51 protein-coding genes (1 of these 51 only partly in view) are annotated in these 56,115 nt (G+C 64.0%); 31 read left to right on the top strand and 20 right to left on the bottom strand.

What is annotated here, in order from left to right:
• Positions 1–618 carry the 3' portion of a DMT family transporter gene (locus CAG44_RS05050; protein ID WP_041505660.1) on the top strand. It extends 264 nt beyond the left edge of the window, so the window shows 618 of its 882 coding nt (coding positions 265–882); the start codon falls outside the window, past its left edge; the stop codon is at positions 616–618.
• A gap of 3 nt (positions 619–621) precedes the next feature.
• On the opposite strand, the gene CAG44_RS05045 is transcribed toward CAG44_RS05050, so the two are convergent.
• Positions 622–1,080 carry a DUF4265 domain-containing protein gene (locus CAG44_RS05045; RefSeq protein WP_085589177.1) on the bottom strand — a complete coding sequence of 153 codons (459 nt, stop codon included), beginning with the start codon at positions 1,078–1,080 and terminating at the stop codon, positions 622–624.
• Positions 1,081–1,093: 13 nt separating this feature from the next.
• Positions 1,094–1,969, bottom strand: a complete 876-nt coding sequence (locus tag CAG44_RS05040; RefSeq protein ID WP_025340189.1) for a DMT family transporter — start codon at positions 1,967–1,969, stop codon at positions 1,094–1,096.
• A 248-nt stretch (positions 1,970–2,217) separates the two neighbouring features.
• Between CAG44_RS05040 and aceK the strand changes: the two genes are divergently transcribed.
• Positions 2,218–3,933: a bifunctional isocitrate dehydrogenase kinase/phosphatase gene (gene aceK / locus CAG44_RS05035; protein WP_085589175.1), complete on the top strand. Its 1,716-nt coding sequence runs from the start codon at positions 2,218–2,220 to the stop codon at positions 3,931–3,933.
• Positions 3,934–4,060: 127 nt separating this feature from the next.
• Here aceK and CAG44_RS05030 read toward each other — a convergent pair whose 3' ends face one another.
• On the bottom strand, positions 4,061–4,921 hold the full coding sequence (locus CAG44_RS05030) for a DUF6279 family lipoprotein (RefSeq protein WP_085589173.1): 861 nt from the start codon (positions 4,919–4,921) through the stop codon (positions 4,061–4,063).
• 130 nt (positions 4,922–5,051) lie between these two features.
• Here CAG44_RS05030 and CAG44_RS05025 point away from each other — a divergent pair, with 130 nt between their 5' ends.
• Positions 5,052–5,888 (top strand): S1 RNA-binding domain-containing protein, encoded by an 837-nt coding sequence (locus CAG44_RS05025; protein ID WP_013973728.1) that lies wholly within the window; start codon positions 5,052–5,054, stop codon positions 5,886–5,888.
• On the opposite strand, the gene CAG44_RS05020 is transcribed toward CAG44_RS05025, so the two are convergent.
• Entirely contained in the window at positions 5,889–6,269 is a 381-nt protein-coding gene (locus tag CAG44_RS05020; RefSeq protein WP_013973727.1) for a hypothetical protein, read from the bottom strand.
• Positions 6,270–6,456: 187 nt separating this feature from the next.
• Between CAG44_RS05020 and CAG44_RS05015 the strand changes: the two genes are divergently transcribed.
• From CAG44_RS05015 to def, 3 genes are all read left to right on the top strand, one after another.
• Positions 6,457–6,636: a CsbD family protein gene (locus CAG44_RS05015; RefSeq protein ID WP_015271319.1), complete on the top strand. Its 180-nt coding sequence runs from the start codon at positions 6,457–6,459 to the stop codon at positions 6,634–6,636.
• A 220-nt stretch (positions 6,637–6,856) separates the two neighbouring features.
• Entirely contained in the window at positions 6,857–7,816 is a 960-nt protein-coding gene (locus CAG44_RS05010; protein WP_025340186.1) for a YihY/virulence factor BrkB family protein, read from the top strand.
• Entirely contained in the window at positions 7,813–8,349 is a 537-nt protein-coding gene (def, locus tag CAG44_RS05005) for a peptide deformylase (RefSeq protein ID WP_013973724.1), read from the top strand. Before CAG44_RS05010 ends, def begins: the two co-directional genes overlap by 4 nt.
• On the opposite strand, the gene CAG44_RS05000 is transcribed toward def, so the two are convergent.
• The gene (locus CAG44_RS05000) at positions 8,304–8,672 is read right to left on the bottom strand and encodes a GNAT family N-acetyltransferase (protein WP_085691690.1); all 369 of its coding nucleotides are present in this window, start codon (positions 8,670–8,672) and stop codon (positions 8,304–8,306) included. The genes def and CAG44_RS05000 overlap by 46 nt on opposite strands.
• Positions 8,673–9,026: 354 nt before the next feature.
• On the opposite strand from CAG44_RS05000, the gene CAG44_RS04995 reads away from it, so the two are divergent.
• From CAG44_RS04995 to CAG44_RS04975, 5 genes are all read left to right on the top strand, one after another.
• A complete protein-coding gene (locus tag CAG44_RS04995; protein WP_004375752.1) occupies positions 9,027–9,284 on the top strand; it encodes a DUF2790 domain-containing protein in 258 nt (85 codons plus the stop codon).
• 451 nt (positions 9,285–9,735) lie between these two features.
• Positions 9,736–10,161, top strand: coding sequence for a nuclear transport factor 2 family protein (locus CAG44_RS04990; protein WP_085691689.1), 426 nt, complete (start codon positions 9,736–9,738; stop codon positions 10,159–10,161).
• 44 nt (positions 10,162–10,205) lie between these two features.
• On the top strand, positions 10,206–10,550 hold the full coding sequence (locus tag CAG44_RS04985; RefSeq protein WP_013973721.1) for a YciI family protein: 345 nt from the start codon (positions 10,206–10,208) through the stop codon (positions 10,548–10,550).
• Positions 10,551–10,571: 21 nt separating this feature from the next.
• Entirely contained in the window at positions 10,572–11,057 is a 486-nt protein-coding gene (locus CAG44_RS04980; protein ID WP_015271313.1) for an SRPBCC family protein, read from the top strand.
• Positions 11,057–12,295 carry an RNA polymerase sigma factor gene (locus CAG44_RS04975; protein WP_038410076.1) on the top strand — a complete coding sequence of 413 codons (1,239 nt, stop codon included), beginning with the start codon at positions 11,057–11,059 and terminating at the stop codon, positions 12,293–12,295. The genes CAG44_RS04980 and CAG44_RS04975 overlap by 1 nt, the downstream gene beginning before the upstream one ends.
• A 126-nt stretch (positions 12,296–12,421) precedes the next feature.
• Here CAG44_RS04975 and CAG44_RS04970 read toward each other — a convergent pair whose 3' ends face one another.
• Both CAG44_RS04970 and CAG44_RS04965 read right to left on the bottom strand, forming a co-directional pair.
• Positions 12,422–12,892 (bottom strand): MaoC family dehydratase, encoded by a 471-nt coding sequence (locus CAG44_RS04970; protein WP_012273633.1) that lies wholly within the window; start codon positions 12,890–12,892, stop codon positions 12,422–12,424.
• Positions 12,893–12,926: 34 nt separating this feature from the next.
• On the bottom strand, positions 12,927–13,871 hold the full coding sequence (locus CAG44_RS04965; protein ID WP_085691688.1) for an alpha/beta hydrolase: 945 nt from the start codon (positions 13,869–13,871) through the stop codon (positions 12,927–12,929).
• Positions 13,872–14,090: 219 nt separating this feature from the next.
• Between CAG44_RS04965 and fadD2 the strand changes: the two genes are divergently transcribed.
• Both fadD2 and fadD1 read left to right on the top strand, forming a co-directional pair.
• Positions 14,091–15,779, top strand: a complete 1,689-nt coding sequence (fadD2, locus tag CAG44_RS04960; RefSeq protein WP_085691687.1) for a long-chain-fatty-acid--CoA ligase FadD2 — start codon at positions 14,091–14,093, stop codon at positions 15,777–15,779.
• Between the two features lie 357 nt (positions 15,780–16,136).
• A complete protein-coding gene (gene fadD1, locus CAG44_RS04955) occupies positions 16,137–17,834 on the top strand; it encodes a long-chain-fatty-acid--CoA ligase FadD1 (protein WP_025340179.1) in 1,698 nt (565 codons plus the stop codon).
• A 103-nt stretch (positions 17,835–17,937) separates the two neighbouring features.
• On the opposite strand, the gene CAG44_RS04950 is transcribed toward fadD1, so the two are convergent.
• Positions 17,938–19,245, bottom strand: coding sequence for an FAD-binding oxidoreductase (locus CAG44_RS04950; RefSeq protein WP_085691686.1), 1,308 nt, complete (start codon positions 19,243–19,245; stop codon positions 17,938–17,940).
• A gap of 24 nt (positions 19,246–19,269) precedes the next feature.
• Positions 19,270–20,634, bottom strand: coding sequence for a glutamine synthetase family protein (locus CAG44_RS04945; protein ID WP_075045994.1), 1,365 nt, complete (start codon positions 20,632–20,634; stop codon positions 19,270–19,272).
• A gap of 533 nt (positions 20,635–21,167) precedes the next feature.
• Here CAG44_RS04945 and hrpA point away from each other — a divergent pair.
• Both hrpA and CAG44_RS04935 read left to right on the top strand, forming a co-directional pair.
• The gene (gene hrpA / locus CAG44_RS04940) at positions 21,168–25,073 is read left to right on the top strand and encodes an ATP-dependent RNA helicase HrpA (RefSeq protein WP_085691685.1); all 3,906 of its coding nucleotides are present in this window, start codon (positions 21,168–21,170) and stop codon (positions 25,071–25,073) included.
• 237 nt (positions 25,074–25,310) lie between these two features.
• The gene (locus tag CAG44_RS04935; protein WP_085691684.1) at positions 25,311–26,432 is read left to right on the top strand and encodes a beta-ketoacyl-ACP synthase III; all 1,122 of its coding nucleotides are present in this window, start codon (positions 25,311–25,313) and stop codon (positions 26,430–26,432) included.
• A gap of 199 nt (positions 26,433–26,631) precedes the next feature.
• On the opposite strand, the gene CAG44_RS04930 is transcribed toward CAG44_RS04935, so the two are convergent.
• Complete coding sequence (locus tag CAG44_RS04930; RefSeq protein ID WP_025340175.1) at positions 26,632–27,876, bottom strand: putative porin; 1,245 nt, start codon at positions 27,874–27,876, stop codon at positions 26,632–26,634.
• Between the two features lie 263 nt (positions 27,877–28,139).
• Here CAG44_RS04930 and CAG44_RS04925 point away from each other — a divergent pair, with 263 nt between their 5' ends.
• The gene (locus CAG44_RS04925) at positions 28,140–29,267 is read left to right on the top strand and encodes a GNAT family N-acetyltransferase (RefSeq protein WP_085691709.1); all 1,128 of its coding nucleotides are present in this window, start codon (positions 28,140–28,142) and stop codon (positions 29,265–29,267) included.
• 126 nt (positions 29,268–29,393) lie between these two features.
• Here the strand turns inward: CAG44_RS04925 and CAG44_RS04920 are convergent, their stop codons facing one another.
• From CAG44_RS04920 to CAG44_RS04905, 4 genes are all read right to left on the bottom strand, one after another.
• Positions 29,394–31,226: an ABC transporter ATP-binding protein gene (locus tag CAG44_RS04920; RefSeq protein ID WP_075045990.1), complete on the bottom strand. Its 1,833-nt coding sequence runs from the start codon at positions 31,224–31,226 to the stop codon at positions 29,394–29,396.
• A 62-nt stretch (positions 31,227–31,288) separates the two neighbouring features.
• Entirely contained in the window at positions 31,289–31,846 is a 558-nt protein-coding gene (locus CAG44_RS04915) for a peptidylprolyl isomerase (protein WP_025340172.1), read from the bottom strand.
• A complete protein-coding gene (locus CAG44_RS04910) occupies positions 31,840–32,652 on the bottom strand; it encodes an alpha/beta fold hydrolase (RefSeq protein ID WP_085691683.1) in 813 nt (270 codons plus the stop codon). The genes CAG44_RS04915 and CAG44_RS04910 overlap by 7 nt, the downstream gene beginning before the upstream one ends.
• A 13-nt stretch (positions 32,653–32,665) precedes the next feature.
• Complete coding sequence (locus CAG44_RS04905; protein WP_012273620.1) at positions 32,666–33,589, bottom strand: LysR family transcriptional regulator; 924 nt, start codon at positions 33,587–33,589, stop codon at positions 32,666–32,668.
• 48 nt (positions 33,590–33,637) lie between these two features.
• On the opposite strand from CAG44_RS04905, the gene CAG44_RS04900 reads away from it, so the two are divergent.
• The 4 genes from CAG44_RS04900 (at position 33,638) to CAG44_RS04885 (ending at position 37,275) form a co-directional block, all read left to right on the top strand.
• On the top strand, positions 33,638–33,952 hold the full coding sequence (locus tag CAG44_RS04900) for a hypothetical protein (protein ID WP_012051530.1): 315 nt from the start codon (positions 33,638–33,640) through the stop codon (positions 33,950–33,952).
• A gap of 108 nt (positions 33,953–34,060) precedes the next feature.
• Complete coding sequence (locus CAG44_RS04895; RefSeq protein ID WP_025340170.1) at positions 34,061–34,660, top strand: FMN-dependent NADH-azoreductase; 600 nt, start codon at positions 34,061–34,063, stop codon at positions 34,658–34,660.
• A 284-nt stretch (positions 34,661–34,944) separates the two neighbouring features.
• Entirely contained in the window at positions 34,945–35,826 is an 882-nt protein-coding gene (locus tag CAG44_RS04890; RefSeq protein WP_085589145.1) for a carboxylate/amino acid/amine transporter, read from the top strand.
• A gap of 72 nt (positions 35,827–35,898) precedes the next feature.
• Positions 35,899–37,275, top strand: a complete 1,377-nt coding sequence (locus CAG44_RS04885) for a cytosine permease (RefSeq protein ID WP_085589143.1) — start codon at positions 35,899–35,901, stop codon at positions 37,273–37,275.
• Positions 37,276–37,419: 144 nt separating this feature from the next.
• Here the strand turns inward: CAG44_RS04885 and CAG44_RS04880 are convergent, their stop codons facing one another.
• Positions 37,420–38,721, bottom strand: a complete 1,302-nt coding sequence (locus tag CAG44_RS04880) for a mechanosensitive ion channel family protein (protein ID WP_085589141.1) — start codon at positions 38,719–38,721, stop codon at positions 37,420–37,422.
• Positions 38,722–38,819: 98 nt separating this feature from the next.
• On the opposite strand from CAG44_RS04880, the gene CAG44_RS04875 reads away from it, so the two are divergent.
• The gene (locus CAG44_RS04875) at positions 38,820–40,181 is read left to right on the top strand and encodes a DEAD/DEAH box helicase (RefSeq protein WP_039612590.1); all 1,362 of its coding nucleotides are present in this window, start codon (positions 38,820–38,822) and stop codon (positions 40,179–40,181) included.
• A gap of 125 nt (positions 40,182–40,306) precedes the next feature.
• On the opposite strand, the gene CAG44_RS04870 is transcribed toward CAG44_RS04875, so the two are convergent.
• Positions 40,307–40,579 (bottom strand): hypothetical protein, encoded by a 273-nt coding sequence (locus CAG44_RS04870; protein WP_085691682.1) that lies wholly within the window; start codon positions 40,577–40,579, stop codon positions 40,307–40,309.
• Between the two features lie 156 nt (positions 40,580–40,735).
• On the opposite strand from CAG44_RS04870, the gene CAG44_RS04865 reads away from it, so the two are divergent.
• From CAG44_RS04865 to CAG44_RS04845, 5 genes are all read left to right on the top strand, one after another.
• A complete protein-coding gene (locus tag CAG44_RS04865) occupies positions 40,736–41,500 on the top strand; it encodes an SDR family NAD(P)-dependent oxidoreductase (RefSeq protein ID WP_085691681.1) in 765 nt (254 codons plus the stop codon).
• 98 nt (positions 41,501–41,598) lie between these two features.
• Positions 41,599–42,831, top strand: coding sequence for an ethanolamine utilization protein EutH (eutH, locus tag CAG44_RS04860; RefSeq protein ID WP_025340163.1), 1,233 nt, complete (start codon positions 41,599–41,601; stop codon positions 42,829–42,831).
• 85 nt (positions 42,832–42,916) lie between these two features.
• Positions 42,917–43,717: a LuxR family transcriptional regulator gene (locus tag CAG44_RS04855; RefSeq protein ID WP_025340162.1), complete on the top strand. Its 801-nt coding sequence runs from the start codon at positions 42,917–42,919 to the stop codon at positions 43,715–43,717.
• Between the two features lie 334 nt (positions 43,718–44,051).
• The gene (locus CAG44_RS04850) at positions 44,052–44,447 is read left to right on the top strand and encodes a transcriptional regulator (RefSeq protein ID WP_085691680.1); all 396 of its coding nucleotides are present in this window, start codon (positions 44,052–44,054) and stop codon (positions 44,445–44,447) included.
• 106 nt (positions 44,448–44,553) lie between these two features.
• Complete coding sequence (locus CAG44_RS04845; RefSeq protein WP_085589132.1) at positions 44,554–45,480, top strand: DMT family transporter; 927 nt, start codon at positions 44,554–44,556, stop codon at positions 45,478–45,480.
• A gap of 127 nt (positions 45,481–45,607) precedes the next feature.
• On the opposite strand, the gene CAG44_RS04840 is transcribed toward CAG44_RS04845, so the two are convergent.
• Positions 45,608–46,780: an MFS transporter gene (locus CAG44_RS04840; RefSeq protein WP_085691679.1), complete on the bottom strand. Its 1,173-nt coding sequence runs from the start codon at positions 46,778–46,780 to the stop codon at positions 45,608–45,610.
• A 106-nt stretch (positions 46,781–46,886) separates the two neighbouring features.
• Between CAG44_RS04840 and CAG44_RS04835 the strand changes: the two genes are divergently transcribed.
• Together CAG44_RS04835 and CAG44_RS29070 are read left to right on the top strand one after the other, a co-directional pair.
• Positions 46,887–47,780, top strand: a complete 894-nt coding sequence (locus CAG44_RS04835; RefSeq protein ID WP_085691678.1) for a LysR family transcriptional regulator — start codon at positions 46,887–46,889, stop codon at positions 47,778–47,780.
• Positions 47,781–47,904: 124 nt separating this feature from the next.
• A complete protein-coding gene (locus tag CAG44_RS29070; protein WP_009683677.1) occupies positions 47,905–48,033 on the top strand; it encodes a PA1414 family protein in 129 nt (42 codons plus the stop codon).
• A gap of 183 nt (positions 48,034–48,216) precedes the next feature.
• On the opposite strand, the gene CAG44_RS04830 is transcribed toward CAG44_RS29070, so the two are convergent.
• On the bottom strand, positions 48,217–49,596 hold the full coding sequence (locus CAG44_RS04830; protein WP_025340155.1) for a sodium:solute symporter: 1,380 nt from the start codon (positions 49,594–49,596) through the stop codon (positions 48,217–48,219).
• 266 nt (positions 49,597–49,862) lie between these two features.
• The gene (gene speB / locus CAG44_RS04825) at positions 49,863–50,813 is read right to left on the bottom strand and encodes an agmatinase (protein ID WP_025340154.1); all 951 of its coding nucleotides are present in this window, start codon (positions 50,811–50,813) and stop codon (positions 49,863–49,865) included.
• Positions 50,814–51,038: 225 nt separating this feature from the next.
• Here speB and CAG44_RS04820 point away from each other — a divergent pair, with 225 nt between their 5' ends.
• From CAG44_RS04820 to CAG44_RS04810, 3 genes are all read left to right on the top strand, one after another.
• Positions 51,039–51,932 (top strand): LysR family transcriptional regulator, encoded by an 894-nt coding sequence (locus tag CAG44_RS04820; protein ID WP_025340153.1) that lies wholly within the window; start codon positions 51,039–51,041, stop codon positions 51,930–51,932.
• 139 nt (positions 51,933–52,071) lie between these two features.
• Positions 52,072–53,637: a PAS domain-containing methyl-accepting chemotaxis protein gene (locus tag CAG44_RS04815; protein WP_085691677.1), complete on the top strand. Its 1,566-nt coding sequence runs from the start codon at positions 52,072–52,074 to the stop codon at positions 53,635–53,637.
• A 225-nt stretch (positions 53,638–53,862) separates the two neighbouring features.
• Positions 53,863–54,462, top strand: a complete 600-nt coding sequence (locus CAG44_RS04810) for a tRNA-uridine aminocarboxypropyltransferase (protein ID WP_085691676.1) — start codon at positions 53,863–53,865, stop codon at positions 54,460–54,462.
• A gap of 170 nt (positions 54,463–54,632) precedes the next feature.
• Here CAG44_RS04810 and CAG44_RS04805 read toward each other — a convergent pair whose 3' ends face one another.
• Positions 54,633–55,991, bottom strand: coding sequence for a TolC family outer membrane protein (locus tag CAG44_RS04805; RefSeq protein WP_085691675.1), 1,359 nt, complete (start codon positions 55,989–55,991; stop codon positions 54,633–54,635).
• Positions 55,992–56,115 lie beyond the last annotated feature (124 nt).

Genomic DNA, 56,115 nt, shown 5'->3' with positions numbered 1-56,115 from the left:
TACCTGCTGGCGCTCGATACCCATGTCACCCCCGGCATCATGGCCACGGTGATGGGGGTACAACCGATCCTGACCGTGGTGCTGATGGAGCGCCAGCGCTCCTGGAGCCGCTTGTTCGGCCTGGGGTTGGGGCTTGGCGGGTTGATCATGGTGGTCTACCAGGGCATCAACCTGGGCGGGGTGTCGCTGGCGGGAATGCTGTTCGCCTTGCTGGCGCTGGCCAGCATGACCTTTGGCTCGATCCTGCAGAAGCGCATCACCGACAACCCCATGGGCACGCTGCCGCTGCAGTACCTGGCCGGCTTTGCCATGTGCGCGTTGTTCGCGCCGCTGCAGCCGCTGCATGTGGAATGGACTGGCGGTTTCGTCGGCGCGCTGCTGTGGATGGGGCTGGTGGTCTCGCTGCTGGCGACCCTGCTGCTGTACCGGCTGATCGCCAAGGGTAACCTGGTCAATGTCACCAGCCTGTTCTACCTGGTGCCGGCAGTGACCGCGGTGATGGACCTGCTGATCTTCGGCAACCGCCTGGCGCCGCTCAGCCTGCTGGGCATGGGGCTGATCGTGGTGGGCTTGCTGTTCGTGTTCCGCAAGCCCGCCGCGCGCCTGGCCGAGGCGTAGGCCCTAGCGGAACTCTTCGGGGATGGCGTGGCGCAATACGCCTTCCTCGAAGTCCAGCAGGCCGGCTTCGCGCTGGGTGAGCAGGTAGTAGAGCAAGGTGTCGAGCGAGCGCTGCGGCGGGACCTCGACCGCCAGCATCTTCACCGCCTGCTCGGTTTCGCAGTTGCAGCCGAAGTCGTGCAAGGCCGCGCGTACCTGGTCCAGGGTTTCCGGGGGCTTGACGATAACCCGGAACACCGAGCTGCCGCTGCTGTGGCGCAGTTCGGCGAACCAGGTTTCGCCGGCTTCCTCACGGGTGTCGATCACGTCGCCCGGGGCGATGCCGTAGACATGGAAGGGAATGTTGTCGACGGCATAGCCGCCTTCCACGGCCTTGGCCCACAGGCCCTCGACCGAGGCGGGCGGGTAGCCGTTTTCGTCCTGCTCCAGGCGGAACAGGACCTTCTTGTACGCGTCGTTCATCCTGTACCCCGTTTCAGCTGCGTGCCGGGCGCAGCACCAGCCACAATGCCAGGCCAATCAGCAGGCCGCCGTACAGGTGCGCCATCGACAACGGTTCGTCCAGCAGCCACGCCCCCCACAATACGCCGAATACCGGGATCAGGAAGGTCACGGTGCTGGCCTTGACCGGGCCGATCTCCTCCAGCAGGCGGAAGTACAGGATGTAGGCGAACGCTGTGCACAGCAGGCCCAGGCCCAGCAGCGACAGCCACACCTGCCAGCCGCCCCAGCTGGCAGGTGGCTGGCTCAGCGCGCTCCAGGCGAACAGTGGGCTCAGCATCAGGGTGGCGCCGAGCATGCTGCCCAGTGCCGACAGGCGGCTGTCCAGGCCGCTGACCCAGCGGCGGGCGAGGAAGCCGGCAAAGCCGTAGCAGGTGGTGGCCGCCAGGCAGGCGAGGGCGCCTTGCAGCAGGGCCAGGTCCAGGGCCACCGGGCCGGCGCCGCTGAGGATGCCGACGCCGAACAGGCCCAGGAAGATGCCGCAGAGCTTGGCCAGGGTCATCGGTTCGCGGAAGAACAGCACGCCGATCAGCACACCCATCAGCGGCGTGGTGGCGTTGAAGATTGCCGAGTAGCCGGCGGGCAGCACCTGGGCGGCCACGGAGTAGAACGTGGCGGGGATACCGGAGTTGATCATGCCCAGCACCAGGCAGGCGCCGAGCTTGCCCTGGAAGTCCCAGCGCACGCGGGCGGCGGCGAGCAGTGCAACCAGGCCCAGGCAGGCGATGGAGACACGGAAGAACGCCGTCGGCACCGTGCCCAGCTCGGGGGCGATGATGCGCATGAACAGGAAGCTCGCCCCCCAGACGGCGGCAAGGGTCAGCAGGCGGGCTAGGGCGATGGGGCTCACAACGGTCTCCGGAGGCAGGGCAGGGGCGCGAGTGTACGCCAGGGGGGCTGGGGATTCTTGTGCTTTCTTGCGGTGTAAACCTGTGCCGGCCTCTTCGCGGGCACGCCCGCTCCCACAAGTTCTCTGCAATGCTCGGCCCTGTGGTAATCCTGTGGGAGCGGGCGAGCCCGCGAAGAGGCCGGCACAGGCTCCGCAAAAACCAAGAGGCGACTAAGCTCTGTAACTCAACACCGCACCGAGGTCCTCGCATGCCCCAGCCCTGGCCCGCTGTCGAAATCGCCCGGATGATCCTCGCCGGCTTCGACAACTACCGCGACCACTTCCAGCGCATCACCCTCGGTGCCCGCAAGCGCTTCGAGCAGGCGCGCTGGCAGGATATCCAGCGTGCCTCCGCCGCCCGCATCAATCTCTATGAAGAGAAGGTCGCCGAGGTCAATGGCTGGCTGCGCCAGGGCTTTGCCGAGGACGTGCTGCTGGATGTGGAACAATGGCCGTTGGTGAAGAACGCCTATATCCACCTGATCGACCCAAGGCTGGACGACGAGCTGTCCGAGACCTGGTACAACTCGCTGTTCTGCAGCCTGTTCAGCCATGACCTGATCAGCGACGGCTGCATGTTCATCCACACCACCCGACCGTCCATGCGCAGCCGTGAGCGCGCCGCGCAAACCCGTACCTATCGGCCTGACGCTGGGCTCAAGAGCCTGCTGCGGGCGGTGTTCAGCGATTACCCGTTCGAAGTGCCGTACGGCGACCTGGAAGGCGACCTGGCGCGCCTGGAGGATCAGCTGCGCGAGTGCCTGCCGGACTGGGTATGCAAGGATCCGAAACTGGCGTTGGAGCTGTTTGTGCCGGTGCTGTACCGCAACAAGGGCGCCTACCTGGTCGGCCGGCTGTTCAACAGCGACGAGCAGTGGCCGCTGGTAATCCCGCTGCTGCACCGCGAAGGGCACGGTATCGAGGCCGATGCGCTGATCACCGACGAGGCCGAGGTGTCGATCATCTTTTCCTTCACCCGCTCGTACTTCATGGTCGATGTGCCGGTGCCGGCGGAGTTCGTCAACTTCCTCAAGCGCATCTTGCCTGGCAAGCACGTGGCCGAGCTGTACACCTCCATCGGTTTCTACAAGCACGGCAAGTCGGAGTTCTATCGGGCGCTGATCAACCACCTGGCCAGTAGCGACGACCGCTTCGTCATGGCGCCCGGGGTACGCGGCATGGTCATGAGCGTGTTCACCCTGCCGGGCTTCAACACCGTGTTCAAGATCATCAAGGACCGCTTTTCACCGTCGAAGACGGTCGACCGGGCCACGGTGATCGACAAGTACCGGCTGGTGAAAAGCGTCGACCGCGTCGGGCGCATGGCCGATACCCAGGAGTTCGCCGATTTTCGCTTCCCGCGTAGCAAGTTCGAGCCGGAATGCCTGGCCGAACTGCTGGAGGTGGCGCCTTCGACCGTGGCGCTGGAGGGTGACACGGTGCTGATCCGCCATTGCTGGACCGAGCGGCGCATGACGCCGCTGAACCTGTACCTGGAGCACGCCAGCGAGGGCCAGGTGCTGGAGGCCCTGGAGGATTACGGCCTGGCCATCAAGCAGCTGGCGGCGGCGAATATCTTCCCTGGCGACATGCTGCTGAAGAACTTTGGCGTTACCCGCCATGGCCGGGTGGTGTTCTATGACTATGACGAGATCAGCTTCCTGACCGAGGTGAACTTCCGCCATATCCCGCCGCCGCGTTACCCGGAAGACGAAATGTCGGGCGAGCCGTGGTACTCGATCGGGCCGCATGACGTGTTCCCCGAGGAGTTTCCGCCGTTCCTGTTTGCCGATATCGGCCAGCGGCGCTTGTTCAGCCGGCTGCATGGGGAGTTGTACGACGCGGATTACTGGAAGGGGCTGCAGGCGGCGATTCGTGACGGGAAGGTGATCGATGTGTTTCCGTATCGGCGCAAGGGGCGGTGACTGTCTTTGGCAGGCCTGGCCTCTTCGCGGGCTCGCCCGCTCCCACAGGTACATCACAGGTCTCGAGGGCAGTGGGTTCCTGTGGGAGCGGGCAAGCCCGCGAAGAGGCCGGGCCTGCTTTCCCCAGTTACCCCTTCAAACACTTCAATTCACTGAAATCGGTACGAACCTTGCTCAACCGCTCCTGCAGGAACCGCCGCTGCTGCGGGGTACTCTGGTGCACCAGGTCCACCAGCAAGCTGCGCGCCTGCTGCTCGGTATTCTGATACGCCGCCCGGTACTCCGGCGTCCATAAACTCTCCTTGCGCTGCAACAACGTCGCCAGGCGCGGCTCGAAGCTGGCGTCGTTGCGCTGGTTCATCGCCAGCAGCAATTGCTGCTGCCAGTGCGCGCGGTTGGCGATCCATTCGCGGTTCTGGTCGCCCAGCGCCTGGGACCAGGCCTGCACGCGCTGCTTCTGTACCGCGGTCAGCTCGCCAAACCACGGCGTCAGGCGTTTCTCCATGCGTTCGGTACGGCGGGCGATCTGCTTGTCCAGCGGCGTATCCACATACTTCTTCTGCCGTTCGCTGATGTCCTCGCGGAACGCCTCGCGCATCTCCGCCACCTGGCTATCGCTCATGCCGCGCAGCAACTCGGTGGCCGAAGGGGTGATTTCCTCGGCTACCCGGCCAATCGCCTCGCGGGCTTCGCGGGTACGCTGCTGCAGGGCCTGGTCGGTCACCTGGTCGTCGGCGACCATGCCGCGTACCCGGTCCAGCCAGTCGAGGTAACCAGGCAGCTGGGTCTTGCAATGCCAGGCCAGGTGCTCCCGCAGGCGGTCGTCAAGCATGGCCTTCTGCTCGCTGTTCATGGCCAGGTAGTCGCCCAGCGACCACGGCACCAGGCGGTCGAGGTTGCGGTAGGCCAGGTCGATACGGCTGCAGGCGGCCAGGGCCAGGGCGCAGCCGATGGCGACGAGCAGGGCTTTGGACAGGCGTAGCGGCATGGGCTGTTCCTTGCGGTGCTGGCCAGACGGTAGACGCAAGAGGGACGCTGACGGTTCCACTGCATCAGCGGTCGGGCGGCGCGCTGGCTTCAGGTGTAGAATAGCCGCCTTGTCTTGAGGAACATCGGAAATGGCTCTGCTTGGGCGTTACAACAGTTTGCAAATCGTGAAACACGTGGACTTCGGCCTGTACCTGGACGGCGGCGCCGACGGCGAGATCCTGCTGCCCGGGCGCTACATCCCGAAAAACGCCGAAACCGAAGTGGATGACTGGCTGAACGTGTTCATCTACCTGGACAGCGAAGACCAGCTGATCGCCACCACCGAGAAGCCCAAGGTGCAGGTTGGCGAGTTCGCCAGCCTCAAGGTCAAGGACATCAACGGTGCCGGCATCTTCCTCGACTGGGGCCTGTCCAAGGACCTGCTGATGCCGTACTCGGAAGAGGCGCGGCCGCTGAAGATCGGCGACTACTGCGTGGTGCACGTGTACCTCGACAAGCGCACCCGCCGCATCACCGCCACCTCACGCCTGGACCGTTACCTGGACCGCACCCCGGCGGACTACCAGGTAGGCCAGCCGGTCGAGCTGCTGGTGGCCGGCGAGACGCCGATGGGCTTCAAGGCGATCATCAACAACCGCCACTGGGGCCTGATCCACAAGAACGAGGTGTTCAAGTTCCTGCGCTCGGGCATGCACGAGAAGGGCTTCATCAAGGAAGTGCGCGCGGACGGCAAGATCGCCTTGAGCCTGCAACCGGTGGGTGCTGCCCTGGCCGACAGCCTGCAGGAGCAGATCATGGCGCGCCTGGAGGCCGAAGGCGGGGTGCTGGGGGTGTGCGACAAGAGCGACCCGGCGCTGATCAGCAAGCTGTTCAACGTCAGCAAGGGCAACTTCAAGAAGGCCATTGGCGGTTTGTTCAAGCAGGGCCGCATCGTCATCCATGACGATCGCATCGAGAAGGCCTGATCAGGCCTGCACGAAGGTACGGAAGTCCAGCTGCTCGCCACCCGGGCGGGTGTCGCGCAGCAGCGAGTCGCGGTCGGCGCTGAGGGCCAGGCTGATGGTCGAGCGGCGCTTGCCGGGGTTGCGCACTTCCATCTGTTCCTGGTGAGCGCGCAGGAAGTTGGTCGGCACCTTCAGGTGCTGCAGCTCGTCGCTTTCCGGGGTGTGCAGCAGCAGGTTGACCCAGTCGGGCTGGCCCTTGCGCAGCAGCGCCACCGGCACCTCGAACCACCACAGGTTGCGCTTGCGGTCGAGGATGGCGAACAGGGTGTTGCTGCTGGTCAGCACCGGGCGGGCCAGTGCTTCGTTACGCCGGGCGATGGCGGCGGGTTTGTCGAGTTTCATGCAGGTTCCTGCGGGTTGACGCTATGAAGGCCTGCATTGTGAGGGGTGGCGGGTAGCGGGGCAAGGTTTTGCCAACCGCCTTGCCGTTCGGCTCGAGGGCGAAAAAACTGTTGGAACGCTTGGCGAAGGCGTCGGGTCCACCGACTGTCGGCACGGTCCACGTGCCCCCAATTGCAGGAGTTTTGCCATGAGCGGTACCAAAGACAAAGCGAAAGGCCTGGCCAACGAAGCGATCGGCAACGTCAAGCAGGGTGTCGGCAAAGTGACCGACAACGAGCGGCTGCGGGCCGAGGGTGAAGCGCAGGAGCTCAAGGGCGAGGGGCAACAGATCAAGGGCAACGTGAAGGACGCGGTGAAAAAGCCTTGATGTGAGTGGCCTGTCCCGGCCTTTTCGCGGGCACGCCCGCTCCCACAGGTACCGAACAGATTTCAAGCACTGTGCAGTACCTGTGGGAGCGGGCGTGCCCGCGAAGAGGTCGGTACTGGTGTAAGCAAATTCTTGCAGCATGGCCGGGATCAGCACAGCAGCGGCATGGTCTATTAGACTTACCGTGGTATACACGAATCGAGCGGCGAAAGGAGACGCTATGATTTTCCCCGACCTGCGCGGCCTGCCCCTGCACCGCGTGCTGGTACGCACCGTCAAGGAATTCCTCGACGACGAGATGTCGACCTACGCTTCCGCACTGGCCTACCAGATGCTGTTCTCGTTGTTCCCGTTCCTGCTGTTCCTGATCGCCCTGATCGGTTTCCTGCACCTGCCGGACTTCTTCTCCTGGCTGCGCCTGCAATCGGAACTGGTGCTGCCACCCCAGGCGCTGGAGCAGGTGAACCCGGTGATCGACCAGTTGCAGCAGTCCAAGGGTGGGCTGTTGTCGGTGGGTATCGTGATTGCCTTGTGGACCGCATCGGCCGGTGTACGCCTGATGATGAGCGCGATGAACGCCGCCTACGATGTGCCCGAGGGCCGCCCGGTGTGGAAGCGCATTCCGTTGTCGATCATCTACACCGTGGGCATTGCCGGCATGTTGCTGGTGGCTGCGGCGCTGATGGTGCTGGGGCCGCAGGTGATGGAGTGGATTGCCGCCCAGGTCGGCATGCAGGAGGTGATCGTCACGGTGTGGACCATCCTGCGCTGGCCGGCGATCATCATCCTGATGATGGTGGCGGTGGCGCTGATCTACTACGTGATGCCCGATGTGAAGCAGCAGTTCCGCTTCATCACCCCGGGCTCGGTGCTGGCGGTTGTGGTGTGGATCTTGGCCTCGCTGGGCTTTGCCTACTATGTGAAGACCTTTGCCGACTACAACGCCATGTACGGCAGTATCGGTGCAATCATCGTGCTATTGCTGTATTTCTATATCTCCGCCGCCGTTTTGCTGCTGGGCGCGGAGATGAACGCAGTGATCGAGCACATGTCGAGCGAGGGCAAGAACCCTGGCGAGAAGGACGCCGATGAGCACAAGGCCCGCGAAACCATTACCGTGCTGGGCCATGAGCACCCTGTACCGAGCGAGCAGCAATCTTCCGAGCCGAACCCCCGATGATCCGTGACATTCTCAAGATGGGCGACGAACGCCTGCTGCGCATCGCCCCGCCAGTGCCCGAGCACATGCTCGGCAGTGCCGAACTGCAGCAATTGATCGACGACATGTTCGAAACCATGCGCCATGTGGGCGGCGTGGGCCTGGCCGCACCACAGATCGGCATCGATCTGCAGCTGGTGATCTTCGGCTTCGAGCGCAGCGAGCGTTACCCGGATGCCGAACCGGTGCCGCAGACCATCCTGCTCAACCCGGTCATCACGCCGACGTCCAGCGAGATCGAGGACGGTTGGGAAGGCTGCCTGTCGGTACCCGGCCTGCGCGGCGTGGTGCCGCGTTTCAAGCACATCTGCTATGAAGGCATCGACCCCCAGGGCAACCCGATCAATCGCTTTGCCGACGGCTTCCATGCGCGGGTGGTGCAGCATGAATGTGACCACCTGATCGGTCGGCTGTACCCGTCACGCATCCAGGACTTTTCCCGGTTCGGCTACACCGAGGTGCTGTTCCCCGGGCTCGACGCCAGCGACGACTGACCCCGTTGCAGTGCCACCAGGCGCTTGCTGCGCTGGTAGCGCTGCAGGCGGCCAGCCAGGGCTTGCGGCAGCTGCTGGGCGATGTCGAAGCCCAGGCGCTGGTAGAAGGGCGCAAGGTCCGGGTGGCAGAACAGCCAGGTGGGCCCGCCAGCCTGCGCCAGCGCCGCCTCGACCAACCGCCCGGCCACCCCTTGGCTGCGCCGCTGCGGGTCGACGAACAACCCGGTCAGCCAGAAGCCATCGCCCACCGGGCTCAGGCTCAAGCCCGCGATGATGCCGGGGCCCCGCGCCACCCACAGCTCAGCATCGCCCGCAGCACGCATGCGTGAGCCGTGCTGGCGGTAAAAGTGGTCCAGCAGCCGGCGTTCCGGGGCCGAAAGTTTCGAACAGTACAAATTTTCAGAAATTGCGCGCCCTGCCCTGAAAGGTGGCCAGAGGCTCTGGCCCGATGTTTTGCGGTGAACTTGTCGCAGATTGTTGCATATCTGGCAAGGGTGAATGTCCGAGTTCGGGGTTCAACTATTCCAGGCCGGGAGTAGACTTTTAGCCATCCCCACTGGCAGTACGAAGCGGGATCGGTACTTCGTGCCATCTTCACCGCAGATGGCAACTTCTCCGCGCCGGGCACGGCAATAGAAGTCAATCGATCAGCTTGAATGCTCAAAAGGCAAACTCACATGAAACCATTACTGATTCTTGCATTGGTCGGTATGTCCTCGTTCGCCCTCGCCGATGAGGCCAGACCCGTCTCCAGCGAGCCCGTCGCCCAGCAGTACGACTACTCCATGAACCTGGACATCAAGCGGGTGATCAACCTGTCGACCATCCCCAACGTCTGCGAAGTGGTACCTGCGACCATGACCTACGAAGACCACCAGGGCCAGGTGCACACCATACAGTACCGGGCCATGGGTGAGGGGTGCCAACAGGGTTGAGCCCGCCAAGGGCCCGCCACAGCATTTTCAGCGCCTGTGAGATCGAGCGCCGCCCGCGCGGCGCTTCGCAGCACAAGGCTGCTCCTACATCTGTTTCTGGCCAGTAACGCCTGTGCCAGAGCACGCGAACGCCTTGTTTGTCCGACACGATATCGAGGTGGACGCCAAGGGACCGCGCGCCTTTGCCTCAGGATTAATTGGCCCGAAACAAATGTAGGAGCAGCCTTGTGCTGCGAAGCGCCGCCCGCGCGGCGCTCGGTCTCACAGGCGCCACATCACCCAAGGCATGCACCTTGTCGCCCCTACGCAATCCCCCGATATGCATTTCAAACCACACCCAACCCAGAATAATTTCCTCGACCTGTCGATTCCTCCGTCCCCCGTTCGACCATAGGTGAGAGCACGTTGCACCCCGTGCCCAATCACCCATGACCTGTCGGAGGAACCCCCGATGAGCACCGCAGCCGAAACCGAGATTCGCCAATTGATCGAGCGCTGGATGCAGGCCGTGCGCGACCGCGACATCCCCAACATTGTCGCTCCCTATGCCGACGACATCGTCGCCTTCGATGCCATCCAGGCCCTGCAATTCAAAGGCAAGGCAACCTACCAGGCGCACTGGGAAACGTGCATGGGCATGTGCCCCGGCCCGATGGTTTTCGAGTTCGCCGAACTTACCGTGCATGCCGCTGGCGACCTGGCCCTGGCGCACTGGCTGAACCGCTGTGGCCCCGCGGACAACGAGAGCCAGTGCGGCTTCATGCGCGCCACCGTGGGCTATCGTCGTCTAGGAGGCCAGTGGCAGGTAATCCACGAACACTGGTCGGCGCCATTCGACATGGAAACCCAGAAAGCCCTGTTCGATCTCAAGCCCTGAGCCGTTATCGCCAAACGCACTTTGTCAATGCCCTGGAGGCGACCATGAAATACCTGTGCCTGGTCTATTGTGACGAGGGGCTGCTGCACAGCCTGCCCGACAGCCCGGAAGACGCCGAATGCATGGCGTATGCCGAATCCATCCAAGGCTCCGGGCGAATGCTGGCGGCCGAGGCGCTGAAGCCGGTGCAGACCGCCACCACAGTGCGCATGCGCAACGGGCACATGAGCCTGACCGACGGCCCGTTCGCCGAGACCAAGGAGCAACTGGCGGGCTTCTACCTGGTGGAAGCCCGTGACCTGAACGAGGCGCTGAACATCGCCAAGGGCATCCCCGCCGCGCGGGTCGGCAGTGTCGAGGTGCGGCCGGTGCGCGAACTGCAACCCTGACAGCAATGGAGACCTACCAGCATGAGCCTTGCACACCCCGCGCAAGCGCAACACGAGTTGTCCATCAGCCGCCTGATCGACGCGCCACCGGCCAAGGTGTTCCGCGCCTGGACCGAGCCCCAGTGGCTGATGCAGTGGTGGGGGCCGCACGGCATGACCACCCCGGAGTGCGAGATGCAGTTGTGGATCGGTGGCCTGTTCCGCACCCTGATGCGCGCGCCGGATGGCAGCGAGTACCCGAACCAGGGCGTGTTCCTGGAGATCGCCGCGCCGCGGCGGCTGGTGTTCACCGATGCCTTCGGCCCAGGCTGGGTACCTTCGGACAAGGCCTTCATGACTGCCGTGATCAGTTTTGACGAGGAGCAGGGCAAAACCCGCTACACCGCCCGCGCCTGGCACTGGAATGCCGCCGATTGCCGCGCCCATGAGGAAATGGGCTTCCACCAGGGGTGGGGAGAAAGCCTGGACCGCCTGGTGGAGGTGGTGACCCAGCGGATGCCCGACTGATGACGGCACTGGCGCAGGTGCGCGCCGAGGTCGAGGCGGTCTACCGGAGCGAGTCACGGCGCATCCTGGCGACGCTGATCCGCCTGCTGGGTGATTTCGACCTGGCCGAGGAGGCCATGCACGATGCCTTCTTCATCGCCGTCGAGCGCTGGCAGCGCGACGGTATCCCCGATAACCCGCGGGCGTGGCTGGTGTCCACCGGCCGCTTCAAGGCCATCGATGCGCTGCGCCGGCGCGCCCGATTCGACCGTTCCCAGGCGGACCTGAGCATGCTGCTCGACGGCCAGGCGCAGGACCCCAGCGAGGAAGAACTGCTGGCTGACGACCGCCTGCGGCTGATCTTCACCTGCTGCCACCCGGCCTTGTCCGCCGATGCCCAGGTGCCGCTGACCCTGCGTGAAGTCTGCGACCTGACCACCGAGCAGATCGCCCGCGCTTTCCTGCAGAGCCCGGCCACCATCGCCCAGCGTATCGTGCGCGCCAAAGCCAAGATCCGCGATGCCGGCATCCCTTATCAGGTGCCGGAGCTGAACGAACTGCCCGAGCGCCTGGAGAGTGTGCTGCGGGTGATCTACCTGGTGTTCAACGAGGGCTATTCGGCGTCGTCGGGCGAGGCGTTGTTGCAGCAGGAGCTGAGCGATGAAGCCATTCGCCTGGCGCGCCTGCTGGTGCAGTTGCTGCCCGACCCGGAGGCGGTCGGCCTGCTGGCCCTGATGTTGCTGCAGGCGTCCCGGCAGCGCGCGCGTACCGATGGCCGGGGCAACCTGGTATTGCTCGAGCAGCAGGACCGTAGCCTGTGGGACCGGCAACGCATTGCTGAAGGCTGCGAACTGGTGCGCCAGGCCCTGCAAAGCCGGGCGTTCGGTGCCTATACCGTGCAGGCGGCGATTGCGGCGGTGCATGCTGAAGCGGCGACAGCCGAAGCGACCGACTGGGCGGAGATCGTCGGGCTGTATGACGTGCTGCAGCGGCATTGGCCGTCAGCAGTGGTAGAACTGAACAGGGCCGTGGCGCTGGCGAAGCGGGATGGGCCGGAGGTTGGGCTGCGGGAAGTGGAAGGGATTCTGGCGAGGGGAGAGTTGCTGGACTATCACCTGGCGCATGCGACGCGGGGTGAACTGCATTACCAGCTGGGGCATATGGAAGAGGCCCGGGCGGCCTGGCGGCAGGCGCTGGCGCTGACCCGGCAGGAGCCGGAGCGCAGGCATATCGAGCGGCGGTTGCAGGCTATCGAATGATGTTTGCTTTACTGGCCCTATCGCCGGCAAGCCAGCTCCCACAGGGTCACCACAGGCTTGAACATTGTGGTGATCCAGTGGGAGCTGGCTTGCCGGCGATAGGGCCGGTACTGCCTACATCACTTTTCAGCTAGCCACAAAATTCGGCGGCGACACCAGCTCGACGGTCTGCTGCTTGCGCGGTGCGAGGATCTCGGCCTCGCCCTGGACCACCAGCTCATCATTCTGGTTGTAGACATTGGTGGCGATGCGCACCTTGAACTTGGGCAGCTTCTCCAGGATTTCCAGGCGCACGGTCAGGGTATCGCCAATTTTCACCGGCTTCTGGAAGCTCATTTGCTGGCCCAGGTAGATGGTGCCAGGGCCAGGCAGGGTGCAGGCCACTGCAGCACTGATCAGCGCGCCGCTGAACATGCCGTGGGCAATGCGCTCGCGGAACATGCTCTTGGCAGCGAACTCGGCGTCCAGGTGTACCGGGTTGTGGTCACCGGACATCGCGGCGAACAACTGGATGTCGCGTTCTTCGACGGACTTCTTGTACTCGGCCTTCTGGCCGACTTCGAGGGCTTCGTAAGGCGTGTTGGTGACCTGGGACATCGGGGCTTCCTTAAGCGGTAGGCGAGGGCGGCTGTCATTCACTGCGCACAGGGCGGCCAAGAGCCAGCGCCTGTTCAAGCCAGCCGAGAATATCGGCGGTGACCTCGTCACGGTTGGTTTCGTTGAGTACTTCGTGCCGCGCCTCAGGATAGACGCGCAGCTGTACATGTCGATTGCCGGTCGCGCGCAGGGCGTCGGCCAGGTGGGTGAGACGCTTGCCGGCACTGACCGGATCACATTCACCACCGATTACCAGCAGCGGCAGGTTCGGATCGATCTGCGCGAGGTTACTCGGCTGGCTGATCTGCGCCAAGCCTTGCAGCAGGTCGAGCCACAACTGGTTGCTGCAGCGAAAGCCGCAAAGCGGGTCGTTGACGTACAGGTCGACCTGCGCCGGGTCGCGGCTGAGCCAGTCGAACGCCGTGCGGTTGGGCTTGAAGGCCTTGTTGAACGAGCCGAACGACAACCACTCGATCAGTGCACTCTTGCCCAGCGGCCCCTGGCGCCAGGCTTCCAGCCGGGCAATCAGCCGCGCCACGTGGTACAGCGCCGCCGGCTGGTAGTTGGAGCCGCTGAGGATCGCCCCATGCAGGCTGCCACTGTGGTGCAGCAGGTAGGCCTGGGCGATGTAGCTGCCCATGCTGTGGCCGAACAGGAACAGCGGCGTGCACGGGTATTGCTGGCCGATGTGCTGGGCCAGCAGCCCGAGGTCGTTGACCACGGCATTCCAGCCATGATGGCGGGCGAACAGGCCGAGGCTGCCCAGTTCGGCGGTGCGCCCATGGCCGCGCTGGTCGGCGGCGAACAGGGCGAAGCCGGCCTCGCTCAAGGCATGGCCCAGGTGCTGGTAGCGCCCGGCATGCTCGGCCATGCCATGGGCCAGCAACACCACGGCTTTTACCGGTGTGGCCGGCAACCATTGGTGCACGTACAGGCTGCAGTGCTCGCTGGCGGGCAGCCAGAAGGCGTCGTGAGGCATGGCGGGTCCTTGTGCGCACAGGTACCCGAACAGTGTATGCACAACCGACCGGATTGCAGGAAGGGCACAAATAAGATTCACAATGTTAATGGCGGCACTTGGCGTATATGCCGCCTTGGGCTTACCTGCTAACGTCGGATCAACGCCTTTTCGCTTTCAAGCGGGCAGGTGAAAGGACTACAGGACTTACAGCAGGTCCAGGCAGAGGAACAATAATAAATGCAAGCCGACTTCTGGAATGACAAGCGCCCGGCGGGCGTGCCTTCCACCATCGACATCAATGCCTACACCTCGGTCGTCGAGGTGTTCGAGCGCTCCTGCAAACGTTTCGCCGACCGCCCGGCCTTCAGCAACCTGGGCGTGACCCTGACCTACGCGGAGCTGGAGCGCCACTCGGCGGCCTTCGCCGCCTGGTTGCAGCAGCACACCGACCTCAAGCCGGGCGACCGCATCGCGGTGCAGATGCCCAACGTGCTGCAATACCCCATCGCCGTGTTCGGTGCCCTGCGCGCAGGCCTGATCGTGGTCAACACCAACCCGCTGTACACCGAGCGCGAGATGCGCCACCAGTTCAAGGACAGCGGCGCGCGTGCGCTGGTGTACCTGAACATGTTCGGCAAGCGCGTGCAGGAGGTGTTGCCCGATACCGGCATCGAGTACCTGATCGAGGCCAGGATGGGCGACATGCTGCCCACCGCCAAGGGCTGGCTGGTCAACACCGTGGTCGACAAGGTGAAAAAGATGGTCCCGGCCTATCAGCTGCCCCAGGCGGTGTCGTTCAAGCACGTGCTGCGCCAGGGCCGCGAGCTGTCGCACAAGCCGGTGCCGCTCAGCCTGGACGATACTGCCGTGCTGCAATACACCGGTGGCACCACCGGCCTGGCCAAGGGCGCCATGCTCACCCACGGCAACCTGGTGGCCAACATGCTGCAGGTGCTGGCCTGCTTCTCGCAGCACGGGCCGGACGGGCAGAAGCTGATCAAGGACGGCCAGGAAGTGATGATCGCGCCGTTGCCGCTGTACCACATCTATGCCTTTACCGCGAACTGCATGTGCATGATGGTCACCGGCAACCACAACGTGCTGATCACCAACCCGCGGGATATTTCCGGCTTCATCAAGGAGCTGGGCAAATGGCGTTTCTCCGCCTTGCTGGGCCTGAACACGCTGTTCGTCGCACTGATGGACCACCCGGGCTTCCGCCAGCTCGACTTTTCGGCGCTGAAGGTCACCAACTCCGGCGGCACCGCACTGGTCAAGGCCACGGCCGAGCGCTGGGAGGCGCTTACCGGTTGCCGCATCGTCGAAGGCTACGGCCTGACCGAAACCTCGCCAGTGGCCAGCACCAACCCCTATGGCCAGCTGGCGCGCCTGGGCACGGTGGGCATCCCGGTGGCTGGCACCGCCTTCAAGGTGATCGACGATGACGGCAACGAGTTGCCGCTGGGCGAGCGGGGCGAGCTGTGCATCAAGGGCCCGCAGGTGATGAAAGGCTACTGGCAGCAGCCCGAGGCCACGGCCCAGGCCCTGGATACGGAAGGCTGGTTCAAGACCGGCGACATCGCGGTGATCGACCCGGACGGCTTCACCCGCATCGTCGACCGCAAGAAGGACATGATCATCGTCTCGGGTTTCAACGTGTACCCCAACGAGATCGAGGATGTGGTGATGGGCCATCCCAAGGTTGCCAACTGCGCGGCCATCGGCGTGCCGGACGAGCGCTCCGGCGAGGCGGTGAAGCTGTTCGTGGTGCCGCGCGAGGGCGGGCTGAGCGTGGATGAGCTGAAGGCCTACTGCAAGGCCAACTTCACCGGCTACAAGGTACCCAAGCACATCGTGCTGCGCGAGTCGTTGCCGATGACGCCGGTGGGCAAGATCCTGCGGCGGGAGCTGCGCGACATAGCTTGATACCGGGTTGGCTTCTTCGCGGGCTTGCCCGCTCCCACAAGTACTGCACAGCATTCGAGAACTGTGAGGTCCCTGTGGGAGCGGGCAAGCCCGCGAACGCCGTGAACCGCTCTAACAGGCTATTTATAGCCCGATCTGCGACATTTTGGATAATTACTCTAAAAATGACCTGTATTGTTCATTGAGTCATTTTTGTGACCGTGAGGCCTGTTTTGGCCTCTAGGCGACCCCAGGCAAAGCTGTTACTCTCGGCCCGCTTTCAGATGATCCGGTTTGCAACGAGCCGTCATCTCATATCAATAATAAGCGCATCGACGCGTGAATCGAACTTCGCTGTTGCTGAAGGAGTGGGCTTCCATGATCGAACATTTTTGGAAGGATAAGTACCCAGCCGGGATTACGGCGGAAATCAATCCTGACGAATTCCCCAATATCCAGGCGGTACTCAAGCAATCCTGCCAACGCTTTGCCGACAAACCGGCCTTTAGCAACCTGGGCAAGACTATCACTTATGGCGAGCTGTATGCGCTGTCGGGGGCGTTTGCCGCCTGGTTGCAGCAGCATACCGACCTCAAGCCGGGTGACCGCATTGCCGTGCAGCTGCCTAACGTACTGCAATACCCGGTGGCGGTATTCGGTGCCATGCGTGCCGGGCTGATCGTGGTCAACACCAACCCGCTGTACACCGCACGGGAAATGGAACACCAGTTCAACGACTCCGGCGCCAAGGCCCTGGTGTGCCTGGCCAACATGGCCCACCTGGCCGAGAAGGTGGTGCCCAAGACTCAGGTCAGGCACGTCATCGTCACCGAAGTGGCCGACCTGCTGCCGCCGCTCAAGCGCCTGCTGATCAACAGCGTGATCAAGTACGTGAAGAAGATGGTGCCGGCCTACAACCTGCCGCGTGCCGTACGCTTCAACGACGCCCTGGCGCTGGGCAAGGGCCAGCCGGTGACCGAGGCCAACCCGCAGGCCAACGACGTGGCGGTGCTGCAATACACCGGTGGTACCACCGGCGTGGCCAAGGGTGCGATGCTGACCCACCGCAACCTGGTGGCCAACATGCTGCAGTGCCGGGCGCTGATGGGCTCCAACCTGCACGAAGGCTGCGAAATCCTCATCACCCCGCTGCCGCTGTATCACATCTACGCCTTTACCTTCCATTGCATGGCAATGATGCTGATCGGCAATCACAACGTGCTGATCAGCAACCCGCGTGACCTGCCGGCCATGGTCAAGGAGCTGGGCAAGTGGAAGTTCAGCGGCTTCGTCGGCCTCAACACCCTGTTCGTTGCCTTGTGCAACAACGAGGCGTTCCGTGCCCTGGACTTCTCGGCGCTGAAGATCACCCTGTCCGGCGGCATGGCCCTGCAACTGAGCGTGGCCGAGCGCTGGAAGGCCGTGACCGGCTGCGCCATCTGCGAAGGCTATGGCATGACCGAGACCAGCCCGGTGGCTGCGGTGAACCCGGCGGAGGCCAACCAGGTCGGCACCATCGGTATTCCGGTGCCGTCCACCCTGTGCAAGGTCATCGACGACAACGGCAACGAACTGCCGTTGGGCGAGGTGGGCGAGTTGTGCGTCAAGGGCCCGCAGGTGATGAAGGGCTACTGGCAGCGCGAAGAGGCCACTGCCGAGATCCTCGACAGCAATGGCTGGCTGAAGACCGGTGACATCGCCGTGATCCAGCCGGACGGCTACATGCGCATTGTCGACCGCAAGAAGGACATGATCCTGGTGTCGGGCTTCAACGTGTACCCCAACGAGCTGGAAGATGTGCTGGCGGCCCTGCCGGGCGTGCTGCAGTGCGCGGCCATCGGTGTGCCGGACGAGAAGTCCGGTGAAGTGATCAAGGTGTTCATCGTGGTCAAGCCGGGCATGACCGTGACCAAGGAACAAGTGATGGAGCACATGCGTGCCAACGTCACCGGCTACAAGGTCCCGCGCCAGATCGAGTTCCGCGACGCGCTGCCGACCACCAACGTGGGCAAGATCCTGCGCCGCGAGCTGCGCGATGAAGAGCTGAAGAAACAGGGTTTGAAGAAGATCGCCTGATCGACCTCACTGGCTTCTTCGCGGGCACGCCCGCTCCCACAGGTATAGCGCCGAGCCAGAGGGCTGCGCTGTACCTGTGGGAGCGGGCGTGCCCGCGAATGCTTCAGCGCAGTTTCTCCAGCATCTGGTAGTACCACATCCCCGCCGCCAGCAGCGGGTTGCCCAGCAAGTCCCCCATCGGCACCCGCACATGCTTGCACTGGGCAAAGGTGTCGAACTTCTCCAGCGTCCCGGTCAACGCCTCGGCCATGATCTCGCCCATGATGTGGCTGGTGGCAATGCCGTGCCCCGAATAACCCTGGCAATACCACACGTTGTCCGACAGCTTGCCCAGCTGCGGGATGCGGTTGACCACGATGCCCATGGCGCAACTCCACTGGAACTCGATCGGCACATCTTTCAACGCCGGGAAGGTGCGCTCGATGCACGGGCGCAGTTCGCCTTCGATATCCCGTGAATCACGGCCGGAATAGTTGGCGCCGCCGCCGAACAGCAGGCGCTTGTCGGCGGTCAGGCGGTAGTAATCGAGGACGAAGCGGCAGTCGTATACCGCCAGGTCCTGCGGGTTGATCTGTTCGGCCAGCTCCCCCAGCGGTGCGGTGGTGACGATGCCACCCATGGCCGGGAAGATCTTGCCCTTGAGCTGGCGCTTTTCCAGTTTGTGGTACACATCGCCGGCCAGCATCACCTGGCGCGCCTCGACCCGCCCGTGGGCGGTGACCACCGCCGGGCGCGGGCCGTGGACGATGTCCAGCACTTCGGAATTTTCGAAAATCAGCGCCCCCAGGCCATGGGCGGCACGGGCCTCGCCCAGGCACAGGTTGAGCGGGTGCAGGTGCAGGTTGCGCAGGTTCTTCAGCGCGCCCAGGTACAGCGGGCTTTGCAGGTGCTCGGCCATGGCTTCGCGGTCCAGCAATTGCACCTGCTCGCCCATGCCGCGCCGCCGGGCCTCGGCTTCGAAGGCGCGCAGCTCGTCCATGTGCGAGGGCTTCATGGCCGCGTGCAGGTGGCCGCGCTTGAGGTCGCAGTCGATGCCGTAGCGCGCCACGCGCTGCTCGATCACCTGGTGGCCGCGCCAGCGCAAGTGCCAGATGAAGTCATCGACCTCGGCACCCAGGCGGTTGCGCATCTGCGTGCGCATGGCTTCGTCGCCCGACAGGCTGCCGGTGACCTGGCCGCCGTTGCGCCCGCTGGCACCCCAGCCGATGCGGTTGGTTTCGACAATGGCCACCTTCAGGCCACGCTCGGCCAGTTCCACCGCCGTGGCCACGCCGGTGAAGCCGCCGCCGATGATCGCCACATCCACCTGTACCGTGCCCTTGAGCTGCGGGTACTCGGTGTGGTCGTTGAGGGTGGCGCTGTAATAGGACGGCGCGCGCTGCGCCGGGCCCTTGTTCAATGCTGCGTTCATGGGGGTTCCTTGTTATCTGGGGGCTCAGGCCTGGTGCAGGTACCAGCGCCAGTCCTGCTCGCTGACTTCGGCCATGAACTGGCGGTACTCGGCGCGCTTGACCTTCAGGTACACGCCAAGGAAGTCCTCGCCCAGTGCTTCGCGAGCCCAGCTGGAATGCTGCAGGGCGTCGAGGGCAGTCAGCCAGTCGGTGGGCAGGTGTTCGGTGGCCTGGGCATAGCCGTTGCCTTCCACCGGTGCCCCCGGGTCCAGCTGTTCGCGGATGCCCCGGTGGCTGGCGGCAAGGATCGCCGCAGCGGCCAGGTAGGGGTTGGCGTCGGCGCCACAGATGCGGTGCTCCACATGCCGGCTGTTGGCCGGGCCGCCCGGTATGCGCAGGCTCACGGTACGGTTGTCGACGCCCCAGGTTGGTGCCAGCGGGGCATAGCTGTTGGCCTGGAAGCGGCGGAACGAGTTGGCGTTGGGGCAGAACAGCAACAGCGAGTCGCGCAGGTGGCGCAGCATGCCGGCCACGGCCTGGCGCAGCAGCGGGGTGCCGGCCTTGTCCTCACTGGCGAACAGGTTGTTGCCGGCGCTGTCGGCCAGGCTCAGGTGCATGTGCATGCCGGTACCGGCCAGTTGCGCGAACGGCTTGGCCATGAAGCAGGCCTGCATGCCATGGGCGTGGGCAATGCCTTTGACCAAGCGTTTGTAGCGCACGGCCTGGTCCATCGCCTGCAGGGCGTCGCCGTGCTCGAGGGTGATTTCCACCTGGCCGGGGGCGTATTCCGAAATCGCCGTGCGGGCCGGGATGCCCTGGGCCTTGCAGGCGGCGTAGAGGTCGGCGAGGAACGGCTCGATCTGCTCCAGTTCGCGCAGGCCATACACCTGGGTGGTGCGTGGGCGGCCGCCGTCGTTGTCCAGCGCCGGTTGCGGGCGGCCCTGGGCATCACGTTGCTGGTCGAGCAGGTAGAACTCCAGTTCGCAGGCCATCACTGGATGGTAGCCGTCGGCCTTCAACGCCTCGATGGTACGCAGCAGCACATGGCGCGGGTCGGCGATGCTGGCCGGCAGGCCCTCGTTCGGGTGCATGCTCACCTGCACCGCGGCAGTCGGCACCCGGCGCCAGGGCAGGCGTACCAGGCTGCCTTCAAGCGGGTAGGCGCGGCAGTCGATATCGCCCACGTCCCACACCAGGCCGGAGTTTTCCACGTCGTCGCCGTTCAGGGTCAGGCCGAGAATGGTGCTGGGCAGCGGCCGGCCGGTCTGGTACACGGCCAGCAGTTCCTCGCGGTGCAGCAGCTTGCCGCGCGGCACGCCGTTGGCGTCGAGGATGAACAGTTCGAACAGCTCGATATCGGGGTTGTCGGCCAGAAAACGGCTGGCCTGCTCTACAGGTGCAAAGTGCATGATGGATTCGCTCACGGGCGCACGGGCCACCGCGCATGCTGGCGGCCCGGCTGAGTCAAACGGCCGGAAGACGGCCGGGTCTGGTCACAAAGGCGTGAGCGAGAAATCCGGTGGGCGTGCGTGACGGCAGTGCCACAGGGCCCAGAAGGCGAGGATGATGTGGACCAGCGGATTCTCACCGGCACGGCGCCGGGCCTTCGCTTGCGAAGGGCGGGACGACGGTGGGGCGATGGGCTGGACGGGAGTCATGCCTTTGATACTCACATGCGGCGTAAGGTTGATTAAAGCAGTGAATGGCAACCTTTACATCGCACCTGGCTAAACATTTGTGCCGTTGCACCTGGCCTCTTCGCGGGTAAACCCGCTCCCACAGGATTGCATCAAGGCTGGGTGTTGTGCGGTCCCTGTGGGAGCGGGTTTACCCGCGAAGAGGCCAGCACAGGCAGCAGAGAACCGGCAAATCTGCGACAATCGCGCATCCTTCGAATGCCGATCATGAAAAAGCAGGCTCACCTGCATCACTAAAAAGCCCCATGACTGACCACGCCATCGACAAACTGCTGCAAAACCTCGACCACGCCATGATCGCCGACCGCCATCGCCTGCGCCGGCAATTGCACGAACTGCGCAAGCGCCCCGACGAGGCCAAGCTGGCGCAGTGGGTGGAAAAGGTCCAGGCGTCCTGCGCCCAGGTCACCGCGCGCCAGCAGAGCGTGCCGACCGTGCGCTACGACGACAGCCTGCCCATCGCTGCCAAGCGTGACGAAATCAAGAAGGCCCTGGCCGAGCACCAGGTGCTGGTGATCGCCGGCGAAACCGGCTCGGGCAAGACCACCCAGTTGCCGAAGATTTGCCTTGAACTGGGCCGTGGCAGCCATGGCCTGATCGCCCACACCCAGCCACGCCGGATCGCCGCCCGCAGCGTTGCCGCGCGGGTTGCCGAAGAGCTGGGCACGCCCCTGGGCGGGCTGGTCGGCTACCAGGTGCGCTTCGAGGACCAGAGCGATGCCAACACCCTGGTCAAGCTGATGACCGACGGCATCCTGCTGGCCGAAACCCAGCACGACCGTTTCCTCGAGCGCTACGACACGATCATCGTCGACGAAGCCCACGAACGCAGCCTGAACATCGACTTCCTGCTCGGCTACCTGAAGACCCTGCTGCACCGCCGCCCGGACCTGAAGCTGATCATCACCTCGGCGACCATTGACCTGGAGCGCTTCTCCAAACACTTCGACGGCGCGCCGATCATCGAGGTGTCCGGGCGTACCTTCCCGGTGGAAACCTGGTATCGCCCACTAACCAGCGAGCAGGACGAGGAGGGCAACCAGATCGAGGACGACCTCACCGTCGACCAGGCCATCCTCGCCACGCTGGACGAGCTTGCGCACCACGAACGAAGCGAGGGCAAAGGCCCCGGCGATGTGCTGATCTTCCTGCCAGGCGAGCGCGAGATCCGTGATGCCGCCGAGATCCTGCGCAAGGCGCAACTGCGCCACACCGAGATCCTGCCGTTGTACGCGCGCCTGTCGCCGGCCGAGCAGCAGCGCATCTTCCAGCCACACACCGGGCGCCGTGTGGTGCTGGCCACCAACGTTGCGGAAACCTCGCTGACCGTGCCGGGCATCCGCTATGTGATCGACACCGGTACCGCGCGCATCAGCCGCTACAGCTACCGCGCCAAGGTGCAGCGCCTGCCCATCGAGGCCGTGTCGCAGGCCAGTGCCAACCAGCGCAAGGGCCGCTGCGGCCGGGTCGAGCCGGGCATCTGCGTGCGCCTGTACAGCGAAGAGGATTTCAACAGCCGGCCGGCGTTCACCGACCCGGAGATCCTGCGCACCAACCTGGCGGCAGTGATCCTGCAGATGCTGCACCTGCGCCTGGGCGCAATCGACGCCTTCCCGTTCATCGAGCCGCCGGATGGCAAGGCCATCAGCGATGGTTTCAACCTGCTGCAGGAGCTGTCGGCGGTCAACCGCGAAAACCAGCTGACGCCGATCGGCCGCCAGCTGGCGCGCCTGCCGATCGACCCGCGGCTGGGCCGCATGCTGCTCGAAGGCGCCCGCCTGGGCAGCCTGCAGGAAGTGCTGATCGTCACCAGTGCGCTGTCGGTGCAAGACCCGCGCGAGCGCCCGCCGGAGCGCCAGCAGGCCGCCGACCAGGCGCACGCGCAATGGAAGGATGTGGATTCCGACTTCGCTGCGCTGGTCAACCTGTGGCGTGGCTTCGAGGAACAGCGCCAGGCGTTGACCGCCAACCCGCTGCGCAACTGGTGCCGCAAGAACTTCCTGAACTACCTGCGCCTGCGCGAATGGCGCGATGCCCATCGCCAGCTGGCACTGATCTGCCGTGACCTGCAGCTGACAGTTAACAAGGAACCGTCCGACTACCCGAAAATGCACAAGGCCATTCTCAGTGGCCTGCTCAGCCAGATCGGCCAGAAGACCGAAGAGGGTGACTACCAGGGCGCCCGTCAGCGGCGCTTCTGGGTGCACCCGTCGTCGGGCCTGGGGCGCAAGCGCCCGCAGTGGGTGATGGCGGCCGAACTGGTCGAAACCACCAAGCTGTACGCACGCATGGTGGCCAGGATCGAGCCGGACTGGATCGAGCCGCTGGCCGGCCACCTAGTCAAGAAGAACCACTTCGAGCCGCACTGGGAGAAGAAGCGCGGGCAGGTGGTGGCCTACGAGCAGATCACCCTGTACGGCCTGATCCTGGTCGGCCGTCGGCCGGTGCATTTCGGCCCGATCGACCCGGTCACCTCGCGCGAGCTGTTCATCCGCGAAGGCCTGGTGGGTGGCGAAATCCAGTCGCGGGCCAAGTGCCTGACGGCCAACAAGCGCCTGCTGGAAGAGCTTGACGAGCTGGAGGCCAAGGCCCGCCGCCGCGACATTCTTGCCGACGAAGAGACGCTGTACGCCTTCTACGAAGCGCGTCTGCCGGCGGAAATCCACCAGACGGCGACCTTCGACAGCTGGTACCGCATGGGCAGCCAGAAGGACGCCAACCTGCTGATCATGCGCGAGGAAGACGTGCTGGCCCGCGAGGCCAGCGAAGTCACCGCCGCGCAGTACCCCGACAGCATGCAGGTGGGCGAGCTGCGCCTGCCGCTGAGTTACCACTTCGAGCCCGGCCACCCCCGCGATGGCGTGACCGTGCGGGTGCCGGCACCGCTGTTGCCGAGCCTGCCGGGCGAGCGCCTGGAGTGGCTGGTGCCCGGCCTGCTGGAAGCCAAGTGCGTGGCGCTGGTGCGCAACTTGCCCAAGGCCCTGCGCAAGAACTTCGTGCCGGTGCCGGACTTCGTCAAGGCCTCGCTGGCACGCATGACCTTCGGCCAGGGCGCATTGCCGCAAGCCCTGGGCCAGGAACTGCTGCGCATGACCGGCGCCCGTGTGCCCGACGAGGCCTGGGACGAGTCGGTCAACCTGGTCGAAGGCCACCTGCGCATGAACATCGAAGTGGTCGATGGCCAGGGCAAGTTCCTGGGTGAAGGCCGCGACCTGGCCGAGCTGACCGCGCGCTTTGCAGCAGCCAGCCAGGCAGCGTTGGCCGTGCCGCGTGACGCCAAGAGCGAGCAGCCGGTGCAGGCCAAGGCTTTCAGCGAGGTGAAGCAGACCGCGCAGCAGAAGATCGCCGGCTTGTCGATGACCGTGTACCCGGCGCTGGTGGAAGAGGGCGGCACCGTGCGCGAAGGGCGCTTCTCGACCCAGGCCGAGGCCGAGTTCCAGCACCGCCGCGCCTTGCAGCGCCTGTTGCTGCAGCAGTTGGCCGAGCCGGCCAAGTACCTGCGCGGCAAGCTGCCGGGGCTGACCGAGTTGGGCCTGCTGTACCGTGAAATGGGCCGGGTCGAGGCGCTGGTCGAGGACATTCTGCTGGCCAGCCTGGACAGTTGCATCCTCGAAGGCGAACAGCCGCTGCCACGCGATGGTGCGGCCCTGGCAGGCCTGGCCGAGCGCAAGCGCGGCAGCTGGGCCGAGCATGCCGAACGCCTGGCACGGCAGACGTTGGAAGTGCTGAAGCTGTGGCATGGGCTGCAGAAGCGCTTCAAGGGCAAGATCGACCTGAGCCAGGCGGTGGCGCTGAACGACATCAAGCAACAGCTCGGCAACCTGGTGTACCCAGGCTTCGTGCGCGAAACCCCCGGGGGCTGGTTCAAGGAGCTGCCGCGTTACCTCAAGGCGGTGGAACTGCGCCTGGAGAAGCTGGGTTCGCAGGTGCAGAAGGACCGGGTGTGGAGCGGTGAGCTGGCCAACCTGTGGGCGCAGTACAAGGCCCGTGCCGACAAGCATGCCCAGGAAGGCAAGCGCGACGAGCAGCTGACCGTATACCGCTGGTGGCTGGAGGAATATCGGGTTTCGCTGTTTGCCCAGCAGTTGGGGACCAAGGTGCCGATTTCCGACAAGCGATTGAGCAAGCAATGGAGCCAGGTGGAGGGCTAAACTTCCACAGTTGTGGCAATATTGATGCAATTTGGGGTCGCCTGGCGGCCCCTTCGCGGGTAAACCCGCTCCCACAGGTACAGCAGTGTCCTCGGGAGCGGTGCAACCCCTGAGGGAGCGGGCGAGCCCGCGAACGAGGGCGCAGCCCTCGCCTATAAATTGGCACTAAAGTGCCATTAACCTGTCATGTTTCCAGCCAGCGCCCCGTGGCGATGGCCTTTGACCAGAGGAACGACCGTGCATAACGTCGTGATCAGCGGCACCGGCCTGTACACCCCGGCCCAGAGCATTTCCAACGAAGAACTGGTGGCGTCCTTCAACACTTGGTCGCAGCAGTTCAACCAGGACAACGCCGCCGCCATCGAGCGCGGTGAAGTCGAGGCGGCACCGCTGTCCGATGCCGCGTTCATCGAAAAGGCCTCGGGCATCAAGAGCCGCTTCGTCATGGACAAGGCCGGCATCCTCGACCCGCAGCGCATGAAGCCGCGCCTGCCCGAGCGCTCCAACGAGGAACCGTCGGTGCTCTGCGAAATGGCCGTGGCCGCTGCCCGCCAGGCCCTGGAGCGCGCCGGTCGCACGGCGGCCGATGTCGACGGGGTGATCGTCGCCTGCTCCAACCTGCAGCGCCCGTACCCGGCCATCGCCATCGAAGTGCAGCAGGCGCTGGGCATCCAGGGCTTTGCCTTCGACATGAACGTGGCCTGCTCGTCGGCCACTTTCGGCATCCAGACCGCCGCCAACAGCGTGGCCCTGGGCCAGGCGCGCGCGGTGCTGATGGTCAACCCGGAGGTGTGCACCGGCCACCTGAACTTCCGTGACCGCGACAGCCACTTCATCTTTGGTGATGCTGCCACTGCGGTGCTGCTCGAGCGTGCCGACAAGGCCACCTCGACGCACCAGTTCGACATCGTCAGCAGCAAGCTGTGGACCGAGTTCTCCAACAATATCCGTAACAACTTCGGTTTCCTCAACCGCGCGGCGGAAGAGGGCGAGGGCGCGGCGGACAAGTTGTTCATCCAGGAAGGCCGCAAGGTGTTCCGCGAGGTATGCCCGAAGGTGGCAGAGCTGATCGGTGAGCACCTGCAGGAAAACGGGCTGCAACCAAGCGATGTGAAGCGCTTCTGGCTGCACCAGGCCAACCTCAGCATGAACCACCTGATCGTCAAGAAGCTGCTGGGGCGTGAAGTGGCCGAGGAAGACGCACCGGTGATTCTCGACCGTTATGCCAACACCAGTTCGGCGGGTTCGGTGATTGCCTTCCACCTGTACCAGGACGACCTGGCCAAGGGCTCGCTGGGCGTGTTGAGCTCGTTTGGTGCGGGGTATTCGATTGGTAGCGTGATCCTGCGCAAGCGCTGATTTATCTGGAGTCTGTACCGGCCTCTTCGCGGGCTTGCCCGCTCCCACAGGTACTGCACAGTTTTCAAGAGCTGTGGTGATTCTGTGGGAGCGGGCGAGCCCGCGAAGAGGCCGGTGCATTTTTCACAGGCAAAAAAAGCGGGAAATGCCGGATGGGGTCGGCATTTCCCGCTTCAGGTGAAGCAGTGCAGGGTGTCGCTTAGAACTTGGCTTCCAGGTCTACCTGCAGCGTGTCTACGTCAGCATCGCTGTTCGGCAGGTTGGAGAAGTCGGTCTTGGCCATCATGTAGGCCGCGCCGAGGGCGAAGTTCTTGTCGATTTCGTAACCCACCTTGAACTTGTGGCCACGGGAACCGGTGAAGCCGTTACCGAAGTCAGAGTCGGTGAACAGGCTGACTACACCGTTACGCTGCACGTCGCGGTAGTTGTAGTCCAGGCTCCAGGCGCCGATCTTGCTCTTCAAACCAGCCAGCCAGGCCTTGTCCTTGCCATCGGTGCTTTCGGTGTTCTTGACGAACTGGCCGTAGGCCGACAGCGGGATGGCGAAGCCGGTGAAGTCGACCTGGCCGAAACCTTCTACCAGCTGGAACTCGTTGGTGGTGTTGCCCAGTGAACGCAGGGCAGCAGATTCCTTGTCGTTGTCGTAGCCGTAGATACTGCCGCCGACGGTGACCTTGACGGTGTCAGCCGCGTTGAACTTGGTACCCAGCTGGGCCGCGTACAGCTGTGCGTCGTGCTTGAACTGCACGCCGTCGCCGTCGACGTTGTCCTTCAGGTTGTAGTGGCCGATGCTGCCGAACACTTCGGCCGGGCCGAGGTTGGTCTTGTAGGTAGCGGCCAGGCCTTCCGGGTTGATGTCGCTGTCCCAGATGATGTCGCCCATGCTCACCCATGGCTGCAGCATCTTGCCGCCGATCAGGTGCAGGTTCGGGACGGCAGTCGGGTGCCAGTCGAGGTAGGCCAGGTCGACCCACAGCGATTTCTTCTCGAAGTAGTTGTCCAGGCTCTGGTTGGTCGAGCGGGCATCGGCGCTGCTGCCGGTGGCCACACGCACGCCGGCGTCGACCTGCGGGTTGATCTCGCTGTAGAAGCCGACACGGGCACGTACACGTTCACGGTCCTGGTTGCCGCTGCGAGCGATCGGGTCGTCGACGTTGACGTCTTCGTAACGCAGGCGCACATCACCCTTGATCTGGGTCTTGGCGGCCCATGCCACTTTCTGTTCAAAGGAGCTCATCCGTTCGGACTGAGCTTTCTGAGCGGCCTTTTCCTTGGTTTCTTGAGCCAGGTCCGCCTGCAGTTCGTTGTACTGCGCCTGGTTGATCGAGCCATTGGCGCGGAGCATTTCGAGCAGCTTGGCGTCGACAGCTGCACTGGCCGGAGTACTCAGAGCCAGCATCATGCCGGTGAGGCTCACTCCGGTAAGTGTAGAAACAAGACGCATAAGGTTCTCCCTGTTGAATAAGATGGGGGAGGCTCAAGCGCCCGCCCCTGTGTTGGCATGTCTTCGGAAAGGGCCTGAATAGACAGGTTCTGGGGTTCCGGAAAACAGGCGCAAGTATTGCGGGGGCGAATGACAGATTAATGTCGAATTAGTGGCACTGCGGTTAAGTAATTGAGAATAAAAGGATCTGTCCCGGCTATCGTGATTTGAGTGGCGGGCCTTCCTTGGGGATACTGGGTACCTTGAAACAGCGAGCCGAAACCGTGACCAGCCTGTACAGCCTTGCCCATTTGCGTGATCTACCGGCGGCCACCTGGGATGCCCTGGTGCCGGCCGGCCAACCGTTCCTGCGCCATGCGTTTCTCAGCGCCATGGAGGACAGCGGCAGCGTCGCGCGCAACACCGGCTGGGCCGCCGAGCACCTGGTGCTGGAACGTGACGGGCAGGTACGGGCGCTGCTGCCGGCGTACCGCAAATGGCACTCGTTTGGCGAGTACGTGTTCGACCATGGCTGGGCCGATGCCTGTGAGCGGGCCGGCATTGCCTACTACCCCAAGCTGCTCGGTGCCGTGCCGTTCAGCCCGGTCAGCGGCCCGCGCCTGCTCGCCGCCGACCCAGCCGATGGCCTGCTGGTGCTGCAGGCGTTGCCGGAGTACCTGGGCAAGGGCGGGCTGTCTGGTGCGCACATCAATTTCACCGAGCCGGCGCTGGACGAACAGCTGGCCGGCCAGCCGGGCTGGATGGAGCGCCTGGGCTGCCAGTTTCATTGGCGCAACCACGGCTACCGTGACTTCCAGGATTTTCTCGACAGCCTGAGTTCGCGCAAGCGCAAGCAGATGCGCAAGGAGCGTGAACAGGTGGCCGGGCACGGTATTGAATTCCGCTGGTACCGTGGGGGTGAACTGGATGAGGCGCAGTGGGATTTCGTCTACCGCTGCTACGCCAATACCTACGCGGTGCGCCGCCGTGCGCCCTACCTGACACGCGAGTTCTTCAGCCTGCTGGCCGAGCGCATGCCCGAGGCCTTGCGCGTGGTGATGGCGCGGCAGGGTGGCCGTGATGTGGCCATGGCCCTGAGCCTGGTGGGGGGCGACAGCCTGTTTGGCCGCTACTGGGGCTGCCTGGATGAATTCGACCGGCTGCATTTCGAAACCTGTTTCTACCAGGGCATGGACTTTGCCATTGCCGAAGGGCTGCAGCGTTTCGATGCCGGGGCGCAGGGGGAGCACAAGCTGATTCGCGGCTTCGAGCCGGTGCTGACGCGGTCGTGGCACTACCTGCTGCATCCGGGGCTGCGGCGGGCGGTGGAGGATTTTCTGGCGCAGGAGCGGGAAGGGGTGCGGGCGTATGCCGAGGAGGCCAGAGGGATGTTGCCCTATCGCCGGGACTGATCCATTTATATTGGCTGTGCCGGCCTTTTCGCGGGCTTGCCCGCTCCCACAGGTACGGCACAGTTTTCAAGGCCTGTGGTGATCCTGTGGGAGCGGGCAAGCCCGCGAAGAGGCCAGTACAGGAAATCAGTCGACCCCGACAAACCCCCCGGTCTGGTGATGCCACAACCGGGCATACAAGCCTTGCTGCTCCAGCAGTTCACTGTGGCTGCCACTCTCGACAATCCGCCCCTTGTCCAGCACCACCAGCCGGTCCATCCGCGCAATGGTGGAAAGCCGGTGGGCAATGGCGATCACTGTCTTGCCCTGCATCAGCGTCTCCAGGCTTTCCTGGATCGCTGCCTCTACCTCCGAGTCCAGCGCCGAAGTGGCCTCGTCCATGATCAGGATCGGTGCATTCTTCAACAACACCCGGGCAATCGCGATGCGCTGGCGCTGGCCACCCGACAGCTTGACCCCGCGCTCGCCCACATGGGCATCGAAACCGGTGCGCCCCTGGGCGTCCGACAACTGCGGGATGAACTCGTCGGCGCGGGCCCGGCGCACCGCTTCATGCAGCGCCGCCTCGCTGGCACCGGGGCGACCATACAGCAGGTTGTCGCGGATCGAGCGGTGCAGCAGCGAGGTGTCCTGGGTGATCATGCCGATCTGCGCGCGCAGGCTGGCCTGGCTCACTTCGGCAATGTCCTGGCCGTCGATGAGGATGCGCCCGCCCTGCACGTCATAAAGCCTCAGCAACAGGTTGACCAGGGTCGACTTGCCTGCCCCGGACGGGCCGATCAGGCCGATCTTCTCGCCCGGGCGGATGTCCAGGTCGAGCCCTTCGATGACGTTGGCGGCCTTGCCGTAATGGAAGTCCACGTCATCGAAACGCACCGCACCGCGGCTTACCTTGAGCGCCGGTGCGTTGGGCCGGTCGGTGACGGTGACCGGCTGGGCGATGGTCTGCAGGCCGTCCTGGACCATGCCGATGTTCTCGAAGATGCCGTTGACCACCCACATGATCCAGCCCGACATGTTGACGATGCGTATCACCAGGCCGGTGGCCAGGGCGATGGCGCCGACAGTGATCAGCGACTGGCTCCACAGCCACAGCGCCAGGCCGGTGGTGGCGACCACCAGCAGGCCATTGAGGGTGGTGATGACCACGTCCATGCTGGTGACCACGCGTGCGGCCAGCTGGGTTTTCTCTGTCTGTTCGCGGATCGCTTCGCGGGCGTACTGCTGCTCGAAGTCGGTATGGGCGAACAACTTGAGGGTGGCGATGTTGGTGTAGCCGTCGACGATGCGCCCCATCAGCTTGGAGCGGGCGTCGGAGGAGATCACCGAACGCTCCTTCACCCGGGGGACGAAGTAGAACAGCGCGGCGATGTAGCCGGCGATCCACAACAGCAGCGGCAGCATCAGGCGCCAGTCGGCCTCGGCAAACAGAACCAGCGAGGTGATGGCGTAGATCAGCACGTGCCATAGCGCATCCACCGCCTGCACCGCAGAGTCGCGCAGTGAGTTGCCGGTCTGCATGATGCGCTGGGCGATGCGCCCGGCGAAGTCGCTCTGGAAGAAGTTCAGGCTCTGCTTGAGCACATAGGTGTGGTTCTGCCAGCGGATCAGGCTGGTCATGCCGGGGTTGATGGTCTGGTGCACCAGCAGGTCGTGCAGGCCGAAGAATACCGGCCGCAGCAGCAGGATCACCACCAGCATCCAGATCAGCTCGCCGCTGTGTTCGCTGAAGAAACTGGCATTGGGCGTGCCCTGGGCCAGGTCGATGATGCGGCTGAGGTAGCTGAACATCGCCACCTCGATCAGCGAGGCGACCAGGCCCACCACCAGCAGGGCGACAAAGCTCGGCCACACCTGGCGCAGGTAATACAGGTAGAACGGCCACACCTGGCCGGGTGGCGACTCGCTGGGCGCGTCGCGGAAGATGTCGATCAGTTGCTCGAAACGGCGGTACAGCATGGGTGACAAGACTCCTGTGCTACCCGACCCCGGAAGGTTTCACGTCCCTGTGAAACCTGCGGTCAGTCGATGCGTTTGGCGGACTTGATGAACACCGGGTCTGCCGGGACATCGCGCATGCCTTTCTTGATGGTAGTTGGCGAGTTGACGATCTGGTCGACCACCTCCATGCCCTTGGTGACCTTGCCGAACACCGCGTAGCCACGGTCGCGGCCCGGGTTGAGGAAGTCGTTGTCGGCGACGTTGATGAAGAACTGGCTGGTGGCCGAGTTCGGGTCGGAGGTGCGCGCCATCGACAGCGTGCCGCGAGTGTTCTGCAGGCCGTTGCCGGCCTCGTTCTGGATCGGGTCACGGGTCTGCTTCTGTACCATCTGCTCGGTGAAGCCGCCGCCCTGGACCATGAAGCCCGGAATTACCCGGTGGAAGATGGTGTTGTTGTAGAAGCCGCTGTCGACGTACTCGAGGAAGTTCTTGGTACTGACCGGCGCCTTCTCGGCATTCAGTTCGATTTCGACCTGGCCGAAGCTGGTGTCCAGCAGTACGTGCGGGGTCTTGTCGGAGGCCATGACGCTGGTGGCGAAGGCGACCGAGCAGGCGGTGAGCAGGAGTTTTTTCAGCATGGGCTCAAAGATCCTTGAGAGGTGGAAGCGGCTGCAAGGAACTGCAGCAGGGTCTGGTTGAAGACCTCGGGTTGGTCGAGGGGTGTAGCGTGCCGGGAATCGTCGATGACCACCAGCCTGGCGTGGGGCATCAGTGCGACGTAGCGTTCTTTCAGTTGTATCGGGGTGTAATCGTGGTCGGCGGCGATCACCAGGGTAGGACAGTGGATCTGGCCGATGCGTTCCTGCACGCCCCAGTCGACGATGGCGTCGAAACTCTTGAGGTAGGCGCGCTTGTCGTTGCGTGCCCAGCGCTGGGCCATCTTCTGCCGCAGTTCGGCCTGCTGCGGTTTGGGGAACAGCCGCTCGGCCAGGCCCTTGCCGACGGTTTCGACACTGAGCAGGCGCGCCAGGCCCCAGCGCTTGAGCCACCATGCCCAGTCACTGCGGGTGCGGCGCTTGACCTCGGGGGCGCTGTTGACGATGCACAGGCTGCGCAGCCACTGCGGGTGATCGACGGCGAACTGGAAGCCGACCATGCCACCCATGGACAGGCCGACGAAGTGCACCGGGCCGGTGTGCAGGTGTTCGAGCAGGGCCAGCAGGTCGGCACTGAAGGTGGCGATCTGGTAGCCGTCGCGTGGCTTGTCGGAGCGGCCGTGGCCGCGGATGTCCATGAGGATTACCCGGTAGTGGCGGCTGAGCACCGGTACCTGCAGCTCCCAGTCCTGGCAGCTGGAGCCCAGGCCATGCAGCAATACCAGGGGTTCGCCCTGGCCATATTCCTCGTAATGCAGTGCGCATCCTTCGTGTTCGAAATAGGCCATGGGCGCGGTCCTCTCAGGCTTGTGGGGGGGCTGCGAAGGGCACGTCCAGTGGCGCGGTGTCGAAATTGCGCAGCAGGTCGATGAGAATCTGCGTAGCCGGGCCCAAGGTCTTCTCTTTGCTCGAATAAAGGTAGAACAGTGGGTGGCGGCTGCCACCCTGATCCAGCGGCAACGGCTTGAGCACGCCTTCGCGCAGCTCGCGCTCGATCATGTGGCGGGGCAACCAGGCAAAGCCCAGGCCACTGCTGACGAAGGTAGCGGCGGTGCCCAGGCTGCCGACGGTCCAGCGTTGCTCGGCACCCAGCCAGCCGACATCGCGCGGCTGGGCGCGGCCGGAGTCGCGGATTACCACCTGCAACTGGCTTTCCAGGTCCTGGAAGGTCAGTTCGCGGCCCAGGCGGTGCAGGCTGTGTTCGGGGTGGGCGACGGCGACGAACTCCACCGCGCTCAGTTCGGCGCCCAGGTAGCCGCCGATGCTGTAGCTGCTGATGGCCAGGTCGGCGATGCCTTCGTGCATCACTTCCTCGACGCCAGACAGCACTTCTTCACGCAGGCGCACCCGGCAGCCACGGCTCTGCGGCATGAACGCGGCCAGGGCGCGTACCAGGCGGGCACTGGGGTAGGCGGCATCGACCACCAGGCGTACCTCGGCCTCCCAGCCCTGTTCCATGTGGTGGGCAAGGTCCTCGAGCTGGCTGGCCTGCTTGACCAGGTGGCGCGAACGGCGCAGCAGGACATTGCCGGCCTCGGTGAGCACCGCCTTGCGGCCGTCGATGCGCAGCAGCGGCACGCCCAGTTGCTCCTGCATGCGGGCCACGGTGTAGCTGACCGATGACTGCGAGCGGTGCAGTGCCTCGGCGGCCTGGGCAAACCCACCGTGATCGACCACTGCCTGCAGGGTTCGCCACTGGTCAAGGGTTACGCGCGGCGCTTTCATCTTTCGCTCCTGTTGTCCTAAGCTGCGCTCTTTCAAGGAGAGCGGCCCATGAAGAAATGTTGTGCGGCAATACTGATGTGCCTGCCCCTCGGGGCCATGGCTTATCCCATCGACGTTGAGAAGGAACTGACCGGGGTAAAGCTCGACTACACCGCCTATGACACGGCCTATGACATTGGCGCCATCACCCTCAACAACTATGGGCAGGTACCGGCCGCGTGCAAGGTGACTTTCCGCAATGGCCCCGAGGCACCACGGGTGCGCCGGGTGAACGTACCGGCCGGTAAAAGCGTCGATGTCACTGCCAAGTTCAACCGGCAGATCATCAAATTACGGATCGCCTTGAACTGCAGTGCAGAATAAACTGATAAATCGATAGATTGAACCCACTTTTTACGCTTTTTTATCGATAGGTCAAGCCGTAATCTCACCTCCATCGAATCGCAACCCTTTTTGCCGATGGAGGCCCCCATGTCCCGCGTACTGATCATCGAAAGCAGCGCCCGCCAGCAGGATTCCGTTTCCCGTCAGCTGACCCGTGATTTCATCCAGCAGTGGCAAGCCGCCCACCCGGCCGATCAGATCAGTGTGCGCGACCTGGCCGTGAACCCGGTGCCGCACCTGGACGCCAACCTGCTGGGTGGCTGGATGAAGCCCGAAGAACAGCGCAGTGCTGCCGAACTGGACGCCTTGGCCCGCTCCAACGAACTGACCGATGAGCTGCTCGCCGCCGACGTGCTGGTGATGGCTGCGCCGATGTACAACTTCACCATCCCCAGCACCCTCAAGGCCTGGCTGGACCACGTACTGCGTGCCGGCATCACCTTCAAGTACACCCCCACCGGCCCGCAGGGCTTGCTGACCGGCAAGCGCGCCATCGTCCTGACTGCCCGTGGCGGCATCCACGCCGGCGCCACCAGCGACCACCAGGAACCGTACCTGCGCCAGGTAATGGCCTTCATCGGCATTCACGATGTCGACTTCATCCATGCCGAAGGCCTGAACATGAGCCCTGACTTCCACGAGAAGGGCGTCAACCAGGCCAAGGCCAAGCTGGCGGCGGTGGCCTGAGGCTTATCGAATTCCCAACCCTGACACCTGTTGTTGCTCCTTTGGGTGTACCTGCCCGGCCTGCATGGCCGGGTTTTTTTATGCCTGGAATTTCATGGGTGTCTGTGCCGGCCTCTTCGCGGGCTTGCCCGCTCCCACATGTACACCGCAGGTCTCAGGTACTGTGATGTCCCTGTGGGAGCGGGCAAGCCCGCGAAGAGGCCGGCACAGCCCCACATTCCTCATGGTTGAACTCATTTGCCGCAACCCGCTAAGGTCGCGGCCTTGATCCACGAGAGGCAACCATGGGCTACCTGATAATCGTCGCGCTGATCCAGGCGTTTTCCTTCAGCCTGATCGGCGAGTACCTGGCCGGGCACGTCGACAGCTACTTTGCCGTGCTCGCGCGCGTGGTGCTGGCTGGTCTGGTGTTCCTGCCGCTGACCCGCTGGCGCCAGGTCGAGCCGCGCTTCATGCGCTCGATGCTGCTGATCGGCGCGCTGCAGTACGGCATCACCTACGTCTGCCTGTACCTGAGCTTTCGCGTGCTCACCGTGCCGGAGGTGCTGCTGTTCACCATTCTCACGCCGTTGCACGTGACGCTGATCGAAGACGCCATGAACCGGCGCTTCAACCCGTGGGCGCTGCTGGCAGCGCTGGTGGCGGTGGCCGGCGCGGCGGTGATCCGCTTCGACACCATCAGCGGCGAGTTCTTCATCGGCTTCCTGCTGCTGCAACTGGCCAACTTCACCTACGCCGCCGGCCAGGTGCTGTACCGCCACCTGGTAGCACGCCACCCCAGCGACTTGCCGCACTACAAGCGCTTTGGCTACTTCTACCTGGGTGCGTTGATCGTGGTGTTGCCGGCCTTCCTGCTGTTTGGCAACGCCCAGCACCTGCCGACTACCGATGTGCAGTGGCTGGTGCTGCTGTTCCTGGGCCTGTGCCCGACGGCGCTGGGGCTGTACTGGTGGAACAAGGGCGCCTGCATGGTTTCGGGCGGGACGCTGGCGGTGATGAACAACCTTCATGTGCCGGTAGGGTTGCTGCTCAATTTGCTGATCTGGAACCAGGACGAGCCATTGGGCAGGCTGTTCATCGGCGCGGCGGTGATCCTGGCGTCGGTATGGATGAGCCGCCTGGGTACCCTGACGTTATCAAGCAAGCCATGGCGCAGTCAGCTATGACGCGTTCGTTACTGAACCCAGATCCCGCCGGTACCTACCCGATAATCATGAAAACAAAATCGGGAGACCGGCGTGAAGCTAGAAACGCGAAGTATCGAATTTGTCCCACACGCCGAGCGTTATGGCACGCCTAAACGATTGTTCACCATCTGGTTCAGCTCAAACTTCCAGATAACCGCGCTGATGGTCGGCACCCTGGGCGCTGCGTCGGGGCTAAGTCTGGGCTGGACCTTGCTGGGCCTGTTGGTCGGCAACCTGATCGGCACCGTGTTCATGGCCGCGCATTCTGCCCAGGGGCCTCACCTGGGCGTGCCACAGATGATCCAGAGCCGGGCCCAGTTCGGTGTCCATGGTGCCGCGCTCCCTCTGCTGGTGATGGTCACGGCCGCAGTCCTGTTTCTCGCCGCCAGCGGCGTGCTGATGCGCAATGCCCTGCAGGCGCTGGTGCCCATGAGCGATGACCAGGCGATCGTGGTGGTCGGCTTGCTGACTTTTGTCATCGGCTTTGTCGGCTACGAGCTGATCCACCGCCTGGGCGCGTGGATGAGCCTGTTGTCCACACTGGTTTTTGCTGGCGCCCTGGTGCTGATCCTGCTGCACCCCGGCGACATGGCAACCACAACGGCAGTGAGTACCGGCTTCTCGTTCACCGCCTTCAACCTGATCGTGGCCCAGTCGGCCTCCTGGACGCTGGGGTATGGCCCCTATGTAGCCGATTACTCGCGCTACCTCCCGGCCAACGTCAACCCACGCGCCACCTTCTGGGCCACCTATTGCGGTTGTGCGCTGGGCTCCTTCGCCATGATGGCGCTCGGCGCGCTGGTGGCGGTGGAATTGCCCTCGGCACTGGGGCATGACCCGGCCACAGCCATTGCCGCGTTGTTTGGCCCGTGGGCGCCGTTGGCGCTGGCAGTGATTGCACTGGGGGTGATCCAGTACAACGTCTTGTGCCTGTACAGCGCCTACATGTCGTCGGTCACGATCTTTGGCGCCTTCAAGACCATCCGGCGCGTGACCGCGACCGCCAAGGCCTTGGTGATGGCTGGGCTGACCGCAGCGGCAACGCTGATCGCCATCGCCACCCAGTACAATTTCGATACGTTCTTTGCCGACATCCTGATTGGCCAGCTGTACCTGTTGATCCCATGGAGCGCGATCAACCTGGTGGATTACTACTGGGTATGCAGGGGCCACTATGATGTGGGGGCGCTGTATGACTCCAAGGGGCGTTATGGGTGCTTCAATCGTCGAAGCCTGGCGGTGTACGCCGTGTCGATCATCGGTACCATCCCGTTCATGAAGCTGTCGTTCTACACGGGCTTCGTGGCCGAGTGGCTGGGGGCAGACATCAGTTGGGCGATGGGGTTGATCCTGGCCGGTGCGCTGTATTGCATGGTCCATGGGCGCGAGAGCAACCGGCTTTCGACAACCATGAATGCGCACCCCTGACTCGGTCCTGACACGGAAAGGGGCCGCTTTGCGGCCCATCGCCGGCAAGCCAGCTCCCACAGGCACCGCGCAAAATTCGAGACGTTTGCAGTACCTGTGGGAGCTGGCTTGCCGGCGATGGGCTGCGAAGCAGCCCCGGCAATATCAAGCCTCGCTCATGTCTTCCAGCCGACGCGGCACAGGCTCTTGCGATACACGCCCGCTCAACCCTACCCGCATGTCGTTGCCACTTGGCTGCTGATACAGGCTCAAGCCAAACTCCGGCAACACCGCCAGCAGGTAGTCGAAGATATCCCCCTGAATCCGCTCGTACTCAGCCCACGCCGTGGTGGTGGTAAAGCAGTAGATTTCCAGCGGTACACCCTCGGCGGTGGTCTGCATCTGCCGCACCATGCAGGTCATGTTCGGGTGCACGTTGGGGTGGTTCTTCAGGTAGGCTAGGGCAAACGCCCGGAAGGTGCCGATGTTGGTCAGCTTGCGGCGGTTGGCCGACAGCTCGGCCACCGGCCCCAGGGCTTCGTTCCAGCTTTGCAGTTCCTGGCGCTTGCCCGCCAGGTAATCGCGCAGAAGGCTGACCTGGCTCAGGCGCTGTTCTTCCTCGCGAGTCAGGAACCGTACGCCGGCTGCATCGATGAACAGGCTACGCTTGATGCGTCGGCCACCAGACTGCTGCATACCGCGGTAGTTGCGGAACGACTCGCTCATCAGGCGCCAGGTGGGGATGGAGACGATGGTCTTGTCGAAGTTCTGCACCTTCACCGTGTGCAGGGTGATGTCCACCACGTCGCCATCGGCGCCCACCTGGGGCATTTCGATCCAGTCGCCCACGTGCAGCATGTCGTTGCTGGTCAGCTGCACACTGGCGACGAACGACAGCAGGGTGTCCTTGTACACCAACAGCAGCACCGCCGACATGGCGCCCAGGCCCGACAGCAGCAACAGCGGCGAGCGGTCGATCAGGGTGGCGACGATGACGATGGAGGCGAAGATCCACAGCATCATCTTGGCCAGTTGCACGTAACCCTTGATAGAGCGGGTGCGGGCGTGTTCGGTGCGGGCATAGATGTCGAGCAGGGCATCCAGCAGGCACGACAGCGCCATGGTCATGAACAGCAGGGTAAAGGCCAGGGCGACATTGCCGAGGAAGTGCTGGGCGGTGTCGGACAGCTCGGGCACCAGTTTCAGGCCGAACTGCAGCACCAGTGACGGCGTGGTCTGTGCCAGGCGGTGGAAAACCTTGTTGTTGCGCAGGTCGTCCAGCCACTTCAGCGCTGGCTGGCGGGCCAGCAGGCGGGCGCCGTGCAGCACCAGGAAGCGTGCCAGGCGGCCGATGACCAGGGAAATGAGCAGCAGCACCGCCAGGCCAATGGCCGCGTGCAGCATCGGATGTTGGTCAAGTGTGCCCCACAGGTCGAGGGAGTCACGCCAGATTCGTTGGATATCCATGGGCTTGCGTACAGTCTTGTTGCCAAACGCCATTAGAGCGCGGATGGCGACAAAGTTGCCAAAAGAAATTCGGCTAAGGCGGCAGAAAACGTTACCCTATGCAACTGAATTTTCCGCACTTGCCTGAGGTTACTTCCGTGTTCTCCCAATTCGCCCTGCATGAACGCCTGCTTAAAGCCGTGGCCGAGCTTAACTTTGTCGAGCCAACCCCGGTGCAGGCCGCGGCCATCCCCCTGGCCCTGCAAGGGCGTGACCTGCGCGTGACCGCGCAGACCGGCAGCGGCAAGACCGCGGCCTTCGTGCTGCCACTGCTCAACCGCCTGGTCGACCTGCGCGAACGCCGCGTCGAGATCCGCGCGCTGATCCTGCTGCCGACCCGTGAACTGGCCCAGCAGACCCTCAAGCAGGTACAGCTGTTCTCGCAGTTCACCTACATCAAGTCGGGCCTGGTGACCGGCGGTGAAGACTTCAAGGAACAGGCCGCCATGCTGCGCAAGGTGCCGGATGTGCTGATCGGCACCCCGGGCCGCCTGCTCGAGCAGCTCAATGCCGGCAACCTCGACCTGTCTCACGTACAGGTGCTGATCCTCGACGAAGCCGACCGCATGCTCGACATGGGCTTCGCCGAAGACATGGAGCGCCTGTGCAAGGAGTGCGAGAACCGCCAGCAGACCCTGCTGTTCTCCGCCACCACCGGTGGTGCAGCCCTGCGCGACATCATCGGCAAGGTGCTGAAAGACCCAGAGCACCTGATGCTCAACAGCGTCTCGCAGCTGGCCGAAGGCACCCGCCAGCAGATCATCACCGCTGACCACGACCAGCACAAAGAGCAGATCGTGCAGTGGCTGCTGGCCAACGAAACCTTCGACAAGGCGATCATCTTCACCAACACCCGCGCCCTGGCCGACCGCATCTACGGCCACCTGGTGGCCAAGGACGTGAAGGCCTTCGTGCTGCACGGCGAGAAGGACCAGAAGGACCGCAAGCTGGCCCTGGACCGCTTCAAGCAGGGCAGCTCCAAGGTGCTGGTGGCTACCGACGTTGCGGCCCGTGGCCTGGACATCGACGGCCTGGACCTGGTGATCAACTTCGACATGCCGCGCAGCGGTGACGAGTACGTGCACCGCGTGGGCCGTACCGGCCGTGCCGGTGGCGAAGGCCTGGCGATCTCGCTGATCACCCACAACGACTGGAACCTGATGTCGAGCATCGAGCGCTACCTCAAGCAGCAGTTCGAGCGCCGGGTGATCAAGGAAGTGAAGGGCACCTACAACGGGCCGAAGAAGGTCAAGGCCTCGGGCAAGGCGGCTGGCAGCAAGAAGAAAAAGGTCGAGAAGAAGACCGGTGACAAGAAGGCGGCCGCCAAGCGCAAGCCAACCGCCAAGCCGAAGGCCAATGCACCGCTGGCCAGCGCCGACGGCCTGGCGCCGCTGAAGAAGCGCAAGCCTGCGGCTGAGTAACCTTCAGTAGCGCTGTTGGTTTCTTCGCGGGCACGCCCGCTCCCACAGGATAATCACAGATATCGAAGGCTGTGTTATCCCTGTGGGAGCGGGCGTGCCCGCGAAGGGGCCAGCACAGGCGACCACTATTCAGCCTTTTTCTCCGCCTCTTTCAACTCCTTGATCCGCTTGTCGATCAGCTGACACTTGTCGGGCAAATCCTCGCTCGCCGTCCCCAGCTCCATCCCTTGAAGCTCGTCATTGATCTCCTTGGCCTTCTGCGGGTTCTGCTCGGTCAACTGGGTGACCAACCCGGCCAGTTCTTCACGTTTCTGCGTCGCTTCTTCTGGTGTGCATGCCCAGGCGGGCAGGGCGCAGAACAGGGCAGTGGCGCAGGCAATGGGCAGCAGCAGTTTCATCCTTCCTACCTCCGGCGGTGGTGATGCCCGGTGGAGGCATGTGCCTGGCCGTTAGTTCAGCGCCTTCGACCGGTGGCTATACCCCTGGGTATATTTACCGCGCTCATCCTCGGCTCTAGTTTGAAGTCACAAACATGACAACCGAGGAACACACCCATGGATCGATTGAAAGGCAAGGTGGCACTGATTACCGGCGGCGCAGGCGGTTGTGGCCTGGCCGCGTCGGAACTGTTCGCCGCCGAGGGCGCCAAGGTGGTGATCCTCGACTTGCCGACCAGCCAGGGCGAAGCCGTGGCGGCGCGCATCAATGCGGACGGCGGCCAGGCGCTGTTCGTCGCCGCCGATGTGTCGCAAGCCGACCAGGTGCACCGCGCTGTAACCCAGGCCCAGGCGCACTTCGGCCCGATCACCGTGCTGATGAACCATGCCGGGATCATCGCCGCCGGCCCGTTCCTCGAAACCAGCGAAGCGGAATGGGACCGGCTGATGAGCGTCAACGTGAAAAGCATGTTCCTGGTCACCAAGGCGGTGTTGCCTGGCATGCTCGCCGCCGGCGGCGGCAGCGTGATCTGCACCTCGTCGATCTCGGCGGTGGTCGGCACGCCAATGGAGGTGCTGTATTGCACCACCAAGGGCGCCTGCCACATGTTCGCCCGCGCCCTGGCCGTGGAATACCGCGACCAGAACATCCGCAGCAACGCCATTTGCCCAGGCTTCATCGGCACCGCCCATGGCCGCCGCGAGCTCGACCTGCTGCGCGGTTTTGGCGTGGACGCTTCCGACGAAGCAATCAAGACCATGCAGGGGCGCCTGTGCGACCCGGTCGAAGTGGCCAACGCCGCGTTGTTCCTGGCCAGTGACGAGTCGAGCTTCGTCAGCGGCTCGCACCTGTTCGTCGACAACGCCTACACCGCCATGTAATGCCCGGCCGGCAGTACCCTGCCGGCACCAACAAGAACAACACGCAGCACCCTTCAATTCTGCCCACAAAGCCAATTCCAACAAGACAGAGGCAGCAGATGGAAAACATAGGCACTTACGTCATCTACGTGATCATGGTGTGCGCCGTGATCGGCGCGATCGCATCGATCGTCAATGCGGAATCCGAGCTGGCCAAGGAGTTCACCGCCGGCCTGCACAGCATTGGCCCGATCTTCATCCCGGTGGCCGGGATCATGGCCGCCATCCCGTTCATTTCCAGTTTCATCAGCCAGTTCATCGGCCCGCTGTTCCTGGCCATGGGCGCCGATGCCGGCATTGCCGGGCCGATCTTCATCGCCTCGGACCTGGGCGGTTACCAGCTGGCCCAGGCGCTGTCGCACAGCCCCGAAGGCTGGATCCTCGGCCTTATCACTGGCTTCCAGTGCGGTTCGACGGTGATCTTCGTCATCCCGGTGGGCCTGGCAATGCTCAACAAGGCCGACCACAAGTACATGGCGCTGGGCATCATGGCCGGGTTGCTGAGCATCCCGATCAGCATCGTGTTGATCGCCATGGGCATGCAGGCCATGGGCCTGGGCGTGCGCCCGGACATCGCCACGGCGGGCGCTGCGACCCAGGCGCTGCACTTCACCCTGCCGACCCTGCTGCGCAACCTGTCGCCGCTGATCCTGTTCTGCGTGGCACTGGCGGCGGCGCTGCGCTACTTCCCCAACCTCATGGTCAGCCTGTTCCTCAAGCTGGGGCAGTTGATGTATGCCGCCGTGACGCTGGTGCTGGTGGCGTCGATCGTCGAGTACTTCACCGGTGCGTTCACTTCGCTGTTCGGTGGCTGGGGCTTTGCCCCGATCATCGCCGACAAGGACGACCAATTCCGGGCGCTGGAGATTGCCGGCTACGTGGGCATCATGCTGTGCGGTGCGTTCCCGATGGTTTACTTGATCAAGCGTTTCCTGTCGCAGCCGATCGAGAAGGTGGCGTCGAAACTCGGCCTGTCGCCGGTGGGCGCGGCCGGTATCCTCGCGGCCTCGGCCAACATCCTGGCGATGTTCCGCCTGGTGGCCGACATGCCGCCGAAAGACAAGGTGCTGGTTATTGCCTTTGCCGTGTGCGCCGCCTTCACCTTTGGTGATCACCTGGCCTACTCGGCCAACTTCCAGCCCACGCTGATCGGGCCGCTGATCATCGGCAAGCTCGCCGGTGGCCTGCTGGGCATGCTGTTGGCCTACTGGCTGGCGGTGCCCAAGGCGCTGGAGCTGGGCCGCCAGGAAGAAGAGGCCGGCCTGCTGCCCGCCAGTGCACCGTTGCACTGACAGGGCCAGGCATCGTTCAATGCCGTTCGGGCTTGCACAGCCGGGCGGCATTTGCGCCTTCTCCCACACCGCACGGGCCTCCGCAATGAACAGCGACAACGCCAACCGCCTGGGTGCGGTCATTCGCAGCATCGGCAGCGATGCACTGGGCCCGGCCCTCGACACCGCGCTCAAGGGCGTGGTCGATTTCGACATGAGCTGCGCCTACCTGTTTCGCTTCAACCAACCCGCGCTGCTGATTCATGACGGCTACAACCAGCGAGTCGCCGAACGTACGCTGAAAGCCTACCTGCGCGGCGGCTATCTGCTCGACCCGTTCTACGTCGCCTGTACCAACAACCACCCGGGTGGCCTGTGGCGGATGCGCGAACTGGCCCCGGACAGCTTCTTCGCCTCGGGCTTTTCCATCTCCCACGACATCCACCCCTGCGTCTCGTCGCACCACGGCAGCCTGATCGAAGAGATCGGTTTCATCGTGCCGGTAAGGCCACGGACCGCCCTGGTGTATTCGTTGATGCGTGGCCTGGACAAGGGCGCGTTCGAGGCCGAGGAAGCGCAGCGGCTGGCAGCGTTGACGCCGGTCATCGATGCCATTTTCAGCCAGCACCTGCGCCTGGCACATGCCGATGACCTGGCCGACCCGCAGGAGTCCGACAGCCAGTTGGAAGATGCTTTCGTCGATATCCTCCAGGGCCAGCTGACCGAAACCCAGCGGCATGTGGCCAAGCTGATCCTGCAAGGGCACAGCAGCCAGTCGATCTCCCGCGAGCTGGGCATCTCGGAAGGCACGGTGAAAGTACACCGGCACAACATCTGGCAGCGGCTGGGGATTGCCGGTAATGCGGAGCTGTTTCGATTGTTCATCAACTATCTGGTCAAGCAGTAACCGAGCCGCGCAGGCCGGTTGCCTGGGCGCCAGCGCTAACATCTTTTCTCCCGGCCTGTGCGGGCCCTTGTAGGAGCGGCCTTGTGTCGCGAAAGGGCTGCAAAGCAGCCCCAGCAATTTGTGCATTTACGCTGAAACCCCGGGGCTGCTTCGCAGCCCTTTCGCGACACAAGGCCGCTCCTACACCTGAGCGCGGTAACCGATCAGCTGAGAGGCGGCGTGTTCGTTTATCAGCCAGCTCGCTCATGGCGTGCTGAGATATTTCGGAACGCCGGGCAACCTCGACAGGTCCCAACCTGTGTACCCCTTCCGTCCACAGCAGGAGCCCGTAGCCATGAGCATCGCCTACGACTGGGACCTGATCGAGCGTTTGCTGCACGAGGTGCAGAACGGCGCCGGTCACAGCTTCACGCCACGCCCCTATGCCGAGCAGCACGCTGCGGCACTGGCTGCCAAGGGGGAGCCGGTGGGCGACCTGGACCACCTGAAAACCCGTGCCTGCGAGTACGAAAGGTTGTTGTTCGAGCGTGGTTTCATCGAAACCCGGCCCGAAGACGATGGCGGCAATGGCGAGAACTTCGTGCTGACCGAGCGCGGCTCGCGGCTGATGAGCCTGATCGACAGCAGCATTCCCGGCTTCGAACACCCGCGCCAGGTGCTGGACGAGCAGGAGGATGCGCTGGACGAAACCACCTTCGAGCAGGTGTCGGCGAAGGCACAGATCGCCTAAGGTCGTTTTGAGGCTGGCAAGGGCGGCCATGGAAACCCGATAATCGGTAGTTCCTGAACACTGCCGAGCCCTTGCCCATGCCAATGACCACCGCAGAGGCCCGCCTATGAGCGCGGTCCGCAAGAACCCCGATGCCTTTGCCTTGCAGGTGATGCTGGGGCTGTGCCTGATCTGGGGCTGCCAGCAGGTGTTGATCAAGACTGCCGCCATCGATATCGCGCCGGTGATGCAGGCGGCCCTGCGCAACGGCATCGCCGCCGTGCTGGTGGGCCTGATGCTGTGCTGGCGCGGGGGCTGGGAGCAGGTCGGCAGCACCTGGCGTGCCGGGGTGGTGGCGGGCGGGCTGTTCGGCCTGGAGTTCCTGTTCATTGCCGAGGGGCTGAAGCTGACCTCGGCGGCGCACATGTCGGTGTTCCTCTATACCGCGCCGGTGTTTACCGCGTTGGGCCTGCATTTCAGGTTGCCCAGCGAACGTCTGCGGCTGCTGCAATGGCTGGGGATCCTGCTGGCCTTCGGCGGCATTGCCATGGCGTTTGCCGGCGGCATGTCGTTCGAGCACATGGATGGCCGCACCCTGCTGGGGGATGCCTTTGGCGTGATCGCCGGGCTGGCCTGGGGGGCGACCACGGTGGTGGTGCGTTGCTCGCGGCTGTCGGAAGCACCGGCGACCCTGACCCTGTTCTATCAGCTGGCGGTGGGCTTTGCCGGGTTGCTGCTGATTGCCTTGCTCAGCGGCCAGATCGGCGCGGTGACGCTGACGCCGCTGGCGATGGGCAGCGTGCTGTTCCAGGGGATTGTGGTGTCGTTCATCAGCTACCTGACCTGGTTCTGGTTGCTGCGCAAATACCTGGCGTCGAACCTGGCAGTGTTCTCGTTCATCACCCCGCTGTTCGGGGTGACCTTCGGCGTGTTGTTGCTGGATGAGCCGCTGAGCCTGAACTTTGTGGTTGGCGCGTTGATGGTGCTGCTGGGGGTGATCCTGGTGAGTGCCGAGCCCTGGGTGAAGCAGCAGTTGCGTAAGTTTGTGGGGTGAGTTTTAGCCTGTTACGGCCTCTTCGCGGGTAAACCCGCTCCCACAGGGGCCGCACAATCTTCAAGGCCTGTGCAGTACCTGTGGGAGCGGGTTTACCCGCGAAGAGGCCGGCACAGGCAGCTACGATTCAGGATGCTGCCTTGGCCTGACAGGCGCTGCCCTGCTGTGCAGAGCTGCCAAACAGCACCAGCCCCCCAGCCACCACCAACCCACCCGCAGCCACCATCAGCGCCGGCTGCAGCCCGCCGCTGTAATGGCTGCTGACCGCCGCCAGCAGCGGCCCACTCAACTGCCCCAGGGCAAAACAGGCCGTCAGCAGCCCGGCATTGCGCTGCGTGGCATGCGGCGCCAGCTCCCGCGAACGTTGCATCACCAGCTGCATGCAGGCCAGGAACGGCCCGCCACACAGCACCACGCCCAACGCCAGCCCGACACCCCCGCCCATCAGGCAGGCCAGTACACCCAGCCCCTGCAGCCACAGGGTGGCGGTGAGCCAGGCCGAGGTGCGGCCGCCACGCCGCAGGCTCACCAGCAGCACCCCCAGCGCCGCCGCCAGGCCAAACGCCGGCCAGAACAGGTCGGCCAGCCACTGCCCGTGGAACTGCTGGTTGGCCATTTGCGACAGGAAGGTGGCCGGCAGGATGTAACCCACGCCATACAGCGCATACACCAGCCCCAGGCGGCCGATGCCGACACTGCGCGTCGGGCCCTGGCGTGCAGCCGACGGCACCGGCGCCGCTTGCAGCGCCCTTGGCAGCCAAGGCCGGACCGCCAGCAGCATCACCAGCGCGGCCACGGCATAGATCAGCCACAGTGCTGCCGAGCCCAGCCCCCACAAATGCGCCACCAGCGCCAGCAAACCAGTCAGCGCGATGCCCAGACCGGGCCCCGCGAACACCAGGGCACCCAGGCGCTGGCGGTTGTCGGCATTGGCCACCTGTTGGCTGAGGCTGGTGATCATCACCAGCACCCAGGCGCTGGCCACGCCGGTGCCGAAGCGCAGCAGCAGGTGGCTCCAGAACCCGTCTGCGGCCCATGAGGCCAGGGTCGACAGCACGCACAACCACAGCCCACCGTGCAGGCGCAGGCGGACCTGGCCCGGCGAGCGGGCGAACATGGCATCGACCGCGCCGATGAAGTAACCCAGGTAGTTGGCCGCGGCCACCAGCCCGGCGACCGTCAGGTCGAACTGGCCTTCGGCGATCAGTTGCGGCAGCTGCGGGGTCAGGGCGAAACGGCCGATGCCCATGGCCATCATCAGCGCCACGGCGCTGGCCAGCAGTTGAATGAGTGGCGACATGACGAGTCTCCTGAACGGATGTAAGCGATGGCTGGCAGGTTAGGGCGGTTTCTTTTTCAATAAAATTGAATAATGATGATCAAGTTGTTCTGTTTTGGAGAATGCCGTGGAATTCAGCCAACTGCGTATCTTCCAGGCCGTGGCCGAGGAAGGTTCGGTCACCCGTGCCGCAGAGCGCCTGCATCGGGTGCCGTCGAACCTGTCGACGCGCTTGCGCCAGCTCGAGGAGCAACTGGGTGTCGAGCTGTTCCTGCGCGAACGCCAGCGCCTGCAGCTGTCGCCGGCGGGCAAGGTGCTGCTGGATTACGCCAACCGCATGTCAGCCTTGCGCGACGAGGCGCTGGCCGCCGTGCGTGGCGGCCAACCGGCAGGGGACTTCGTGCTGGGGACCATGTACAGCACGGCGGCCACCCGTTTGCCGGGGTTGCTGGCGCGTTATCACCAGGCCTATCCGGCGGTTAACCTACAGGTGCGTGCAGCGCCCAGTGGCGAGCTGCTGGAAGGCCTGCTCAACCACACCTTGGACGCGGCCCTGGTGGACGGGCCACCGAGCCTGGCCGGGCTCGATGGCGTGCCGCTGTGCGATGAGCAACTGGTGCTGATCACCAGCCCCGAGCACCCGGCGGTACACACTGCCAAGGATGTGGCCGGCAAGGCGGTGTTCACCTTCCGCCAGGGCTGCTCGTACCGCATGCGCCTGGAGGCCTGGTATGCCCATGCCCATACGCCAATGGGCCGGGTGATGGAAATCGAGTCGTACCAGAGCATGCTGGCCTGCGTGATCGCCGGCGCGGGTGTGGCGATGATGGCCAGGTCGATGCTCGACAGCCTGCCCGGGCGCGACCGGGTGCGGGTGCACCAGTTGCAGGCGCCGTTCGATCAGGCGGTCACCTGGTTGATGTGGCGCCAGGGCATGCGTGGGGCAAATTTGCAGGCCTGGATCGACCTGCAACAAAGCGAAACGATTAACCAGTCGTCGGAATGCGCCGTTACGGCTTGATCCGTATCAAAATGGCCCGTATCTGTAGGTTTAGAGGCATGCGTAATACAGGACATAGGGCTATGATCTGTATGAAACATCGCAGGATTGAATTGCCGTGAGGCTGACCCGTCAAGGGGGCATTATGAATAAACCACTGTCCAACTGGCTCCACGACCTGGCTGTCGCCTTGGGGCTGATTCCACCACCCTTGCAGCCGGTGCCGATCCCGACTGATGAAGAGCAGCGCAAACGCCAACCGCGTCGTCGCTGATACAGACAAAGGCCGCTGCACCTGGGTGGGTGCAGCGGCCTTTTTGTGTCTGCCAGTTGTGTGTTGCCTGTACCGGCCTCTTCGCGGGCTTGCCCGCTCCCACAGGTACCCCATGAATTTCAAGGCTTGTGGTATCCCTGTGGGAGCGGGCGAGCCCGCGAAGAGGCCAGTTCAGGCTGTAGGTCAGGCCAGCTTCACCGCCGCCACCGATTTACGCGACATCAGGCTGACCACCACAAAGCTCACCAGACCAACCGCCAGGCTGTAGTAGATCGGCGTATTGGCCTCCAGCCCATCCTTGAACATGAACAGCAGCGCGGTGGCAAAGCCCAGCGACATGCTGGCGATAGCCCCGGCGGTGGTAGCGCGCTTCCAGAAGATCGCGCCGATCAGCGGGATCAGCATGCCGCCGACCAGCAGGTTGTAGGCCAGGGTCAGGGCATTGATCACATCGTTCACCACCAGGGCGATGCCCAGCACCACCAGGCCGGTGAGCAGGGTGAACAGGCGGCTGACGCCCAGGCTCGACGCCTTGCCGCCACGCAGCTTGGGCAGCAGGTCTTCGGTCAGGGTGGTCGACGCAGCCAGCAGGCCGGCGCTGGCGGTGGACATCATGGCGGCCAGCGCCGCTGCCATCAGCAGGCCACGGATGCCATCGGGCAGGGTGGTCTTGATCATCTCGGCAAAGGCATTGTTCGGGTTGGCCAGGTCGGGCATCAGCACATGCGCGGCCATGCCGATCGCGGCGCAGGCCAGGCCGTACAGTACGCAGTACACACCGGCGGTGGTGCCGGCGCGCTGGCAGACCTTCTCGTCACGGGCAGTGAACACCCGCTGCCAGATGTCCTGGCCGATGAGGATGCCGAAGAAGTAGATCAGGAAGTAGGTGATGATGGTGTCCCAGCCAATGGTGGTCAGCTGGAAGCTGGCCGCCGGCAGCTTGGCCACCAGGGTGTCCCAGCCACCGGCCTTGTACAGGCACACTGGCAGCAGGATGAACATCAGGCCGACGGTCTTGATCACGAACTGGACGATGTCGGTCAGGGTGAGCGACCACATGCCGCCAATGGTCGAGTACAGCACCACCACACCACCGCCCAGCAGCAGCGAGGCCCAGAACGGCAGGTCGAGCAGCACCTGCAATACGGTGGCCATGGCCAGGGTCGAGGTGACGCCGATCATCAGTGCGTAGGCCAGCATGATCACGGCGCTGGCCTGGCGTGCGGCCGGGTTGTAGCGCTGCTCCAGCACCTGGGTCACGGTGAAGATGCGCAGGCGCAGCAAGGGTTTGGCGAGGAACAGGTTGAGGGCGATGATGCCCAGGCCCAGGGCTGCGCACAGCCAGAAGCCGGAGATGCCGTGGACGTAGCCCAGGCGCACGGTGCCGACGGTGGAAGCGCCACCGAGCACGGTGGTGGCCATGGTGCCCATGTACAGGACCGGGCCGAGGTTGCGCCCGGCCACCAGGTAGTCCTCGTGGGTTTTCGCGCGCCGCATGCCATACCAGCCAAGCCCGAGCATGCCGGCGGTATAGATCATTACAACAATGATGTCCAAGGCCATTGGGGGTCTCCCGATTATCTTTATTATGGCGAGATCGACCACGCGGGCGGGTTCACGGCGCCCGGCGGTCTTGTCGTGTTGTTGGCGGGCCTCAATGGCCCTCCCATATGGCTCCTGCCGGGGTACTTTCTAGAGGCTTGCACTGGTCCCCTGTGGGAGCGGGCGTGCCCGCGAACAAGGGCACAGCCCTTGCCATGCACAGGGGTTGTCAGTGCTGGCCCCTTCGCGGGCTTGCCCGCTCCCACAGGGAACGGTGTTGCTCTCGTTTAGCGGCGCACTACGCCTGGAAGCACGCAGAGCATCTCGAACAGCAGGTTGGCACCGAGCAGCGAGGTGTTGCCGGTGGTGTCGTAAGGCGGGGAGACTTCGACAAGGTCACAGCCGATCAGGTCCAGGCCGTGGCAGCCGCGAATGATCTCCATCGCCTGGATGGTGGTCAAGCCGCCGATTTCCGGGGTGCCGGTACCAGGCGCCCAGGCCGGGTCGATGCCATCGATGTCGAACGACAGGTACACCGGGCCACCGCCGACCTTTTCGCGCACTTCGGCCATCAGCGGTTCCAGCGACTTGTGCCAGCACTCTTCGGCCTGGACCACACGGAAGCCCTGGCGGCGGCTCCAGTTGAAGTCATCGGCGGTGTAGCCCTGAGCGCGCAGGCCGATCTGCACCACGCGCTCGCAATCGAGCAGGCCTTCTTCCACGGCGCGGCGGAAGGTGGTGCCGTGGGCGATCTTCTCGCCGAACATGTGGTCGTTGACGTCGGCATGGGCATCGATGTGCACCAGGCCGATCTTGCCGTGCTTCTTGTGCAGCGCGCGCAGGATCGGCAGGGTGATGGTGTGGTCGCCACCCAGGGTCAGCGGGATGATGTTGTGCTCGAGGACCTCGTCATACGCTTCTTCGATAATGCGCACGGCGTCCAGCAGGTTGAAGGTGTTGATCGCCACGTCACCGATGTCGGCCACCGACAGCGAGTCGAACGGTGCAGCCCCGGTGGCCATGTTGTACGGGCGGATCATCACCGATTCGGCGCGGATCTGCCGCGGGCCGAAGCGGGTGCCGGAGCGCAGCGAGGTACCGATGTCCAGTGGCACGCCGATGAAGGCGGCGTCCAGGCCTTGGGCACTTTGCAGGTGGGGGAGACGGAGCATGGTGGCGATGCCGCCGAAACGCGGCATTTCGTTGCCGCCCAGTGGTTGGTGGAGGATCTTGTCCACGGTGGGCCTCATCAGTCGGTCGATTGTTCTGTTTGTTCGAACCTGTGCCGCCGCGCGCCTTCCAGGTGTGGTCTTGCCGGCGGGCAGGGACATTTCGGCCAAGTCTGCTGAAGGTAGTGCCGGGGAAAAATCGCTACCGGCAAATACTTAGTTCAGGAATTTCTGAACTAAAGGCCGGCAGAGCGGTTAGACTGCGCGCAAACACCCTTGCGGAACCGTTGCCCCATGGCCTCGACCTTGCCCGACCTGAAACTGCTGCGCATCTTCGTCAGCGTGGTGCGCCACCAGGGCTTTGCCAATGCCCAGCGCGAGCTGAACCTGTCGACTTCGGCCATCAGCACCTACATGAGCCAGCTGGAAGGTGCCCTGGGGATCGTACTGTGCCACCGCGGCCGTGGCGGCTTCAGCCTCACCAGCAAGGGCGAGCTGTTCCACCAGGAAACCCTGCGCCTGCTGGCCGAGCTGGACGGTTTCGAACAGTACGCCGCCGCCCTCAAGGGCGAGTTGCGCGGCACCCTCAACCTGGGGGTGATCGACTCCACGGTCGGTGACCAGGCCTTGCCGCTGGCCGAAGCCATCGGCGCCTACAGCCAGGAACACCCGGCGGTGCACCTGCACCTGTCGGTGTCCAGCCCTTACGAGCTGCAACTGGGCGTGCAGGACAACCGCCTGGACCTGGCGATCGGGGCGTTTTCCTCGCGCATGAGCGGGCTGCTCTACCAGCCGTTGTACCGTGAGCAGCACTGGCTGTACTGCAGCAGCCGCCACCCGTTGTATGCCGAACGGCGTATCCCCGAGCAGGTGGTGACCCAGCAGCGCATGGTCGGGCGCGGCTACTGGAGCCAGGCCGAACTGGCCCGGCATGGCTTCAAGCACAGCGCGGCGACGGTGGAGAGCATGGAGGCGCAGTTGATCCTGATTCTCTCCGGGGCCTACATCGGCTACCTGCCCGAGCACTATGCCCAGGCCTGGGTCGACAAGGGCGACTTGCGCGTGCTGTCGCCGTCCACCTTTGGCTACCAGGCACCGTTCTCGCTGATCATTCGCCGCGGGCGCAGCCGCGAACCGTTGATCCAGACTTTCCGCGACCTGCTGAAAAGCCAGCTCAACGTGGGTTGAAGTCCGGCACATGCTGTATTTCGTCGGCCCCCGTTAAATTGTTGGTGCCGCTGACCGACAACATAATGGCGCCCTGCTATATATCAAATCAGTGTGTGCTGCTGTCTACCTCCCTTTCATCCTGCAAGGATTGCCCAAGATGCGCATGAATTTGCCCGTCACTGAGCACGAAAGAACCTTTCCCAACGATCAGCGCCTGATTTCCACCACCGACCTCAACAGCCGCATCACCTACTGCAACGACGCTTTCGTGGCGATCAGCGGGTTCACCTACGACGAGCTGGTCGGCCAACCCCACAACCTGGTGCGCCATCCGGACATGCCTCCGGCCGTGTTCGGCCACATGTGGGAAACCATCAAACAAGGCAAACCGTGGATGGGCGTAGTCAAGAACCGGGCGAAGAACGGTGATTACTACTGGGTCAGCGCCTATGTCACGGCCGTCTACGAGCAGGGCCGCATCAGTGGCTACGAGTCGGTGCGCTCGGTGCCCACCCGTGAGCAGATCCGCCGCGCCGAGGCGTTGTACGCGCGCTTGCGGGCTGGCAGCGCGCCGGTGCCGTGGGCGGCCCGTCTGGGGCATGGCTTGGGTCACGGTTGGCCATTGATCGGTGCGGGCCTGCTGTCGGCGGCGGGCTACCTGTGGCTACCGCCCTACGCGGCGCTCGGGGTGCTGATGGCCAGCCTGCTGCTGGCCTGGTACCTGGTCGAGCACCGGCAGAACCAGGCCATCCGCCGCACGCTGGCCGAGCACCCCAAGGCCTTCACCAGCCCGCTGGTGGCACTGACCTACAGTGACAACCCAGGCCTGCAAGGCCAGCTGGATCTTGCCATCATCAGCGAGGAAGCACGCCTGCAGACGGCCTTGACCCGCCTGGTGGATGCCGGGGTCGGGGTGAAGTCGCGGGCGGCGCAGTCCTCCGATTTGTCCGATGCCCAGGCACAGATGCTCGACCGCCAGCGCAACGAGACCGACCAGTCCGCCGCCGCCATCGCGCAGATGGCGGCGACCATCCAGCAGGTTACCCATAACGTGCAGAGCACGGCGCACGCAGCGGGCGATGCCGACCAGCTGGCGCAGCAGGGCAGCGAGCTGGCGATGCAGAGCCTGCAGGCCATGGGCAGCATGAGCAATGCGGTCAACGACATCGGCCAGGCGGTCAATGCCCTGGCCGAGCAGACCCAGTCGATCGGCAGCGTGGTCGATGTGATTACTTCGATCGCCGAGCAGACCAACCTGCTGGCGCTCAACGCGGCCATCGAGGCGGCGCGTGCCGGCGAACAGGGGCGCGGGTTTGCCGTGGTGGCGGATGAAGTGCGATCGCTGGCCCAGCGCACCCGTGCCTCGACCGAGGAGATCCACCAGATCATCGCCTCGTTGCGCGCCGGGGCAGAGCGGGCGGTGAGCACCGCCAGCCGTGGCGAGCAGATCTCTCGGGACAGCGTGCACAGTGTCGAGGCGGTGCAGGCAGCGTTGAGCGGGATTGCCCAGGCGGTCAGCCGCATCACCGGCATGAGCCAGCAGATGGCGACGGCGTCGGAGCAGCAGAGCCATGTGGCCGAGGACATCAACCAGCAGATCGTGCGCATAGCCCACCTGTGCGACCAGAGTGCCGGGCAGGCCAGGCAGGGCGCGGAAATCAGCCAGGACCTGGAGCGCATGGCGGAGTACCTGCATAGCCTGGCGGAGCGGTTCAATCGTTGAGATTGCCGGGGCCGCCTTGCGGCCCTTTCGCCGGCAAGCCAGCTCCCACAGGTATTGCACAAGGCTCAGGCCTGTGGTGATCCTGTTTTCTCCGGCAAGCCAGCTCCCACAGGTATTGCACAAGGCCCAGGTCTGTGGTGATCCTGTGGGAGCTGGCTTGCCGGCGAATGGCCCGCAAAGCGGGCCCCGGTTCTGTGGCAAACTGTTCCCGCCAAGGAGAACCCCATGCCCAGACCCCGCTGCGAGCGCTGCCAGCGCCCGCTCGACCATTGCCTCTGCCCACTGATCCCCGCACTCGACAGCCGCACCCGCGTCATCCTGCTGCAGCACCCCAGTGAAACCACCCATGCCTTGAATACCGCCCGCCTGGCCGCCCTTGGCCTGAACAATGCCGAGTTGCGGGTAGGCGAGGTATTCGATGACCTGAATGAATTGCTGGCGACCCCCGGTTACCGGCCAGCCCTGCTGTTCCCGGGTGACGACGCCCAGGAATTGGTGGCCTATGGCGAGACGGACGACCAACCCTTGCTGTTGATCGTGCCCGACGGTACCTGGCGCAAGGCGCGCAAGCTGTTGTACCTGAACCCGTTGCTGGAGGCGTTGCCGCGGGTGACGCTGGGGGCTGTCGCGCCTTCACGCTACCGCTTGCGCAAGGCGCCGGAGGCGGGGGCGTTATCGACTATCGAGGCGGTGGTGGGAGCGCTGAACGCGTTGGAGCAGCCTGCCTGTTTCGATGCGCTGCTGGCACCGTTCGAGGCGTTGATCGAGGGGCAGATCAGGGCCATGGGTTTGGAGACGTTCCAGCGTAACCATGGTGCGGGGTGAGGTGGCAGTGAGGGTCCTATCGCCGGCAAGCCAGCTCCCACAGGTGCAGCGGCAGGGCTCAAGTTTGTGTTTCTACGGTTGGAACACAAAGGGTGAAGCTTGTGCTGTACCTGTGGGAGCTGGCTTGCCGGCGATGGGCCGCAAAGCGGCCCCGGCTATCTCGAACCCGATCAACGCATATCAGGCAAACGCGCCTCGGTGCGTACTTCAGTGGTAGCCAGCGCTTCCGGCGGCAGCGAAATACGCTGCTTGCTCAACAGCTCGCCCATGGTCGCCAGCACGCGGTAGCGCGAGAACTCCTCGGTATAACGCACCTCGGTGTAGCGGCGGTCGGCGTTGTACAGCTCGTTTTCACTGTCGAGCACGTCGAGCAGGGTACGTTGGCCCAGGCCGAACTGGTCCTGGTAGGCGGCACGCACGCGCTTGGTGGTCTCGGCGTATTCACGCGCGGTCGGCAGCTGCTTGCTGGCGTTGTTCATGGCGTTCCACGCCAGGCTCAGGTTTTCGGTCAGCTCACGCAGGGCGTTGTTGCGGATGTCCAGGGCCTGGTTGATCTTGTGCGCGTCGGACTGCAGGCGAGCCTTGTCGCTGCCGCCGCGGAACAGGTTGTAGTTCATCTCCACGCCAGCTTGCCAGTCGTTGTTGTTGTGGCCTTTCTCGCCGCTGGTGTTGTTGTTGGCACCGGTAGCCAGAATGGCGTCGAAGCGAGGGTAGAAGGTCGACTTGGCCACTTCGTATTGCTGCTCGGCAGCATTCACGTCAGCCTGGGCAGACTTGATGTACGGGTTGTTCTGGCGCATGCCGTCGCGGGCTTCGTCGAGGGTGCCAGGCACCTCACCCTTGATGGTTTGCGGGCTTTCCAGCTCGTCCGGCATGCGGCCGACGACGCTGAAGAAGTTGGCCTCGGCATCGGCCAGGTCGACTTCGGCGGTATCCAGGTTGTTTTCCGCCAGGGCGCGACGTGCGCGGGACTGGTCAAGGTCGGCGGTGCTGCCGACGCCGCGCTCGTTGCGCAGGCCGATCTGGTCGTTGACTCGCAGGTGGGCTTGCAGGTTGTTCCTGGCCAGGGTCACCAGTTCACGGCGCTTGAGCACTTCCAGGTACACCTCGACTGCACGCAGGGCGACATCCTGGGCAACGGCCTGGGTGTAGTAGGCGCGGGAGGTGGAGACTGCCTCGGTGCGGCCCACTTCATTCGAGGTGTTGAAGCCGTCGAAGATCATCTGCCGCAGGCGCAGTTCGGACTGGGTGTAGTTGAGGGTTTCCTTGTTGTGGTTGCCCTCGGCACGCGTCGTGGTGTTGTCCGAACGCTGGCGGCCATAGCCGGCGACCAGATCCACGGAAGGGTAGTAGCCACCACGCGCGAACTTCACATCTTCATCGGCCGACAGCTTGCTGTTGCGGTTGGAGCTGACCTGCGGGTGGTAGTCCACGGCGCTCTGGACAGCCTCGGTGATCGACATCGCCTGTACGTTGGCACTCGCCAGGGCCAACAGTAATGCACTGGTGATGGGGTTCAAAACGCGCATGGTACATCTCCCTGATCCTGGAATTTATCCTGCTGCTCGCCAAAAAAATGACGATAAAGTTATTGCATATAGTGTTGCAGGTTTTTAATAACACAGCTAAGTACATTCAACGCGATAGATAAGA

This window comes from Pseudomonas sp. B13(2017) (genome assembly GCF_002113245.1).
In the GTDB taxonomy this organism is placed as follows: Bacteria; Pseudomonadota; Gammaproteobacteria; order Pseudomonadales; family Pseudomonadaceae; genus Aquipseudomonas; species Aquipseudomonas putida_Z.
This window is presented reverse-complemented; position numbering and strand designations above follow the sequence as displayed.

What these genes read in the sequence shown, in the direction of transcription:
- CAG44_RS05045 (WP_085589177.1), bottom strand. Translation starts at nt 1,080, where the DNA reads ATGAACGACGCGTACAAGAAGGTCCTGTTCCGCCTGGAGCAGGACGAA.
- aceK (WP_085589175.1), top strand. Translation starts at nt 2,218, where the DNA reads ATGCCCCAGCCCTGGCCCGCTGTCGAAATCGCCCGGATGATCCTCGCC.
- CAG44_RS05030 (WP_085589173.1), bottom strand. Translation starts at nt 4,921, where the DNA reads ATGCCGCTACGCCTGTCCAAAGCCCTGCTCGTCGCCATCGGCTGCGCC.
- CAG44_RS05025 (WP_013973728.1), top strand. Translation starts at nt 5,052, where the DNA reads ATGGCTCTGCTTGGGCGTTACAACAGTTTGCAAATCGTGAAACACGTG.
- CAG44_RS05020 (WP_013973727.1), bottom strand. Translation starts at nt 6,269, where the DNA reads ATGAAACTCGACAAACCCGCCGCCATCGCCCGGCGTAACGAAGCACTG.
- CAG44_RS05015 (WP_015271319.1), top strand. Translation starts at nt 6,457, where the DNA reads ATGAGCGGTACCAAAGACAAAGCGAAAGGCCTGGCCAACGAAGCGATC.
- CAG44_RS05010 (WP_025340186.1), top strand. Translation starts at nt 6,857, where the DNA reads ATGATTTTCCCCGACCTGCGCGGCCTGCCCCTGCACCGCGTGCTGGTA.
- def (WP_013973724.1), top strand. Translation starts at nt 7,813, where the DNA reads ATGATCCGTGACATTCTCAAGATGGGCGACGAACGCCTGCTGCGCATC.
- CAG44_RS05000 (WP_085691690.1), bottom strand. Translation starts at nt 8,672, where the DNA reads ATGCGTGCTGCGGGCGATGCTGAGCTGTGGGTGGCGCGGGGCCCCGGC.
- CAG44_RS04995 (WP_004375752.1), top strand. Translation starts at nt 9,027, where the DNA reads ATGAAACCATTACTGATTCTTGCATTGGTCGGTATGTCCTCGTTCGCC.
- CAG44_RS04990 (WP_085691689.1), top strand. Translation starts at nt 9,736, where the DNA reads ATGAGCACCGCAGCCGAAACCGAGATTCGCCAATTGATCGAGCGCTGG.
- CAG44_RS04985 (WP_013973721.1), top strand. Translation starts at nt 10,206, where the DNA reads ATGAAATACCTGTGCCTGGTCTATTGTGACGAGGGGCTGCTGCACAGC.
- CAG44_RS04980 (WP_015271313.1), top strand. Translation starts at nt 10,572, where the DNA reads ATGAGCCTTGCACACCCCGCGCAAGCGCAACACGAGTTGTCCATCAGC.
- CAG44_RS04975 (WP_038410076.1), top strand. Translation starts at nt 11,057, where the DNA reads ATGACGGCACTGGCGCAGGTGCGCGCCGAGGTCGAGGCGGTCTACCGG.
- CAG44_RS04970 (WP_012273633.1), bottom strand. Translation starts at nt 12,892, where the DNA reads ATGTCCCAGGTCACCAACACGCCTTACGAAGCCCTCGAAGTCGGCCAG.
- CAG44_RS04965 (WP_085691688.1), bottom strand. Translation starts at nt 13,871, where the DNA reads ATGCCTCACGACGCCTTCTGGCTGCCCGCCAGCGAGCACTGCAGCCTG.
- fadD2 (WP_085691687.1), top strand. Translation starts at nt 14,091, where the DNA reads ATGCAAGCCGACTTCTGGAATGACAAGCGCCCGGCGGGCGTGCCTTCC.
- fadD1 (WP_025340179.1), top strand. Translation starts at nt 16,137, where the DNA reads ATGATCGAACATTTTTGGAAGGATAAGTACCCAGCCGGGATTACGGCG.
- CAG44_RS04950 (WP_085691686.1), bottom strand. Translation starts at nt 19,245, where the DNA reads ATGAACGCAGCATTGAACAAGGGCCCGGCGCAGCGCGCGCCGTCCTAT.
- CAG44_RS04945 (WP_075045994.1), bottom strand. Translation starts at nt 20,634, where the DNA reads ATGCACTTTGCACCTGTAGAGCAGGCCAGCCGTTTTCTGGCCGACAAC.
- hrpA (WP_085691685.1), top strand. Translation starts at nt 21,168, where the DNA reads ATGACTGACCACGCCATCGACAAACTGCTGCAAAACCTCGACCACGCC.
- CAG44_RS04930 (WP_025340175.1), bottom strand. Translation starts at nt 27,876, where the DNA reads ATGCGTCTTGTTTCTACACTTACCGGAGTGAGCCTCACCGGCATGATG.
- CAG44_RS04920 (WP_075045990.1), bottom strand. Translation starts at nt 31,226, where the DNA reads ATGCTGTACCGCCGTTTCGAGCAACTGATCGACATCTTCCGCGACGCG.
- CAG44_RS04915 (WP_025340172.1), bottom strand. Translation starts at nt 31,846, where the DNA reads ATGCTGAAAAAACTCCTGCTCACCGCCTGCTCGGTCGCCTTCGCCACC.
- CAG44_RS04910 (WP_085691683.1), bottom strand. Translation starts at nt 32,652, where the DNA reads ATGGCCTATTTCGAACACGAAGGATGCGCACTGCATTACGAGGAATAT.
- CAG44_RS04905 (WP_012273620.1), bottom strand. Translation starts at nt 33,589, where the DNA reads ATGAAAGCGCCGCGCGTAACCCTTGACCAGTGGCGAACCCTGCAGGCA.
- CAG44_RS04900 (WP_012051530.1), top strand. Translation starts at nt 33,638, where the DNA reads ATGAAGAAATGTTGTGCGGCAATACTGATGTGCCTGCCCCTCGGGGCC.
- CAG44_RS04895 (WP_025340170.1), top strand. Translation starts at nt 34,061, where the DNA reads ATGTCCCGCGTACTGATCATCGAAAGCAGCGCCCGCCAGCAGGATTCC.
- CAG44_RS04890 (WP_085589145.1), top strand. Translation starts at nt 34,945, where the DNA reads ATGGGCTACCTGATAATCGTCGCGCTGATCCAGGCGTTTTCCTTCAGC.
- CAG44_RS04880 (WP_085589141.1), bottom strand. Translation starts at nt 38,721, where the DNA reads ATGGATATCCAACGAATCTGGCGTGACTCCCTCGACCTGTGGGGCACA.
- CAG44_RS04875 (WP_039612590.1), top strand. Translation starts at nt 38,820, where the DNA reads ATGCAACTGAATTTTCCGCACTTGCCTGAGGTTACTTCCGTGTTCTCC.
- CAG44_RS04870 (WP_085691682.1), bottom strand. Translation starts at nt 40,579, where the DNA reads ATGAAACTGCTGCTGCCCATTGCCTGCGCCACTGCCCTGTTCTGCGCC.
- CAG44_RS04865 (WP_085691681.1), top strand. Translation starts at nt 40,736, where the DNA reads ATGGATCGATTGAAAGGCAAGGTGGCACTGATTACCGGCGGCGCAGGC.
- eutH (WP_025340163.1), top strand. Translation starts at nt 41,599, where the DNA reads ATGGAAAACATAGGCACTTACGTCATCTACGTGATCATGGTGTGCGCC.
- CAG44_RS04855 (WP_025340162.1), top strand. Translation starts at nt 42,917, where the DNA reads ATGAACAGCGACAACGCCAACCGCCTGGGTGCGGTCATTCGCAGCATC.
- CAG44_RS04850 (WP_085691680.1), top strand. Translation starts at nt 44,052, where the DNA reads ATGAGCATCGCCTACGACTGGGACCTGATCGAGCGTTTGCTGCACGAG.
- CAG44_RS04845 (WP_085589132.1), top strand. Translation starts at nt 44,554, where the DNA reads ATGAGCGCGGTCCGCAAGAACCCCGATGCCTTTGCCTTGCAGGTGATG.
- CAG44_RS04840 (WP_085691679.1), bottom strand. Translation starts at nt 46,780, where the DNA reads ATGTCGCCACTCATTCAACTGCTGGCCAGCGCCGTGGCGCTGATGATG.
- CAG44_RS29070 (WP_009683677.1), top strand. Translation starts at nt 47,905, where the DNA reads ATGAATAAACCACTGTCCAACTGGCTCCACGACCTGGCTGTCGCCTTG.
- CAG44_RS04830 (WP_025340155.1), bottom strand. Translation starts at nt 49,596, where the DNA reads ATGGCCTTGGACATCATTGTTGTAATGATCTATACCGCCGGCATGCTC.
- CAG44_RS04820 (WP_025340153.1), top strand. Translation starts at nt 51,039, where the DNA reads ATGGCCTCGACCTTGCCCGACCTGAAACTGCTGCGCATCTTCGTCAGC.
- CAG44_RS04815 (WP_085691677.1), top strand. Translation starts at nt 52,072, where the DNA reads ATGCGCATGAATTTGCCCGTCACTGAGCACGAAAGAACCTTTCCCAAC.
- CAG44_RS04810 (WP_085691676.1), top strand. Translation starts at nt 53,863, where the DNA reads ATGCCCAGACCCCGCTGCGAGCGCTGCCAGCGCCCGCTCGACCATTGC.
- CAG44_RS04805 (WP_085691675.1), bottom strand. Translation starts at nt 55,991, where the DNA reads ATGCGCGTTTTGAACCCCATCACCAGTGCATTACTGTTGGCCCTGGCG.